This window comes from Streptomyces sp. GL_148, from assembly GCF_057834205.1.
In genome coordinates this window covers 6,756,705-6,814,375 of record NZ_CM174396.1, presented here as the reverse complement: position 1 = coordinate 6,814,375, position 57,671 = coordinate 6,756,705, and the positions used below count along the sequence as shown (strand labels likewise).

43 protein-coding genes and 1 pseudogene (2 of these 44 cut by a window edge) are annotated in these 57,671 nt (G+C 70.9%); 20 read left to right on the top strand and 24 right to left on the bottom strand.

Annotation, left to right across the window (positions count from 1 at the left end):
* The 4 genes from AC3IYI_RS30910 to AC3IYI_RS30895 form a co-directional block, all read left to right on the top strand.
* Positions 1–298, top strand: the 3' portion of a protein-coding gene (locus AC3IYI_RS30910) for an OsmC family protein (RefSeq protein WP_489406761.1). Its footprint begins 134 nt before the window's first position; 298 of the gene's 432 nt are visible here — the last part of the coding sequence; its start codon lies off the left edge, out of view; its stop codon occupies positions 296–298.
* 310 nt (positions 299–608) lie between these two features.
* A complete protein-coding gene (locus tag AC3IYI_RS30905; RefSeq protein WP_489406760.1) occupies positions 609–1,946 on the top strand; it encodes an alkaline phosphatase PhoX in 1,338 nt (445 codons plus the stop codon).
* 497 nt (positions 1,947–2,443) lie between these two features.
* The gene (locus AC3IYI_RS30900) at positions 2,444–3,367 is read left to right on the top strand and encodes a PPK2 family polyphosphate kinase (protein ID WP_489411740.1); all 924 of its coding nucleotides are present in this window, start codon (positions 2,444–2,446) and stop codon (positions 3,365–3,367) included.
* A 17-nt stretch (positions 3,368–3,384) separates the two neighbouring features.
* On the top strand, positions 3,385–4,323 hold the full coding sequence (locus tag AC3IYI_RS30895; protein WP_489406759.1) for a polysaccharide deacetylase family protein: 939 nt from the start codon (positions 3,385–3,387) through the stop codon (positions 4,321–4,323).
* A gap of 34 nt (positions 4,324–4,357) precedes the next feature.
* On the opposite strand, the gene AC3IYI_RS30890 is transcribed toward AC3IYI_RS30895, so the two are convergent.
* Both AC3IYI_RS30890 and AC3IYI_RS30885 read right to left on the bottom strand, forming a co-directional pair.
* Complete coding sequence (locus AC3IYI_RS30890; RefSeq protein WP_243331418.1) at positions 4,358–4,558, bottom strand: hypothetical protein; 201 nt, start codon at positions 4,556–4,558, stop codon at positions 4,358–4,360.
* A gap of 21 nt (positions 4,559–4,579) precedes the next feature.
* A complete protein-coding gene (locus tag AC3IYI_RS30885) occupies positions 4,580–5,254 on the bottom strand; it encodes an AIM24 family protein (protein WP_489406758.1) in 675 nt (224 codons plus the stop codon).
* Positions 5,255–5,325: 71 nt separating this feature from the next.
* On the opposite strand from AC3IYI_RS30885, the gene AC3IYI_RS30880 reads away from it, so the two are divergent.
* The 5 genes from AC3IYI_RS30880 (at position 5,326) to AC3IYI_RS30860 (ending at position 11,382) form a co-directional block, all read left to right on the top strand.
* Entirely contained in the window at positions 5,326–6,075 is a 750-nt protein-coding gene (locus tag AC3IYI_RS30880) for a peptidyl-tRNA hydrolase (RefSeq protein ID WP_489406757.1), read from the top strand.
* A 134-nt stretch (positions 6,076–6,209) separates the two neighbouring features.
* The gene (locus tag AC3IYI_RS30875; RefSeq protein ID WP_489406756.1) at positions 6,210–7,610 is read left to right on the top strand and encodes an MbnB/TglH/ChrH family RiPP precursor modification enzyme; all 1,401 of its coding nucleotides are present in this window, start codon (positions 6,210–6,212) and stop codon (positions 7,608–7,610) included.
* Positions 7,607–8,683 (top strand): TIGR04222 domain-containing membrane protein, encoded by a 1,077-nt coding sequence (locus AC3IYI_RS30870; RefSeq protein ID WP_489406755.1) that lies wholly within the window; start codon positions 7,607–7,609, stop codon positions 8,681–8,683. The genes AC3IYI_RS30875 and AC3IYI_RS30870 overlap by 4 nt, the downstream gene beginning before the upstream one ends.
* Positions 8,684–8,767: 84 nt before the next feature.
* Positions 8,768–9,553, top strand: a complete 786-nt coding sequence (locus tag AC3IYI_RS30865; RefSeq protein ID WP_489406754.1) for a TIGR04222 domain-containing membrane protein — start codon at positions 8,768–8,770, stop codon at positions 9,551–9,553.
* An 80-nt stretch (positions 9,554–9,633) separates the two neighbouring features.
* Positions 9,634–11,382, top strand: a complete 1,749-nt coding sequence (locus tag AC3IYI_RS30860; RefSeq protein ID WP_489406753.1) for an alpha/beta hydrolase — start codon at positions 9,634–9,636, stop codon at positions 11,380–11,382.
* Between the two features lie 104 nt (positions 11,383–11,486).
* Here the strand turns inward: AC3IYI_RS30860 and hemQ are convergent, their stop codons facing one another.
* On the bottom strand, positions 11,487–12,200 hold the full coding sequence (hemQ, locus tag AC3IYI_RS30855; RefSeq protein ID WP_489406752.1) for a hydrogen peroxide-dependent heme synthase: 714 nt from the start codon (positions 12,198–12,200) through the stop codon (positions 11,487–11,489).
* A gap of 4 nt (positions 12,201–12,204) precedes the next feature.
* Complete coding sequence (gene hemG, locus AC3IYI_RS30850; protein ID WP_489406751.1) at positions 12,205–13,698, bottom strand: protoporphyrinogen oxidase; 1,494 nt, start codon at positions 13,696–13,698, stop codon at positions 12,205–12,207.
* A gap of 175 nt (positions 13,699–13,873) precedes the next feature.
* On the opposite strand from hemG, the gene AC3IYI_RS30845 reads away from it, so the two are divergent.
* Both AC3IYI_RS30845 and AC3IYI_RS30840 read left to right on the top strand, forming a co-directional pair.
* Positions 13,874–14,917 carry a DUF4349 domain-containing protein gene (locus tag AC3IYI_RS30845; protein WP_489406750.1) on the top strand — a complete coding sequence of 348 codons (1,044 nt, stop codon included), beginning with the start codon at positions 13,874–13,876 and terminating at the stop codon, positions 14,915–14,917.
* A 64-nt stretch (positions 14,918–14,981) separates the two neighbouring features.
* A complete protein-coding gene (locus AC3IYI_RS30840) occupies positions 14,982–16,370 on the top strand; it encodes an FAD-dependent oxidoreductase (protein WP_489406749.1) in 1,389 nt (462 codons plus the stop codon).
* Here the strand turns inward: AC3IYI_RS30840 and AC3IYI_RS30835 are convergent.
* Both AC3IYI_RS30835 and hemE read right to left on the bottom strand, forming a co-directional pair.
* Positions 16,367–17,530, bottom strand: a complete 1,164-nt coding sequence (locus AC3IYI_RS30835; RefSeq protein ID WP_489406748.1) for an NADAR family protein — start codon at positions 17,528–17,530, stop codon at positions 16,367–16,369. The two genes, AC3IYI_RS30840 and AC3IYI_RS30835, sit on opposite strands and share 4 nt — an antisense overlap.
* Positions 17,531–17,570: 40 nt before the next feature.
* A complete protein-coding gene (hemE, locus tag AC3IYI_RS30830; protein ID WP_489406747.1) occupies positions 17,571–18,635 on the bottom strand; it encodes a uroporphyrinogen decarboxylase in 1,065 nt (354 codons plus the stop codon).
* Positions 18,636–18,726: 91 nt separating this feature from the next.
* Between hemE and AC3IYI_RS30825 the strand changes: the two genes are divergently transcribed.
* From AC3IYI_RS30825 to AC3IYI_RS30815, 3 genes are all read left to right on the top strand, one after another.
* Positions 18,727–19,389, top strand: coding sequence for a DUF3000 domain-containing protein (locus tag AC3IYI_RS30825; RefSeq protein WP_243331447.1), 663 nt, complete (start codon positions 18,727–18,729; stop codon positions 19,387–19,389).
* Between the two features lie 298 nt (positions 19,390–19,687).
* On the top strand, positions 19,688–20,350 hold the full coding sequence (locus AC3IYI_RS30820; protein ID WP_214956508.1) for a response regulator transcription factor: 663 nt from the start codon (positions 19,688–19,690) through the stop codon (positions 20,348–20,350).
* Between the two features lie 133 nt (positions 20,351–20,483).
* A complete protein-coding gene (locus AC3IYI_RS30815) occupies positions 20,484–21,797 on the top strand; it encodes an HRDC domain-containing protein (protein WP_489406746.1) in 1,314 nt (437 codons plus the stop codon).
* Between the two features lie 33 nt (positions 21,798–21,830).
* On the opposite strand, the gene AC3IYI_RS30810 is transcribed toward AC3IYI_RS30815, so the two are convergent.
* Entirely contained in the window at positions 21,831–23,006 is a 1,176-nt protein-coding gene (locus AC3IYI_RS30810) for an alpha/beta fold hydrolase (protein ID WP_489406745.1), read from the bottom strand.
* 335 nt (positions 23,007–23,341) lie between these two features.
* Here AC3IYI_RS30810 and AC3IYI_RS30805 point away from each other — a divergent pair, with 335 nt between their 5' ends.
* Together AC3IYI_RS30805 and AC3IYI_RS30800 are read left to right on the top strand one after the other, a co-directional pair.
* Positions 23,342–24,568: a thiolase family protein gene (locus AC3IYI_RS30805; RefSeq protein WP_489406744.1), complete on the top strand. Its 1,227-nt coding sequence runs from the start codon at positions 23,342–23,344 to the stop codon at positions 24,566–24,568.
* Positions 24,565–26,697 carry a 3-hydroxyacyl-CoA dehydrogenase NAD-binding domain-containing protein gene (locus AC3IYI_RS30800; RefSeq protein ID WP_489406743.1) on the top strand — a complete coding sequence of 711 codons (2,133 nt, stop codon included), beginning with the start codon at positions 24,565–24,567 and terminating at the stop codon, positions 26,695–26,697. Before AC3IYI_RS30805 ends, AC3IYI_RS30800 begins: the two co-directional genes overlap by 4 nt.
* Positions 26,698–26,794: 97 nt before the next feature.
* On the opposite strand, the gene AC3IYI_RS30795 is transcribed toward AC3IYI_RS30800, so the two are convergent.
* The 5 genes from AC3IYI_RS30795 to AC3IYI_RS30775 all read right to left on the bottom strand — a co-directional run bounded on the left by AC3IYI_RS30795 (position 26,795) and on the right by AC3IYI_RS30775 (position 35,257).
* Positions 26,795–28,192 carry a hypothetical protein gene (locus AC3IYI_RS30795; RefSeq protein WP_489406742.1) on the bottom strand — a complete coding sequence of 466 codons (1,398 nt, stop codon included), beginning with the start codon at positions 28,190–28,192 and terminating at the stop codon, positions 26,795–26,797.
* A 16-nt stretch (positions 28,193–28,208) separates the two neighbouring features.
* Complete coding sequence (locus AC3IYI_RS30790) at positions 28,209–31,085, bottom strand: stealth conserved region 3 domain-containing protein (protein WP_489406741.1); 2,877 nt, start codon at positions 31,083–31,085, stop codon at positions 28,209–28,211.
* 8 nt (positions 31,086–31,093) lie between these two features.
* Positions 31,094–32,038: a hypothetical protein gene (locus tag AC3IYI_RS30785; protein WP_489406740.1), complete on the bottom strand. Its 945-nt coding sequence runs from the start codon at positions 32,036–32,038 to the stop codon at positions 31,094–31,096.
* Entirely contained in the window at positions 32,035–33,717 is a 1,683-nt protein-coding gene (locus AC3IYI_RS30780) for a stealth family protein (protein ID WP_489411739.1), read from the bottom strand. Before AC3IYI_RS30780 ends, AC3IYI_RS30785 begins: the two co-directional genes overlap by 4 nt.
* A gap of 418 nt (positions 33,718–34,135) precedes the next feature.
* Positions 34,136–35,257 carry a PLL family lectin gene (locus AC3IYI_RS30775; RefSeq protein WP_489406739.1) on the bottom strand — a complete coding sequence of 374 codons (1,122 nt, stop codon included), beginning with the start codon at positions 35,255–35,257 and terminating at the stop codon, positions 34,136–34,138.
* A 247-nt stretch (positions 35,258–35,504) separates the two neighbouring features.
* Between AC3IYI_RS30775 and AC3IYI_RS30770 the strand changes: the two genes are divergently transcribed.
* Complete coding sequence (locus tag AC3IYI_RS30770; protein ID WP_489406738.1) at positions 35,505–36,593, top strand: LCP family protein; 1,089 nt, start codon at positions 35,505–35,507, stop codon at positions 36,591–36,593.
* A 64-nt stretch (positions 36,594–36,657) separates the two neighbouring features.
* Here AC3IYI_RS30770 and AC3IYI_RS30765 read toward each other — a convergent pair whose 3' ends face one another.
* The 7 genes from AC3IYI_RS30765 to AC3IYI_RS30735 all read right to left on the bottom strand — a co-directional run bounded on the left by AC3IYI_RS30765 (position 36,658) and on the right by AC3IYI_RS30735 (position 45,701).
* Positions 36,658–37,173: a GNAT family N-acetyltransferase gene (locus tag AC3IYI_RS30765; RefSeq protein WP_489406737.1), complete on the bottom strand. Its 516-nt coding sequence runs from the start codon at positions 37,171–37,173 to the stop codon at positions 36,658–36,660.
* Positions 37,174–37,193: 20 nt separating this feature from the next.
* The gene (locus AC3IYI_RS30760; protein ID WP_489406736.1) at positions 37,194–38,708 is read right to left on the bottom strand and encodes an amino acid permease; all 1,515 of its coding nucleotides are present in this window, start codon (positions 38,706–38,708) and stop codon (positions 37,194–37,196) included.
* A gap of 142 nt (positions 38,709–38,850) precedes the next feature.
* Positions 38,851–40,767: a 1-deoxy-D-xylulose-5-phosphate synthase gene (dxs, locus tag AC3IYI_RS30755; protein WP_489406735.1), complete on the bottom strand. Its 1,917-nt coding sequence runs from the start codon at positions 40,765–40,767 to the stop codon at positions 38,851–38,853.
* 252 nt (positions 40,768–41,019) lie between these two features.
* Entirely contained in the window at positions 41,020–42,291 is a 1,272-nt protein-coding gene (locus AC3IYI_RS30750) for a sugar ABC transporter permease (RefSeq protein ID WP_489406734.1), read from the bottom strand.
* A complete protein-coding gene (locus tag AC3IYI_RS30745; protein ID WP_112447331.1) occupies positions 42,288–43,076 on the bottom strand; it encodes an ATP-binding cassette domain-containing protein in 789 nt (262 codons plus the stop codon). The genes AC3IYI_RS30750 and AC3IYI_RS30745 overlap by 4 nt, the downstream gene beginning before the upstream one ends.
* Positions 43,077–43,252: 176 nt before the next feature.
* Entirely contained in the window at positions 43,253–44,368 is a 1,116-nt protein-coding gene (locus AC3IYI_RS30740; RefSeq protein ID WP_489406733.1) for a substrate-binding domain-containing protein, read from the bottom strand.
* 118 nt (positions 44,369–44,486) lie between these two features.
* The gene (locus AC3IYI_RS30735) at positions 44,487–45,701 is read right to left on the bottom strand and encodes an ROK family transcriptional regulator (RefSeq protein ID WP_489406732.1); all 1,215 of its coding nucleotides are present in this window, start codon (positions 45,699–45,701) and stop codon (positions 44,487–44,489) included.
* 580 nt (positions 45,702–46,281) lie between these two features.
* Here AC3IYI_RS30735 and AC3IYI_RS30730 point away from each other — a divergent pair.
* Positions 46,282–46,542: pseudogene (locus AC3IYI_RS30730) on the top strand (cation-transporting P-type ATPase); the annotation flags it as partial.
* A gap of 106 nt (positions 46,543–46,648) precedes the next feature.
* A complete protein-coding gene (gene mgtA, locus AC3IYI_RS30725) occupies positions 46,649–49,000 on the top strand; it encodes a magnesium-translocating P-type ATPase (protein ID WP_489406731.1) in 2,352 nt (783 codons plus the stop codon).
* A 726-nt stretch (positions 49,001–49,726) separates the two neighbouring features.
* On the opposite strand, the gene AC3IYI_RS30720 is transcribed toward mgtA, so the two are convergent.
* The 5 genes from AC3IYI_RS30720 to AC3IYI_RS30700 form a co-directional block, all read right to left on the bottom strand.
* Positions 49,727–50,653, bottom strand: coding sequence for a carbohydrate ABC transporter permease (locus AC3IYI_RS30720; RefSeq protein ID WP_489406730.1), 927 nt, complete (start codon positions 50,651–50,653; stop codon positions 49,727–49,729).
* A gap of 12 nt (positions 50,654–50,665) precedes the next feature.
* The gene (locus AC3IYI_RS30715) at positions 50,666–51,610 is read right to left on the bottom strand and encodes a carbohydrate ABC transporter permease (RefSeq protein ID WP_489406729.1); all 945 of its coding nucleotides are present in this window, start codon (positions 51,608–51,610) and stop codon (positions 50,666–50,668) included.
* Positions 51,611–51,653: 43 nt separating this feature from the next.
* The gene (gene ngcE / locus AC3IYI_RS30710; RefSeq protein WP_489406728.1) at positions 51,654–53,105 is read right to left on the bottom strand and encodes an N-acetylglucosamine/diacetylchitobiose ABC transporter substrate-binding protein; all 1,452 of its coding nucleotides are present in this window, start codon (positions 53,103–53,105) and stop codon (positions 51,654–51,656) included.
* A 305-nt stretch (positions 53,106–53,410) separates the two neighbouring features.
* Positions 53,411–56,140, bottom strand: coding sequence for an aconitate hydratase AcnA (acnA, locus tag AC3IYI_RS30705; RefSeq protein WP_489406727.1), 2,730 nt, complete (start codon positions 56,138–56,140; stop codon positions 53,411–53,413).
* A gap of 260 nt (positions 56,141–56,400) precedes the next feature.
* Positions 56,401–57,270: a haloalkane dehalogenase gene (locus tag AC3IYI_RS30700; RefSeq protein ID WP_489411738.1), complete on the bottom strand. Its 870-nt coding sequence runs from the start codon at positions 57,268–57,270 to the stop codon at positions 56,401–56,403.
* A gap of 119 nt (positions 57,271–57,389) precedes the next feature.
* Between AC3IYI_RS30700 and AC3IYI_RS30695 the strand changes: the two genes are divergently transcribed.
* Positions 57,390–57,671 carry the 5' portion of a MarR family winged helix-turn-helix transcriptional regulator gene (locus AC3IYI_RS30695; RefSeq protein ID WP_489406726.1) on the top strand. It continues 210 nt past the right edge of the window, so the window shows 282 of its 492 coding nt (coding positions 1–282); the start codon lies at positions 57,390–57,392; its stop codon lies beyond the right edge, outside the window.

Sequence of the window (57,671 nt, the reverse complement as noted above, 5' to 3'; positions counted from 1 at the left end):
GAACGGGCGGACCAGCCCGGAGGAGCTCATCGCCGCCGCGCACTCGAGCTGCTTCAACATGGCCTTCTCGAACGGTCTCGCGAAGGCGGGCAACCCGCCGGCCAAGCTGACCACTTCTGCCGCCGTCACCTTCGTGCCGGGCAAGGGCATCACCGGGATCCACCTCACCGTCGAGGGCGAGGTGCCGGGCCTGGACAACGACGCGTTCGTCGCCGCGGCCGAGGACGCGAAGAAGAACTGCCCGGTCAGCCAGGCCCTGACGGGCACGACCATCACCCTCAGCGCAAAGCTGGCCTAGCACCTGCGCTCCGCCCCAACCCAGCCCCGCAGGCGTTCGAGGCGCGGGTTCTGGGGCGGAGCCCCGGGGGGGTCCGGGCGGCCAAATCCAGCCCCGCCGGCGTTTGAGGCGCGGGGTCTGGGGCGGAGCCCCAGGGGGTCCGGGGCGCAGCCCCGGGGAACGGTGGAAGGGCGGGTAGGGGACTCCGCCGCGCAGCGGGCTGCCGTACCCCCGGCCGGGGGTGGGTCCGCGCGGCGCGGCGAGGACGGCGCGGCGGCGTGGTACCACGGGCGGGCCCGTCGAAGACCGCCCCCCGTACCCGGAGTTGCCGATGACCCTCAGCCGACGCAGTCTGATGGCGGCCGCCACCATCTCCTTCGGCGGAGCCCTCACCGCACTGTTCACCAGCGCCGCCCCCGCCGCCACCCGCGGCTACGGCCCGCTCGTGACCGACCCCGCCGGGCTGCTCGATCTGCCCGCCGGGTTCACGTACCGCGTCCTCTCGCGCGCCGGCGACCCGCTGCGTTCGGGCGAGGGCAGCATCCCGGGCAACTTCGACGGCATGGCCGCCTTCGACGCCGGGCGGGGCAGCGTCCGGCTGGTGCGCAACCACGAGAACCGGGCCACCGCCGCCCTGCGGGTCCCTCCCGTCGAGGGGCTCACCTACGACCCGTACGCCCTCGGCGGCTGCACCCTCCTCGGCCTGGACCCGGCCGGCCGGGTCACCACCGAGCGCGTCGCCCTCGCCGGCACCGCCGTCAACTGCGCGGGTGGCCGTACTCCCTGGAACACCTGGCTGTCCTGCGAGGAGACCGAGGACCGCGCGGGCACCGCCGGGTACACCCGCGACCACGGCTACGTCTTCGAGGTGGACCCCGCCGACCCCCACCGCTCCGGCGCCGTCCCGCTCACCGCGATGGGCCGCTTCGCGCACGAGGCCGTCGCCGTGGACCCGTACCTCGGTGTGGTCTACGAGACCGAGGACGCCTTCGTCGAACCCTTCGGGCTCTTCTACCGGTTCCTGCCCGCCCGCCCCCTCGGCGGCCTCGGCTCCCTGCGCGCGGGCGGCCGGCTGGAGGCACTGCGGGTCCCCGGACTGGCGAACCTGGCGGTGGTGGACGAGCCCGGGGCCCAGTTCCCGGTGGAGTGGGTCCCCGTCCCGGACCCCTCCGCGTCCGGGACCCCGATCCGGCTCCAGGACTTCGGCCCCGGCGGGATCACCCACGCCCAGAAGCTGGAGGGCTGCTACTGGGGCGACGGCGGCGTCCACTTCGTCTCCAGCTACTCCCGCACCCGCGAGGGCTCCCCCGCCGACCACCACGGCCAGGTGTGGTTCTACGACCCGCTGCGCGCGCGGCTCCGGCTGGACGTGGTCTTCGGCCCGGCCGCCGACGTCCAGCTGCCCGGCGACTCCCCGGACAACATCTGCCTGGCCCCCGACGGCGGCCTCATGGTGTGCGAGGACGGCGGCGGTGCGCAGTACGTCTTCGGCGTGACCCCCGGCGGCGAGGTCTACCCGGTGGCCCGCAACGCCGCCGACATCGGGAAACCGGGGGCGCCGGAGTGGGGCGAGTTCGCCGGGGTCACCTTCTCCCCGGACGCCCGGACGATGTGCGTGAACGCGTACACGCCCGGAACCACCTTCGCGGTGACGGGTCCATGGCGATGACCCGTACTGCCTTACGGCCCGCCCGTACTGCCTTACGGCCCGCCTGGCCTGGCCTTTCGTCACGTCGCGGTCCACTGCGTTGTGGTGGAGGATCGTATGGAGTCGACGGATCGAGGTAGGTAGCGGTGGCCAAGAAGGACAGCAAGAAGCCGACGGAGACGGCGAAGTCCGGGAAGGACACCAAGCCCACGGGGGCGGCGGCGGGGGCGGCCAAGGCCGCCGAGAACGCGGGGGCCTCGAAGTCCGCCAAGGCCGCCAAGGCGGGGACGGCCGGGAAGCCGCCGAAGTCGGCGAAGGCTCCCAAGGCCGGGAAGCCCGCCAAGGTGCCGAAGGCCCGCAAGGCCCCCAAGGGCGCCCTCGAGGAGCCCGCGGAGCCGGCCGCGCCCGCCAAGGGCGAGAAGAAGGCCGAGCCCGATGCCGGCAGCGCCACCGCCGCCACCGCCGCCACCGGCGGGAAGCCGAAGTCCAAGCCCCTCTCCCTCCGCGAGCTGCTCCGCATCTCCGCCGAGAACTCCAAGGGATCCAAGGGCGGCGGCGCACGCAGGGCCGGAGGCCACGGACACGGCTACGAGTACGGGTACGACACCCCCCTCAGCCCCCTGCTCCGCGTCCCCTCCGGCGAGCGCGTCGACCTCGAAGCCTTCCACCCGGGAGCGACCCCGGCCGGTCCCACCGACAAGGCGGCCGGCGTGGCGGCCACCGCCCGGATGGGTGAACGGCTCGGCTCCCTCCAGGAGCGGCTCTACGCCGCGAGCACCGCGGGCGACCGCCGCCGTGTCCTGCTCGTGCTCCAGGGCATGGACACCAGCGGCAAGGGCGGCACCGTCAAGCACGTGGTCGGCCTGTTCAACCCCTCCGGCTGCCGGATCAAGGCCTTCAAGGCGCCCACGTCCGAGGAGCAGAACCACCCCTTCCTCTGGCGCATCATGAAAGCGCTCCCCCAGCCCGGCGAGATCGGCATCTTCGACCGTTCGCACTACGAGGACGTCCTCATCGCCCGCGTCCGCGACCTGGTGCCGCGCAGTCAGCTGGGCCGCCGCTACGCGCAGATCAACCGGTTCGAGAAGTCCCTCGCCGACGACGGCGTCACCGTGGTGAAGGTCTTCCTCCACATCGGCTACGAGGAGCAGCGCAAGCGGCTCCTGGAGCGGCTCGACAACCCGGACAAGCACTGGAAGTTCAACGCGGGCGACATCGAGGAGCGCTCCATGTGGCCCGCGTACCAGCAGGCGTACGAGCTGGCGCTGGAGCGCTGCTCCACGGACGCCGCGCCCTGGTACGTCGTGCCCTCGGACCGCAAGTGGTACCGCAACTGGGCCATCAGCAAACTGCTGCTGGAGCATCTGGAGGGCATAGCGCCGCAGTACCCGAAGGGTGACTTCGACGTGGAGGAGTGCCGCACCCGCCTGCTTGCCACATAGTCGTATATTTTGCGCATGTGACCATCTCAGTGCGCAGGACGGCTGCCGTCGCGGCCGCAGCAGCTCTCAGTGCCGTCCTCGCCGCGTGCGGGGGCGGCACCGGTACGTCGGACGCCGGCGGCCAGGCCCGGATGGGAGCCTCCGCGGCCCCCTCCGCTCCGGCCTCCGCCTCCCCCTCCACCGCGGGGTCCGCCACCCCGCAGTCCGGCCCCCGGAGCAGTCCGCCGGTGGCCGCGCAGCCCGGCGCCCCCGGCAAGGCGCCGACCATGGCTCCCGGTCCGGGCGGTCTGACCCCCGTCTTCGACCGCGCGAAGCAGCACACCGACAAGACGGTGGCGCTGACCTTCGACGCCGACATGACCTCCGATCAGGGGCCGCGCGCGGCGGGCGGCGAGCGCTTCGACAACCCTCGGCTGATCTCCACGCTGCGCACCCTCAAGGTGCCCTCGACGGTGTTCATGACGGGCCGCTGGGCCGAGGAGTACCCGGACCAGGCGAAGGCCATCGGAACCGACCCGAACTTCGAGATCGCGAACCACTCGTACAGCCACCACGCCTTCAAGTCCCCCTGCTACGGACTCCCCACCCTCGACGAGGCCGCCGCCCGCGCCGATGTGGACCGGGCCTTCGAGGCCTTCCACAAGGCGGGCGCGGTCAACACGGTCCCGTACTTCCGCTTCCCCGGCGGCTGCTACGACGACCAGGCGCTGCGGGCCATCTCCACGGCCAAGGTCACGGCCGTCCAGTGGGACGTGGTCAGCGGGGACGCCTTCGCCAAGGATCCCGACCCGGTGGCCGAACAGGTCCTGGCCGGGGTGAAGCCCGGCTCGGTCGTGGTCATGCACTGCACGCGCAGCGCCGCCCCGGTCACCGAGGAGGCCGTCCGGAAGATCGTCCCGGAACTGCGCAAGCGCGGCTACCGCTTCGTCAAGGTCTCCGACCTCATCGGGAAGTAGCCCGCGGGCCACTGCTCCGGCCCCTGCTCCGGCCTCAGCCGGAGCAGGCCGTGCGCTGGGCGTCCTGCCACTCGCACACCGGGCACAGCACCACGCCCGGTGTCGCGACCCCGTACTCGGTCGGTTTCCCGCACTCCACGCAGTCGGCGTAGGGCGGCCCGGCCACCCGCCCGGCGGGGGCCGCGGGGGCGGGGCAGTACGAGGAGTCGGGCGCGTGCTGCTCCGTCTGGTCCATGCGTACGAGCGTACTGCGCGGTCAGTGGGCGGCGGCCGACTCGGTGGCCTCGCTCGGGCGGACGATGACGAAGCCCTCGCCGCTGAGCCTCAGCTGGACGGCCTCCCCGGAGCCGCCCCGGATCATCGAGCCGACGGACTGGGAGCGGTGCAGTGCCGTCTCCAGCCGGGCGCTCCAGCCGACCACCGCGTCGGTGTCCACGAAGACCGGGGCCTGCGGGGTGACCGGAATGATGATCGGGTTCCCGTCACAGACGACGGCGAGCTTTCCGGTGCCGGTGAAGAGGCTGTTGAAGAGGCCGCCTCCGGTCATGCCGGCGCCCTTGAGCATCTTGATCTCGTAGCCGAGGGTCGGGTCGAAGCACAGGACGTTGCGGCCGTTGACGGTCAGGGCGTCGCCGGGCTCGAACTCGATGATGAAGCAGTGGCCCGCCCGGTGCGCGAACCAGGCCTCGCCCTGGCCGCGTACGGACATCAGCGCGAGGCCCTCGCCCGTGACGGCGCGCTTGAGCATGCCGCCGATGCCCTGCCCCTTGCGCTCGAACTGCAGGTTCCCCCGGAAGGCGACCATCGAGCCCTGGCGGGCGAGCATCTCACCGTTGACGGCGTACTTCACTGATTTGGCGTTCTGCAGGGTCATCCCGGGTATGGCGGACGCCTCGACCAGGTTCCCGGACGCGAAAAGGTCACTCTTCATGCCCTCGATCCTCGCCCGTCCCGGACCCCTCGGGCATCAGCCTGGAGGTGGATGCTGGCATCCTTGGCCGGATGAGCACCGAGGACACGCGCCATGACACCCGGGTACCCGCAGTCGGGTCCGACAGCCCCTTCCGACAGGAGCGGATCGCCCGCGACGACGCACCGCAGTACGTCCTCCCGCTGGTGGTGCGGATCGAGAAGACGGAGCCGCCGGCCCGGACCGACGCCCTGGAGACGGCCGCCCGCGCGGTGCTCGTCCTGCTCACCGACGAGCGGTCGGCCGGCGAGGGCGAGTGGGCGGCGGCGGTCCGGGACTGGCAGGACGCGCGGATCCGCAAGGTGGTGCGCAGGGCGCGCGGGGCGGAGTGGCGCAAGGCCGGCACCCTGCCGGGCCTCACGGTGCACGGCGCGGACTCGGAGGTACGGGTCTTCCCGCCGGTCCCGCTCGACGGCTGGCCCAAGGAGCTGGCCAAGCTCCAGGTGTCGGGCACCGACCTGGACGACCCGGAGCCGATCGCACCGGCGGAGGACGGGATTCCGGTGCTCTGGCTCAACCCGGACCTGGACATGTCGGCCGGCAAGGCGATGGCCCAGGCCGGGCACGCGGCACAGCTGGCGTGGTGGGAGCTGACGAACGCGGAGCGGGGCCTGTGGCAGGCCTGTGGTTTCCGCCTGGCCGTACGGACGGCCGCGCGCGAGCGGTGGACGGAGCTGTCCGGGAGCGGGCTGCCGGTGGTGCGGGACGCGGGGTTCACCGAGATCGCGCCCGGCTCGTGCACGGTGGTCGCGGACCATCCGGCGCTGCGGGCGCGGCTCTAGGCCGTCCCGGCATCCGGAAGGCGGCCCGCGCCGGGAACCTCAAATGTTGCTCTGAACGTCCCCCTGGGCGGTTGGCCCGGCTCCGTCGGGGCCATGACATCGGCACACGGACCGATGAGAGGGGGCGAGGGGACATGAAGCCCATGGCACACCTGGGGGTGGGCATCGGCTGGCGGCCGGAGATCGCGGGGGCGGTGGAAAGCCTCCCGGGCTTGGACTGGGTCGAGGTCGTGGCGGAGAACATCTGCCCCGGCCACCTGCCCGAGTCCCTGGAGCGGCTGCTCGAACGCGGGGTCCGCGTGGTGCCGCACGGAGTCTCGCTGGGCATCGGCGGCGCCGACCGGCCCGACCCGGCGAAGCTGGCCGCGCTCGGGGAGCGGGCGGTGGCGCTGGGAGCTCCGCTGGTCACCGAGCACATCGCCTTCGTACGGACCTCCTCGGTGGCGCCGGGACCGGTGCTCGAAGCCGGGCACCTGCTGCCCGTGGCGCGGACCCGGGACGCGCTGGACGTGCTCTGCGAGAACGTGCGGATCGCGCAGGACGCGCTGCCGGTGCCGCTCGCGCTGGAGAACATCGCGGCGCTGGTGTCGTGGCCCGGTGAGGAGCTCACCGAGGGGCAGTTCCTGACGGAGCTCGTGGAGCGGACCGGGGTGCGGCTGCTGATCGACGTGGCCAACCTGCACACCAACCGGGTCAACCGGGGGGAGGATCCGGTCGCCGTACTGGACGGGATCCCGCTGGAGGCGCTGGCGTACGTGCACGTCGCCGGGGGCGTGGAGCGGGGTGGGGTGTGGCACGACACGCACGCGCATCCCGTGCCGCGGGTGGTGCTGGATGTTCTGGCGGAGCTCCGCTCCCGGGTGGACCCGCCGGGGGTGCTGCTGGAACGGGACGACGACTTTCCCGGCGGCGCCGAGCTGGCGGGTGAGCTCGCCGCGATCCGGGGCGTGCTGGGCGGCGGCCCTGCGGGGGCCGTCCCCTCCCCTCCCTTCCGCCATCCCCCAGACTCCGTCCGGGGGGACCCCCAGCCGGGCTCCGCCCGGACCCGCGCCTCACACGCCGGCGGGGCTGGATCGACAGCCGGGTTCGGGGCTGGATCGGGCAGCGCGAGCTCCGTCGGCCTGGAGCAGACGCGGACGCGGGTCGGGATCGGGCAGGCCGCCCTGTTGTCGGCGCTGGTTGCCGGGACGCCCCTGCCCGAGGGGTTCGACCGGCAGCGGATGCGCGTACAGGCGCGGGCGCTCGCGGCCAAGCGGGCCGGGGTCGTGGCGAAGCTGGCGCCCGAGCTGCCCGGGATCCTGGGCGGGGAGGACGCGTACCGGGAGGCCTTCCTCGGCTATGCCCGCCGCCGCCCCATGACCGCCGGATACCGGCGCGACGCGCTGGACTTCGCCGAGCACCTGCTGGTCCGGGACCTGCCCGCCGACCCCGCCGCCCGGCGCCGGCTCACGCTCTGGTGGCGGGACCGGGCCGGGGCCAGGCCACCGGGCCGGGCCGTGCGCTGGGCCCGCGCCCTGGTGGGGAGGGCGGCGTGAACTTCTTCGACTTCCTCGCGGTGGCCGTCTGGATCGGCGTCATCGCCTCCTGCGTCGTCCTCGTGCGCGGCCTGCGGCAGTCGCGGCCGCCCACCCTCGGCCCCGCCCCGCGCCTGCACGACCTGTCCGAGGCCGCCTTCATGGCCGGCGGTCCGGGCGCGGTGGTGGACGCCGCGCTCGTCTCGCTGCTCTGCGACGGCCGGATGCTGGTCGGCGGGCCCGGCATCGTCCAGGCAAGGCCCGGGGTGCGGGGCGGCGACCCCGCGCAGCGGGCCGTGCTCCAGGCCTGCCAGGGCGCCCCGTCCGGGTGGCTGTACCAGATCCGCTACGCCGCCATGCGGGATCCGGCCGTGCAGGAGACCGGCGACGCCCTGTCCGCCCGCGGGCTGATCGCCACGCCGGGCGGCCGGCACCGCTGGCTGCGCCACGGGGTGATCCAGGCCGTGGTGTGCGGGGTGGTGCTGCTCCTCTCGCTGCCGCTGTCCTTCGTCGCCTTCGTGTTCCAGGAGGGGGCCGGGTCCGTCCGCGTGCCGTTCATCGCCGAGGTGTTGCCCGTGCTGCTGGGCGGGATCGTCGTGGGCACCGTCGGCGCCTCCCGCGCCCGGCAGCGGATCACCCCGGCGGGGGCCGAGGCGCTGCGCGCCATCCGCGCCCACTACGGGGCCGACCCGAGCCCGTACGTCCAGACCTCGCTGTTCGGGCTGCGGGGACTGCGGGACCCGTACCTGCGCGAGCAGTTGGTGCCGGCGGCCCGCGGGACCCGGCTGGCGGCGGCCCAGTCCCGTACGCGTTCCGGCGGCTCGGGGTCCTCCTGGGGGTCCGGGGCCGAGCTGGTCCCGGTCGTCTGGTGCGCCGGTTCCGACGGCGGCGGGTCCGGCGGGTCGGGCGGTTCGGGCGGATCCGGCTGCGGGTCCTCGGGGTCGGTCTGCGGATCCTCCGGGAGCAGTTGCGCAGGCGGCGGCTCGGGCGGATCCAGCTGTTCGAGCGGCTCCAGCGGATCGAGTTGCTCCAGCAGTTCCAGCGGTTCGAGTTGTAGCAGTTCGTCCAGTTCCAGCTGCGGCAGCAGTTCCTGACCGCCCATCACGGACCCGTCACGAGCTGCTCACACCTCGGCAGAGCCCTGTACCGGCCGGTTCCACATCTTGTAGAACTCGGACATGTTCTGGGTCCTGTTCCTCCTCCTTGCCTGGGCAGGGCTGCTGATCGCGTGCACCCGCCTCCTGAAGGCCGCCTCCGAGCTGGAGGCGCCCCCGCCGGGCTCCGCCGTGCGCCCCCACCACGACGAGCTGAACCTGTACGAGGCCGCCTACCTCGCCGGCGGCCCGGAACGGGTGGCCGAGCTGACGCTGCTGTCGATGCAGCGTCAGCGGCGGCTGCTGCTCGCGTACACCGGGTGGGCGACGGTGGTCGACCCGGTGGGCCGCGATCCGCACGAGTGCTCGGTGCTCGGCGCGTTCGGGCCGGACGGACAGGAGCCGGTGACCTCCGTACGGGCGGTCGCGGCGCGGGATCCGGCCGTACGGGCCCTCGCGGACCGGCTCTCAGAAGCCGGGCTCGCGTCGCGCGACGGGGCCCAGCAGGAGGTGTACGCGGGGATCCGGGCGGTCCGGCAGGCCACCGCGCTGGTCCTCGGCATGCTGGCGGCCGCGCTGTGCGTACCCGATCCGGGGACCACGACCACGATGATCCTGTGCTGGTTCTCGCTGCCGCTGATCCTCGCGCTGGGCTGCCTGGCCATAGCCCGCGTCGAGGGGCACGCGCACTCCGGGTGGGCCTCCCCCGCCGGCCGGCGGCTCCTCGTGGAGCTGGGCCGGGAGCGGGGCGTGCGGGGCTCGCTCACCGCGGTGGCCCTGCGGGGGCTGCGCGCGGTCACCGAACCGGAGCTGCGGGCGGCACTCACGTACGGCAAGCGGGGGCGGATTCCGCGGCAACGGGGGCATTGAGCGCGACACCGGCCGCCGGTCCTGTACAGGGGGCCACCCGCCGGATCTCATCGGAAGGTCCGTTGAGATGAGAGGCCACCATGCGCATGCCCCGGGTACCCGCCACGGTCGCGCTGGCCGCCCTGGCGCTGGCCGCTTTGCTGCCGACGGCCTCCGGCGCCGAGGCCGCTCCCCCGGGACCGTCGCCGTCGGGCCCCACCGGCCTGGCCCACGCCCGGGCGGCCGCCGAGGCCGCCGGGGCCGCTCTCGTGGCCCGGCGGGCCGCTGCCGCCGCGGCGCGGGCGGGGCTCCCGGGCCCGGGAGGGGCTTCGCCGCCGGGCCGTCAGGGCGCCTTCGACGGCCTGGAGTTCGGGCCGTGTCCCGTCGCCGAGGGGCTCGGGCCGGACGTGCGGTGCGGCACGCTCCGCGTCCCGGTCGACTACGCCCGGCCCTTCGGGGCGCAGACCGGGATCCTCGTCAGCCGGGTCGCCGCCTCCGGCGCGGGCGGGGCCCGCCGGCAGGGGGCGCTCGTGTACAACCCCGGCGGACCGGGCGGGAACGGGCTGTTCTTCCCGCTCGTCGCCCCCCTGCCCGAGTGGCGCCGCGTCGGGGCCGCCTACGACCTCGTCGGCTACGCCCCGCGCGGGGTGGGCCGCTCGGGGCGCCCGCTGTCCTGCCAGGACCCGGCGCGGTACGCCCAGGCTCCGGCCGAGGCCGCCGGCGCGCGGCCCGACGCCGCCGCCAAGGAGGAACGGATCGCCGCCGCGCGGTCCTACGCCCGCGGCTGCGGCGAGCGGGCCGGGGCGGCCCTCGGCTCGTACACGACCCTGAACAACGTCCGCGACCTGCACGTGCTGCGCGCCGCGCTCGGCGAGAGCCGGCTGAGCTTCATGGGGGCCTCGTACGGCACGTACCTCGGTGCGGTCTACGCCACCCTCTACCCGGGCCATGTGCGCCGGATGGTCTTCGACTCTGCCGTCGACCCCGATCCGCGGAAGGTCTGGTACCGCAACAACCTCGCCCAGGCCCCCGGCTTCGAGCGCCGCTGGGCCGACTTCCGCGCCTGGGCGGCCCGCCACCACGCCGCGTACGGGCTCGGCTCCACCGCCGAAGCGGTGCAGGCGAGTTACGACCGGGTGCGGGCGGCGCTGGCCCGCGAACCGGCGGGCGGGGTGGTCGGCACCGGGCAGCTGCACTCCGCGTACTTGCGGGCCGCGTACTACGACGAGGTCTGGCCGAACCGCGCGGCGGCCCTGGCGGCGTTCCTGCGCGGAGATCCGCGCCCGCTCGTCGCGCTCGCCGCCCCGGACCCGGCGGCGGCCGTCGAGGGCGAGAACGCGACGGCCGTCTACACGGCGACCCTGTGCAACGACGCCCCGTGGCCCGCCGACTGGGAGACCTGGGACCGCGACAACACCGAACTGGCCCGCACGGCCCCCTTCGAGACCTGGACCAACGCCTTCCTGAACCTGCCCTGCGCCTTCTGGCCGGTGCGCGAGCGGCAGCGGCCGGTGGACGTCGGGGCGCGGCCGGACGCCCCGCTCCCCGGCACGCTGATCGTCGCGGCCGAGCGGGACGGCGCGACCCCCTACGGGGGCGCCCTGGAGCTCCAGCGGCGGCTCGGGCCGCGGGCCGGGCTGGTGACGGAGGAGGGGGCCGGTACCCACGGAGTGGTCGGCGGACGCAATGACTGCGTGGACGCTCACGTGGAGCGGTACTTGCTGACAGGTGACACCTCGGGGTGGCGTGTCACGTGTGCGCCGCATCCGGAGCCCGCACCGGTGTCGCTGGACGACCGGGCAGCGACCGCCCAGGGGCACCCCAGGGCACTGCTGCCGCCAGTCGTCTGAACTTCCGGGCGGGATCTCCGGCTGCGTCGATTCGGGGGCAGGGCCTCCCGATCCCCGGAGGACGCGGTCAGCGGTCCTCCGGTCCTTCCCCCCAGGGGAGGTCTCTAGGCGAGTCCGGCCACCAGATCGGCGACGGACTTGCGGCGCCCGGTGTAGAAGGGCACCTCTTCACGGACGTGCATGCGGGCCTCGGAGGCGCGCAGGTGACGCATGAGGTCGACGATGCGGTACAGCTCGTCGGCCTCGAAGGCCAGCAGCCACTCGTAGTCGCCGAGCGAGAAGGAGGCGACGGTGTTGGCGCGCACGTCGGGGTAGCCGCGGGCCATCATGCCGTGGTCCTTGAGCATGCGGCGGCGGTCCTCGTCGGGCAGCAGGTACCAGTCGTAACTGCGCACGAAGGGGTAGACGCTGACGTAGTCGCGCGGCGTCTCGTCGGCCAGGAAGGCCGGGATGTGGGACTTGTTGAACTCGGCCGGACGGTGCAGGGCCATGTTCGACCAGACCGGCTCCAGCGCGCGGCCCAGCTTGGTGCGGCGGAACAGGTTGTACGCGGTCTGCAGCTCGTCGGAGGTCTCCGCGTGCCACCAGATCATGACGTCCGCGTCGGCGCGCAGGCCGGAGACGTCATAGGTGCCGCGGACGGTGATGTCCTTGGCGGCCAGCTGGTCGAACAGCTCCTGGACCTCGTCGGCGAAGCCGGCGCGGTTCTCGGGGAGCACGTCCTTCAGCTTGAAGACGGACCACAGGGTGTAGCGGATGACCTCGTTGAGGTCCTTCGCCTTCTTCCCCGCGTTGGGAATCTTCTCTGGTGCAGTCATGTGTCTATTGTCCCGTGTGCTGATCAGTGGTCGGTGCCAGGGGTGCCCCAGCGGCGCCCAACGTGGCGATCACCACGTCGGCGGCCTTGCCCGCGCTCGCGATGCAGGCCGGGATGCCGACCCCGTCGTACACGGCACCGCACACCGCGAGGCCCGGCAGGGCCTCGACGGCGGAGCGGATCCGGGCCACCCGGCCGAGGTGGCCGACGGGGTACTGGGGCAGGCCGCCGTCCCAGCGGGTGACGGTGGAGGCCACGGGGCGGACGGTGGGCGCGAGGCCCACGGCCTGGCCGAGGTCGGTGAGGGAGACCTCGACCAGTTCCTCGTCGGAGCGCTTCAGGTCGCCCTCGTCGCCGTGGCGGCCGACGGAGGTCCGGAGCAGGAAGAGGTCGGGATCGGTCCCGGCCCAGGCCCACTTGTTGCTGGAGAAGGTCGAAGCCTTGATCGTCCGGCCGTCCACGGGCGGTACGAGGAACCCGCTCGCGCCGCCGGCGGCGACCTGGGCCGGCAGGTCGGACCGGCGCAGGGCCATCGTGACCAGGGCCATGGAGGCGTACTCGACGCCGCGCAGCTCGGTGGCGGCCGAGGGTGCGATCCGGTCGAGCAGCCGGGCGGCGGGTCCGGCCTGGACGGCCACGACCACTCCGTCGGCCTCGATGGCCTCGGCTCCGCCCGGGGCGTCGACGGCCACGCGCCAGCCGGTGGCGGTACGGGTCAGCTCGCGCGCGGGGCTGTCGAGGAGGATCCGGGCTCCGGCCGCACGGCAGGCCTCGGCGACGGCGAGCGGGAGCCGGCCGATGCCGCCTTCGATGCCGGAGAAGACGGGACCGGTCTGCCCCGCGCGGGCCGCCCGGGCCTGCAGTTCCCGTACGCCCTCGCCGAGGGAGGCGTGGCTGCGGGCTGCTTCGAAGAGCTGGGGGACGGCGGCGCGCATCGAGATGCGGTAGGCGTTGCCGGCGTAGACCCCGCCGAGGAGGGGTTCCACGAGCCGGTCGACGACCTCGTGGCCCAGGCGGGCGGCGACGTACTCGCCGAGGGCCACGTCCTCGCCGATCTCCTCGGGCGGGAGCGCGCCTTCGGCCGAAGCGCGGGCCAGGCCCTCGGCGGAGAGCACCCCGGAGGCGGCGAGCGGGCCCAGGTCACCGGGTACGCCCATGACGTGACCGCCCGGCAGGGGGCGCAGCACGCCGCGGGTCCAGAGGCGGGCGGTGGCGGTGGCGGGCGGCTGCAGGGCCTCGCCGAGGCCGACGGCGCGGGCCAGTTCGAGTGCTTCGGGGCGGCGGGCGAGTACGGATTCGGCGCCGAGGTCCACGCGCAGACCGGCCAGTTCGCCCGAGCGCAGCTTGCCGCCGAGGCGCGGGCCGGCTTCCAGGAGGGTGACGCGAAGGCCCTCGGCGAGCAGCCGGTGGGCCGCCGCGAGGCCCGCGATCCCGCCGCCGATGACGACGACGTGACCGGCGGGGGCCGGCCGGTCCGTACGCGTGTCCGCTTCGTGCATGGACACATCGTCTCAGACCGCTCATCGGGCGATCGCCGAGGCCTGACCGTGACCGGTTCGGGATCACCTCGGGACCGCGCGTGCGAAACCCGGGGCGGGACCCCGTACGTCAGAACGTCGAGGCACGGACAGATGCGCATCCGACGATTCGGACACTTACCGGGGGGACTCAACGATGCACACCCAGCACAGACGTTACGGGCGGTACGGACGGCGTTCGGCGACGGCTCTGGCGGCGCTGTCCCTGACCGGCGCGCTCGTGCTCACGGGCTGCTCCGCCGGTGACGACAAGGGGATGAGCGGGGCGGACGCCGCGGCTCCCGCGCAGCGGGAGGCCGTCGGGGAGGGTGGGGCCGACGCGGCCGCGGCGGGCGCTCCGGCCCCGGGCGCCGCCAAGAGCCAGGCGCAGGTCCCGGCCGTCCGCACGCAGATCATCCGCACGGCGACGCTCGGCGTGGAGACGGCCGACGTCCAGAAGGCGACGGCCGGTGCCCGGACGGCGGCGGAGAACGCAGGCGGGTACGTCGGCAACGAGGGCACTACGCGCGCGCCCGACGGGTCGATGACCTCGACGGTGACCCTGCGGGTGCCGGGCGAGCGCTTCGACGCGGTGCTGGCCGCGATGGAGGGCGCCGGGAAGCTGCTGGAGCGCAAGGTCGAGGCGCAGGACGTGACGCAGAAGGTCGCGGACGTCGACAGCCGGGTCAAGTCCCAGCAGGCGAGCGTGGTGCGGGTGCGCGAGATGATGGAGAAGGCCTCGGGGCTGAGCGAGGTGGTCACGCTGGAGGCCGAACTCAGCAAGCGCCAGGCCGATCTGGAGTCGCTGCTCGCGCAGCAGACGGCGCTGAAGGACCAGACCTCGCTCGGCACGATCACGCTGACGTTCTCGGAACCGGGGAAACTGCCCGTCAAGGAGAAGGAGAAGCCGGATCCGGGCTTCTCCGACGCCCTGATCGGCGGCTGGAAGGTCTTCGCCGCGGCGGTCCTGTACCTGCTGATGGCGCTCGCCGCGGCCTCGCCCTTCCTGCTCAGCGGCGCGTTCCTGCTGCTCGCCTTCCGGCAGTACCGCAAGTGGCGGCCCGCGAAGGAGAAGCCCGGCGCGGCGCGGCGCCTCCCCGCGCAGAGCGGGCCGGTGTGGCCGAGGCACACGGCCGCCGCTCCGGCGGATCCTGCGGATCCGGCGCATCCGGACGCGACGCCGCCGCAGGTCCAGGACTGACCACCCGTGCGCCCGTAGCGTGGGGCCCGCAGGCACAGGCGGCGGGGAAGGACGGTACGGGCACATGGGGAACGGCACGGAACGGCTGGTGGTGGTCGGCGGTGACGCGGCGGGGATGTCCGCCGCGTCACAGGCCCGGCGGCTCAAGGGACCGGCGGAGCTGGAGATCACCGCCTTCGAGCGCGGGCACTTCACCTCGTACTCCGCGTGCGGGATCCCGTACTGGATCGGCGGCCTGGTCGACGGCCCGGAGGAGTTGATCGCCCGGACGCCCGAGGAGCACCGCGCGCGGGACATCGACCTGCGGACGCGGACCGAGGTCGTGGAGCTGGACCTCGCGGGAGCGCGGGTGCGCGCCCGGGATCTGGAATCGGGCGCCGAGTACTGGACGGGGTACGACAAGCTCGTCCTCGCGACCGGTGCCCGGCCGGTCCGCCCCCGGCTGCCCGGCATCGGCGCGCACGGGGTGCACGGCGTACAGACGCTGGACGACGGGCAGCGGCTGATGGCGGATCTGGAACGGACGGCAGGGCGCCGGGCGGTGGTCGTGGGCGCCGGCTACATCGGCGTGGAGATGGCGGAAGCCCTGCTCGGGCGGGGCTTCGAGGTCACCGTGCTGCACCGGGGCGAGCAGCCGATGTCCACGCTGGACCCGGACATGGGCGGGCTGGTGCACAGCGCCATGAACAGCATGGGGATCCGTACGGTCGCCCGCGCGGAGGTGACGGAGATCCTCACCGACGAGGAGGGCCGGGCCCGCGCGGTGGTCACGGCGGCCGGGGACGAGTACCCGGCGGACGTGGTCGTCCTCGGCATCGGCGTCGAGCCGCGCACGGCCCTGGCCCGCGCGGCGGGCCTGCCGCTGGGCGAGTCGGGCGGCCTGCTGACCGACCTCTCCATGCGGGTCCGCGGCCACGAGAACATCTGGTCGGGCGGCGACTGCGTGGAGGTCCTGGACCTGGTGGCGGGCCGCATGCGGCACATCGCGCTGGGCACGCACGCGAACAAGCACGGCCAGGTCATCGGCTCGGGCGTGGGCGGTGGCTACGCGACCTTCCCGGGCGTGGTCGGCACGGCCGTGAGCAAGGTCTGCGACCTGGAGATCGCCCGTACGGGCCTGCGCGAGCGGGACGCCCTGTCCGTCGGGCTCCGCTTCGTCACGGCGACGATCAGCTCGACGAACACGGCGGGCTACTACCCGGAGGCGGCTCAGATGACGGTCAAGATGCTGGCGGAACGCCGCACGGGCCGGCTCCTGGGCTGCCAGATCGTCGGCGGCGCCGGCTCCGCGAAGCGGGTGGACATCGCCGCGGTCGCCCTGACGGCCGGCATGACGGTGGACCAGATCGTGTCCCTGGACCTGGGCTACGCCCCGCCGTTCTCGCCGGTCTGGGACCCGGTGCTGGTCGCCGCCCGCAAGGCGGTCACCGCGGTGCGGGCGGCGGGGGTCTAGTCGGTCCGGCCCGCGCCCGCGCCTGCGCCCGCGCCCGCGCCCGGGGCGAGGAGTTCGGAGCGGATCAGTTCCAGCAGGCGGCCGGTCCAGTTCCGGCCGCCGCGGGAGCCCCCGTCGCGCCAGAAGGGGGCGTCGGAGATGCCGGTGTAGAGGATCGCGCCCTCTCCGGTGGCGACCAGCAGTTCCGCGAGCCGCGGGTGCTGCCCGAACTTGGCCCGCATCAGCGCCGCCATGACGGCGACCCTCCGGGCGGCCCAGTCCGAGCGCCCCGCGGCCGCTCCGCCCAGCTCCCGCGCCTCGCGGGCGCTCGCGGCGGCGCGGATCCGGTCGTGGTCGGCCCGGTCGGCGGCGAAGAGGGCCCAGTAGCCGTGCACCACGGTGGGGTAGGTCTCCCCCTCGTAGGTGAAGGGGGAGTCGTAGTCGTTGCGCAGCGCGAAGTCTCCGAGCTCGGCCGGCCATCCCCGGGGATGCACGGATTCGAGGAGGACGACCGGGGGCTGCGGGTCACCGGCCGGCGCATCCGCGTAACGCACAGCCCGCTCCCGCTCGGCCCGCTCGACGCGCTCGTCCCAGGCGGCGAAGTAGTCCAGGGATTCTTGGTGCATCTCCGGCGTGGCCGCCGGCCCGTCCCCGTCCACGGGCTCGCCGAGATCGGTCACCAGGATCCGCAGCGGCCGGTCCTGCCGCTCCATGTCCCCCAGGACGTAGACCCGCAGGTGGGCCGGGACGGCCAGGTACGCGTCCCGGAGCAGGGACCGGTTGGCCTCCGTCGTCTCGCGGCGGTAGGCCCGGACGGCCTCCATGAGCAGGTCGACGGTCGTGGGCCGGCCCGCCAGCCGGGAGATCTCGTCGGCCACTTCCACGAGGAAGCTCTCGTCCGTCAGCGGCTCGGGGTAGCGGGCGAGCCACTTCGAAGGCTCCGGGGTCCGCTCCCGGCCGTCCGGCCGGGAGAGCTCCACCTTCCCCGAAGCCAGCAGTCCCGCGAGCCCGGCGAGATCGGTCGCGTCGTAGCGGCCGCGGGTGATCCTGCCGTCCGCGTAGACGAACAGGTCCTCGGGGTAATGGTCGTCCTGGAAGTCGTACTTGATCCAGACGAGGCGCCAGGCCCCGTCGATGGTTTCTCCGTCGGATATGCGAAACGTCGGCCCATGCCATGTCATGCACGGCACGGTACCGACGTCGGCGCAGTGTCGGGTCGGTCTAGACCGCCGTCTGCGTGTGGACGTACTCCACCAGGCGGGTCAGGGCGTCCGGGTTCGTCGTCGGGAGGACGCCGTGGCCCAGGTTGAAGATGTGGCCCTCCAGGCCCGCCGCGGCGTCCAGGACCTCGCGGGTCTTGGTCTCCACCGCCTCGGGGGTGGAGAAGAGGACCGCCGGGTCCAGGTTGCCCTGGAGCGCCTTGCCGGGGCCGACCCGCTTGACGGCCTCGTCCAGGGAGACCCGGTAGTCGACGCCCATGACGTCCGCGCCGGCCTCGCCCATGAGGCCGAGCAGCTCGCCCGTGCCCACGCCGAAGTGGATGCGCGGGACCCCGTACGAGGCGACGGACTCCAGGACCTTCGCGGAGGCGGGCATCACCGAGCGGCGGTAGTCCGCCGGGGCGAGCGCGCCGACCCAGGAGTCGAAGAGCTGGACCGCGGAGGCGCCGGCCTCGATCTGGACCTTCAGGAAGGAGGAGGTGATCTCGGCGAGGCGGTCCAGCAGGTCCGCCCAGAGCTCCGGGTCCCCGTACATGAGGGCCTTGGTGTGCTCGTGGTTCTTGGAGGGGCCGCCCTCGACCAGGTAGCTCGCGAGGGTGAAAGGCGCACCGGCGAAGCCGATCAACGGCGTGGAGCCCAGTTCACCCGTGAGCATGCCGATCGCCTCGGTGACGTACGAGACGTCCTCCGGGGTGAGGTCGCGCAGCTGTGCGAGGTCCTCGCGGCGGCGGATCGGCTGGGCGACGACCGGGCCGATGCCCGGCTTGATGTCCAGGTCGATGCCGATGGCCTTCAGCGGGACCACGATGTCGGAGAAGAAGATGGCCGCGTCCACGTTGTGGCGCCGGACCGGCTGCAGGGTGATCTCGGTGACCAGGTCGGGCCGCATGCAGGATTCCAGCATCTGCGTGCCCTCGCGCACCTTGCGGTACTCCGGGAGCGAGCGCCCCGCCTGTCGCATGAACCACACGGGGGTATGCGGCACCGGCTCGCGCCGGCACGCCTTCAGGAAGGCGGAATCGTACGTCTGGCTCGGCGTGCCCGTGGGGCGGGTGTTGGCGCTCACGACTCAAATCTTCGCACGTATGAAGAAGTGCCCGGCCCGGCGCGGGTGTGGCTGCGCCGTACGGGCGCTCGTTCCGCCTAGTCTTCCCCGCATGGCTGCGGCTCAGGGACGATTTTCAGATGGCGCTGACGGTACGGACAGCGCGAAGGACAGCTCCGTCCCACTCCCGTTCCGGCGGGCGGTCGACGGCTTGAAGAAGGCGAGGCTGCGGCAGGGGATCGAGATCGATCCCACCAAACCGCCACAGAGGCTGGCACCCCACGCGTACGCGCTGGAAGCGGCGGTCGTGGACGGTGACGAGGACCTGGCCGACGGCCGGCTCATCCTCCTGCACGACCCGGCAGGGCACGACGCCTGGCAGGGCACCTTCCGGCTGGTGACGCTCGTACGGGCGGAACTGGAGCCGGAGATGGCCGTGGACCCGCTCCTCCCGGAGGTGTGCTGGTCCTGGCTGACGGGGGCGCTGGACGCGCGCGGGCTGACGTACGGGGAGGCGAGCGGGACCGTGACCATGGCCGCCTCGCACTACTTCGGCGGGCTCGGAGAGCGGCGGCCGGCGACACAGATCGAGATCAGGGCCTCGTGGACGCCGCGCGAGGGGGTGGGCGGGGTGCCGGACACCGCCGCACACCTGTCGGCCTGGTGCGAACTGCTGTGTCAGATCGCGGGGCTGCCGCCGGTCGGACCGACCGAGACGGTGACCGGTGTGGTCTCGCTGCCCCAGCGGCGCGGTCCGCATCACCCTCAGGGGTAGTTCCGCAAGCCCGGGGGCGGCGCCGACCCGTGTCGACCCGCACCCACCTGCACCGATCCGTGCCGGCCCGGGCCCCGATGTCGGGGCCGGATGTCGTTACAGGGCGCCGCTTGCGGGCTTCTGATCACCCTATGATCGATCGTGCGTCCGAATTGCCCGAATTGTTACTCACCAAATCGTGATCATTCCCTAAAGCCGGGCGGGTGACGTGCCGAAGGAGTCATAGACCATCCGCACGGTTCGCACCGGCTTCCTTCCCCGAGCCGGCCGTCCCGCCACTCCCCCCCAGGAGGCCTAGGTGTCCGTTCTTCTCGAGCAGCCCGCAAGCCTGGTCGCCTACCGCCCGAACAAGCCGACGGCCATGGTCGTCGTGGCCGACCCGCGCGTGCGTTCCACCGTGACCCGCCATTTGTGGGCCCTCGGAGTTCGCGACGTGATCGAGGCGTCGTCCATCGCGGAGGCCCGTCCACGCATCGGCAGCCCGCGCGACATCTGCGTGGCCGACGTACACCTGCCCGACGGTTCCGGTCTCACCCTGCTCTCCGAGACCCGCGCCGCCGGTTGGCCGAACGGCCTGGCCCTGTCCGCCGCCGACGACATCGGCGCCGTACGCAACGCCCTCGCGGGCGGAGTGAAGGGCTACGTCGTCACCGGCACCCGGACCAACATCGGGCTCCCGTCCCGGCCCGGCGCCGCCCCCATCGGCGCTGCCGCGGCCCGTATGCACCGCCGCCCCCCGGGTGCCCCGAGCCACCCGGGCGGCTACCGAGAGCTCTCCGGCCGCGAGGTCGAGGTCCTGCGCCTCGTCGCGGAGGGCCAGTCCAACAAGGCCATCGGCGTTTCGATGGGCTTGTCCGCCCTGACCGTCAAGTCCCACCTCGCACGGATCGCCCGCAAGCTGGGCACCGGCGACCGGGCCGGGATGGTCGCCGTCGCCCTGCGGACCGGGATCATCCACTGACCCGGCCGATATCCCCCGAAGGCCCCCGGGAAAACTCCCGGAGAACCCGGGGAAACGTCCGTCCTCCCCCCTCGCGCCCGTCGCCGGAACGTTCCGGCGACGGGCGCGTCGCATCCACGGATACCCTTGACCGGTGACCGACGCCCAAGAAACCGCAGCAGGCCTGCGCACCACCACCGGGGGCGGCCCCCCGGACGACGAGGTTTCGTCCGACGGGCTGCCGATTCCCTTGCTAGAACCCCGTGAGGGCATCCCCCCGGTGGTCGCCGACGCGGCCGCACTCGCCGAGGTGGTCGCGGCCTTCGCCGCGGGCACCGGACCCGTCGCCGTGGACGCCGAGCGCGCCTCCGGCTACCGCTACGGCCAGCGCGCCTACCTCGTCCAGCTGCGCCGCGAAGGTGCGGGCTCCGCACTGATCGACCCGGTGGGCTGCCCCGACCTCTCCTCCCTCGGCGAGGCCCTGTCCGGCACCGAGTGGATCCTGCACGCCGCCACCCAGGACCTCCCGTGCCTGCGCGAAATAGGCATGGCACCCACCTCCCTCTTCGACACCGAGCTGGCCGGCCGCCTGGCCGGCTTCCCGCGGGTCGGACTCGGCGCGATGGTCGAGGGGGTCCTCGGCTACGTGCTGGAGAAGGGCCACTCCGCCGTCGACTGGTCGACCCGTCCGCTCCCCGAGCCGTGGCTGCGCTACGCCGCGCTCGACGTGGAGCTGCTCGTGGACCTGAGGGACGCGCTGGAGAAGGAGCTGGACCGCCAGGGCAAGCTGGAATGGGCCCACCAGGAGTTCGACGCCATCGCCGCCGCCCCGCCCGCGCCGCCCCGCAAGGACCCGTGGCGCCGCACCTCCGGCATGCACAAGGTGCGCCGGCGCCGTCAGATGGCCGTCGTCCGGGAGCTGTGGGAGGCCCGGGACCGGATCGCGCAGCGACGTGACGTGTCACCGGGCAAGGTGCTGGGTGACGGCGCGATCGTCGAGGCGGCGCTCGCCATGCCGCTGAACGTGCAGGCGCTCTCCGCCCTGCCCGGCTACGGGCAGCGCATGGGCCGGCGCCAGCTGGACCAGTGGATGGCCGCCGTGGACCGGGCGAAGGCCCTGTCCGAGGCCGAACTGCCGCAGCCGGGGGCGACCCCGGCCGGTCCGCCCCCGCCGCGTTCCTGGGTGGACAAGGACCCGGCGGCCGCGGCGCGGCTGGCCGCGGCCCGGACGGCCGTGTCGGCGCTGGCGGAGGGGCTGAACCTGCCGCAGGAGAACCTGATCACCCCCGACACGGTCCGCCGGCTGTGCTGGGAGCCGCCCGAGCGCCTGGAGGCCGACGCGGTGGCCGAGGCCCTGGCGGGCTACGGAGCCCGCCCGTGGCAGATCGAACAGGTGACGGACGCCCTGGTCACGGCCCTGGCCACGACCCCGCCCGTGGTCGCGCCCGCACCCGAGACCGAGGACTGACCGGCACGCCGGACCCCGAGGACGGGGTCCTCACTACAAAGGAGTGAGGACCCCGTCCTCGTCCCGGTCGAAGGCGCCGGAGGTCGCACCCTCGACCTTGCCCTGCTTGAGCCAGTGCTCGGACATGGTGTGCACCAGCTTCGACTGGCGCTCCCAGGGCACCTGGTGACTCGTGCAGGCGATCCGGAACATCAGCTTGTCCGACCCGGGCATGGCCTTATAGAGCTCGGGCACCGAGAAGTACAGCAGGCCCAGGTCCGGCGAGGTGTTCACAATGGTGTCGTACGCCCCGTACACGAGGCACACGGGTACCGTGCCGCCGAGCGTCCCGTTCAGCGGGACCGTGGTGGAGTTCCAGCCCCACCAGTACGAGTTCCGGACGCGGTTCAGCCCTTCCGGCGCTCCGGCCACCGGGCCGCCCCAGGTGCGGCCGATCGGGTCGGTGTCCATGACCGCCTTCCAGACCCTGTCGACCATGGCGTCGTCCTCGCGCTGTTCCGGACAGTGCAGGTCCCTGTCCCACACGGTCTTGAAGCCGCCTTTCGTGGCGCCGGTCATCGGATAGCCGAAGGCGGCCGCCGGAGCGGACACCGGCAGCGGCACCGGTGCGTCGAAATCGGTCCCGGGCGCGCTCGGCCTGCCCTTCGGCGGAAAGATCGGTGCCAGCAGGAACAGGCTGCGCACCTTGCCGGGGTGCTGGATGGCGTACGGCCCGAGCTGCTGGGCGGCCGCGGAATAGCCGATGAGGTCGACCTCCGAGGCGCCGGTGATCCCGAGGATGAACTCGACGACCGTGTCGACCTCGTCCCAGTCGCTCTGCGAGTTGTTCAGCTGCGCCGCGTAGTTCGGCCCGCCGGTATAGAGCGTCGGATTCGGATTGGGGACGAGGAGGCCCTGCTGCGCCGGGCTGACGTTGCGCGGGTCGTCCATCTTCGGGCGGGTGGACAGGCCGGATCCCTGGAGTTCCATCACGAAGACGTCGAAGTCCTTATTCGCCAGTTCGTCGGCCCAGCTGTACTTCTTGTACGCGAGGTCGAAGACCGCCAGGCCCGGGACGCTCCGGCCGTGCAGCATGAGGACGGGCCGGCGCGGGCCGCCGGTCGGCGTGCCGTTGCGCTCGCGGACGAAGAGTTGCACGTCCTCGCCCTTGTTCGCGGGGATGGTCGAGACGTGGGGCACGTGGTGGTCGGTGACGACGGGTGCGGGCATCGCGGCACTCCTTTTCGGTCGGCGGGCCCGGGGCGTGTACCGGGCCGAGCCCAGCGTCGGACCGGGGTGCGTCCGATGCCACGGACGTGGCCGTGCCGGCCGCGCGCGCTACCCGATCGGGTAGCGCGGGCGCGCCGATCGGCCGGGCGTGCGGCCGGGGCGCACGGCCGGGGCGCACGGCCGGGCGGCGCGGGCCGGAGTGTGACCTTCGCCGCTCCTCCCGTGGGGGCTGTGCATGCCGGTTACCGGCAAGTAGCATGGAGAGGTGAGCGGGCGCTCAGTAATGGGCACGCCCCCGCGCAGCAGTGCACACCCGCACCTGGAGGAGAGCCAACGTGCCTCGTACCGTCAGGGACGTCGTCTTCGTCGACGGCGTCCGCACCCCGTTCGGCAAGGCGGGCCCGAAGGGCATCTACAACGAGACCCGCGCCGACGATCTCGTCGTCAAGGCGATCCGGGAGCTGCTGCGCCGCAACCCGGACCTGGACCCCGCGAAGATCGACGAGGTCGCCATCGCCGCGACCACGCAGATCGGCGACCAGGGCCTGACGCTGGGCCGTACGGCCGGCATTCTCGCGGGCCTCCCGCAGTCCGTCCCGGGCTACTCGATCGACCGCATGTGCGCCGGCGCGCTCACCGCCGTGACCGCCGTCGCGGGCGGCGTGGCCTTCGGTGCGTACGACGTCGCCCTCGCCGGCGGTGTCGAGCACATGGGCCGCCACCCCATGGGCGAGGGCGTGGACCCGAACCCGCGCTTCGTCTCCGAGAAGCTGGTCGACGAGTCCGCCCTGTTCATGGGCATGACCGCCGAGAACCTGCACGACCGGTACCCGACGATCACCAAGCTCCGCGCCGACGAGTACGCCGTGCGCTCGCAGGAGAAGGCCGCCAAGGCGTACGCCGACGGCAAGATCCAGCTGGACCTGGTGCCGATCTCGGTGCGCAACAACAACGAGGCGGCCGGTGAGACGGGCTGGGGCCTGGTCACCGCCGACGAGCCGATGCGTCCGGGGACCACCCTGGAGAACCTGGCGGGCCTCAAGACCCCGTTCCGGGTCCACGGCAACGTCACCGCGGGCAACGCCGCCGGTCTCAACGACGGTGCCACGGCCGCGATCATCGCGTCCGAGGACTTCGCCCGCGCGAACAACCTCCCGGTCAAGATGCGCCTGGTCTCGTACTCCTTCGCGGGTGTCGAGCCGGAGGTCATGGGCTACGGCCCGATCCCGGCCACCGAGAAGGCGCTCGCCCAGGCCGGTCTGACGATCGACGACATCGGCCTCTTCGAGGTCAACGAGGCCTTCGCGGTCCAGGTCCTCGCGTTCCTGGAGCACTACGGCATCGCCGACGACGACGCCCGCGTCAACCAGTACGGCGGGGCCATCGCCTTCGGTCACCCGCTCGCCTCCTCCGGCGTCCGTCTGATGACCCAGCTGGCCCGCCAGTTCGAGGAGCAGCCGCACGTCCGCTACGGCCTGACCACCATGTGCGTCGGCTTCGGCATGGGCGCCACGGTCGTCTGGGAGAACCCGAACTTCACCGCCGAGGGAGACAGCAAGTGAGCACCACCACCACTGAGCTCCTGAAGGGCGCGGCCGAGCTGTTCCCGGACGAGGTCGTCACGCGCGCGCTCGTACGCCACCTGGACCTGCCCTTCGGTGCCGGGCGCTTCGCGCTCATCACGCTGGACAACGGCCTGGACCACACCAAGCCGACCACCTTCGGCCCGCAGTCCCTCGCCAACCTGAACGCGGCGATCGACCAGGTCGAGCAGGAGGCCCTCGCGGGCTCCATCGTCGGTGCGGGCCTGACCGGCAAGCCGTTCATCTTCGCGGTCGGCGCCGACCTCAAGGGCGTCGAGCTGCTGAAGAAGCACGACGAGGCGCTCGCCATCGGCAAGGGCGGCCACGACGTCTTCAAGCGCCTCGCGGCGCTGGCCGTCCCCACCTTCGCGTACTACAACGGCGCGGCGATGGGCGGCGGTGTCGAGGTCGGTCTGCACTGCACCTACCGCACCGTCTCCAAGGCCATCCCGGCCTTCTCGCTGCCCGAGGTCTTCCTCGGCCTGGTTCCCGGCTGGGGCGGCTGCGCCCTGCTGCCGAACCTGATCGGCGCGGACCGCGCGGTCTCGGTGATCATCGAGAACTCGCTGAACCAGAACCGCCAGCTCAAGGGCAAGCAGGTCTTCGAGCTCGGCATTGCTGACGCCCTGTTCGAGGGTGCGGACTTCCTGGAGCAGTCGCTCCTGTGGACCGCCCGCGTGCTGAACGGCACCACCGAGGTCGTCCGCGACGAGATCGACCGCGGCGAGGCCTGGGACGCGGCGGTCGCCCGCGGCCGCTTCATCGCCGACTCCAAGGTGCACGGCGCGGCCCCGGCCGCCTACCGCGCGCTGGAGATCATCGAGGCTGCCAAGGACGGCGACCTGCAGAAGGGCTTCGACGCCGAGGACGCGGCCCTGGCCGACCTCATCATGGGCGGCGAACTGCGCTCCGGCATCTACGCCTTCAACCTGGTCCAGAAGCGCGCCAAGCGCCCGGCCGGCGCCCCGGACAAGAACCTGGCCCGCCAGGTCACCAAGGTCGGCGTCGTCGGCGCGGGCCTGATGGCCTCGCAGCTGGCGCTGCTGTTCCTGCGCCGCCTGGAGGTGCCGGTGGTCCTCACCGACATCGACCAGGAGCGCGTGGACAAGGGTGTGGGCTACGTCCACGCCGAGATCCAGAAGCTGCTGGGCAAGGGCCGCATCAACCAGGACAAGGCCAACCGCCTGACCGCCCTGGTGACGGGTGTCCTGGACAAGGCCGAGGGCTTCGCGGACGCGGACTTCATCATCGAGGCCGTGTTCGAGGAGATGTCCGTCAAGCAGAAGGTGTTCGCGGAGGTCGAGGCGGTCGCCCCGGCGCACGCGATCCTCGCCACCAACACCTCCTCGCTGTCGGTCTCGGAGATGGCCTCCAAGCTCCAGCACCCGGAGCGCGTGGTCGGCTTCCACTTCTTCAACCCGGTCGCGATCCTCCCGCTGCTGGAGATCGTCCGCGGTGAGCAGACCGACGACGCCTCGCTGGCCACGGCCTTCGGTGTCGCGCGGAAGCTGAAGAAGACCGCGGTCCTCACCAAGGACGCCCCGGCGTTCGTCGTGAACCGCATCCTGACCCGCTTCATGGGCGAGATCCAGAACGTCATCGACGAGGGCACCCCGGTGGTCACCGCCGAGAAGGCCATCGAGCCGCTCGGCCTGCCGATGTCCCCGCTGGTGCTGCTGGAGCTCGTGGGCCCGGCGATCGGTCTGCACGTGTCCGAGACCCTGAACCGCGCCTTCCCGGAGCGCTTCACCGTCTCGCCGAACCTGGCGGCCGTGGTCAAGGCCGGCAAGCGCGGCTTCTACGTCTACGATTCCGGCAAGCCGGAGCTGGACCCCGAGGTCGCCGCCCTCCTCGTGCAGGGCGATGTCGTCCTGACCGAGGAGCAGGTCCGCGACCGCGTCCTGGACGCGGTGGCGCAGGAGATCGGCCTGATGCTGGAGGAGGGTGTCGTGGCCGAGGCCCAGGACATCGACCTCTGCCTCATCACGGGCGCGGGCTGGCCCTTCCACCTGGGCGGCGTCACGCCGTACCTGGACCGTGAGGGCGTCTCCGAGCGGGTGAACGGCAAGAAGTTCCTGGCCCCGGGCCTGGCGAGCATTCCGGTCTGACGCACGGCCGGCACCGACACGGCGAAGGCCCCGCACACCGAGAGGTGTGCGGGGCCTTCGCCGTGCGGGCCTTCGCCGTGTTCCGTACGGCCCGGGGTCAGCGCCCGCCGCCGAACGGGTAGTGCTCGCACGGGTCGTCGGAGCAGGGCAGGCGCGCGGCCTGCGCGGACTGCCTGATCCAGTTGCCCTCCGGGACCCCGTGGACCCTGAAGGTGACGCGGGTGGAGACGGAGTGGATGGCGCTGAAGACCGAGACGAAGTCCAGCGTGTAGGTGCCGGGCTTCCAGGTGTGCGCGTGGCTCACCTTCCACGCGCCGTCCTCGCCCACCACCGCGACGGCGATCAGCCGCTCGTTCTCCAGCACGGAGACCTTGCCGACGCCGGGCTCGGCGGTGCCGGAGAAGCGGGGCCTGGCCGTGGTGTACGCCCCCTCCTTCGGGGAGGTGACGGTCGGCGGGGCGACCCAGGTCTTGACGGTGAACGAAAACAGGGCGACCGGGGTCGGGCCCTGCTCCGTGAGGCCGACGGCTTGCAGGAGGTGCTCGCCGGCGGCCCAGTTGACCACCCTGCGCCACTGCCACTTGCCCTCTGGGTTGACGCGCGTTCCGCCGACGTAGGTCCCGTTGTCGAAGAACAGCAGGTAGCTCGTGCCCGGGTCCGCGGTGCCGGAGAACTTGCCCATGGCGCTGACGAGCTTGCCCGGCGCCGGCGACAGGAAGACCGGCGCGTCGCCGAACCGCATGTCGGCGTAGAGGGCGAACTCGGGCTTCTCCACGGTGAACTCGGCGGCCGGCGGCGGGAAGTCCGGGGCCACCGCGCAGGCCTCGGGGTTGATGAAGCCTCGCGGCACGCCCGGGGAGTTGTGCAGGGCGATCGCCGTCATGCGGGCCATCTCGCGGGCGCCGACCTGGTTGAAGTGCGTCGAGTCGATCATGCCGCCGGGGTGGTTGGGGTGCTCCCCCGCATCCATCCAGCGGAAGTACTGGCGGGCCCGGTGCGGCCCGAGTTCGCGGAGCATCTGCGCGCTGAAGGCGTGCATGTCCACCAGTGCCGCGCCGGCCTCGGCCGCGGCCTCGCGCACCAGCTGCGGGTACTCCTCGCGGGTGTTCGCGACGCTGCCGTCGGCCTCGAAGGCACACCGGTCGGGCGGGGTGACCAGGACCGGAATCGCGCCCTCGCCGCGGATCCCCTCCACGTAGAGGTGGAGGAACTCCTTGAACTCGCGGTGGCCGTGGTAGCGCAGCGGATGGTCGATGCGCTGCTCGACCCCGCCGAAGGCGACGAGGACGACGTCGCCGGGCTCCAGGAGGTTCAGGAGCGTGGGCAGCCGGTCCTCGAAGTAGTTCCGGGCGGTCATGGCGTCGCGGGCGTAGTTGCGCACTTCGTGGTACGGCGCCACGAACTCGCGTACGTACTGTCCCCAGCCCGCCATCGGCGCTTCGTCGGGCTTCCGGGACTTCGCGACGGAGTTCCCGAGTATGCAGATCTTGCTCATCGTCTGATCCTGATTCCTACAGCGGATACCCGGGAAGCCGGCCGGCGTGGTAACGCTGGTTCCTCGGCGATCCGAATTCGAATTGGCTTGCGATCGGGAAGTAGCTCGGCAGGAATCCGGCCAGGATCGCGTCCTGCTCGTCCTCCGAGACGTCACCGTCATGGAAGTCGTTCAGGCAGAAGGTGTCGTTCGATCTCGCGGTGAGCATCGTGTTCAGCTTCGGGAGCTGTTCGCTGAGGCCCACGTTCACGAATCCGGCGCTCAGTCCGCCGGGCACGCTGCGCTCGGTGTAGTACCCGAAGTAGTGGTGCAGCGAGGAGGCGGTCGACACGTCCGTGGGGCTGCGCAACTGGGCGTGCGCGGTGCGCTGCATCGCCTCCGGGAAGTGCGACTCCAGGTCGAACATGATGCTGCGCCGCAGCGGGTGCGGAGCGTGGACGAAGGAGTTCACCAGGGTCCGGCCGAACGTCTGGCGGATGAGCTCGCGGTTGTTCTTCGCCGCCATCCGGCTGAACTCGTCGCCCTCGGTGATGGCGCTCATGGGAATGGCGTTCGACGACGTGAAGTGCTTCGCCTGCCCGTTGCTCAGGTAGAACAGGCTGGGCTGGACGGGGCGGCCCAGGAAGATGTCGTCGTTGAAGTAGAGGAAGTGCTCGGCGAGCCCCTCGATGTGGTGCATGCGGCTTTCGATGGCGTGCGAGTTGTAGGTCGGGAGGCTGCCCGACATGCCGAAGATCTCGCTGTGGTCCACGACGCGCACCCGGGGGTGGCTGGTGTCGAGCCAGGCCGGCACCTGCTGGTCGGTGATCAGGTAGATGTTGCGGATCCACGGTCCGTACATGTCGATCGAGCGCAGGGAGTAGCGCAGTTCGTCACGGTTGCGGAAGCGTGCGGCGCTGGTGGCGGCGTCCTCGGTGACGATGCCCATCGCGCCCAGTGCGGCGTTCTTCCGCTCCAGCCACGCCATGTCGGCGCCGTCGACCCAGGTGTAGACGGCGTCGACGGGGAAGGTGAAGTCGTGGTGGAGCGTCTGGGCGTACGGCTCGATGGAGGGGTAGGTCCGGCCGCCGAGGAGCAGCGAGGCCTGGCGCAGCGCGGGCCGGGGCACGCGCGCGCCGATGAGCGTACGGGTCGGGGAGACGAAGAACTCCGGGTCCTCCGCGTCCTCCTCCCAGAAGGAGACGGTGCAGCCGTACGCGGCGCTCAGGCGCAGGGTCCGGGAGGCGGCGACGGCGCTCTGGTAGACCCGCACTCCGGCGAACACCGATCCGATGTGGTCGGCGGCCAGTTCGGCGAGGGTGGTGAGGGTCGGCGAGTCGGAGTCGTTGAGCAGCGCTATGTAGACGGGCGCGCCGGGGTAGGTCTCCGCGAGCACCTTGAGGACCTGGTCGCGGTACTCGGCGTGGACGGCGACCGAGTGGCGCACCTTGGTGTCGCGCACCACGAAGTACGGTATGCGGGCCCGTTCCAGCGCGTCCGCCGTCAGCGAGAGGTTGGCGGCGGAGATCTCGAAGGGCGACTCGGAGTCGATGATCCGGCAGATCTGGCCGCCGTCGCGCACCAGGGAGCGGTCGTGCTTGAGGATGCGTTCCTCGGTGGCGCGCAGCCGCTTGGTGCGGGAGGTGCTGGCCGGTGCGGCGGCGGCGGCCCGGGCGGCCCCGTCGTTGCCGGCGTGGAGTGCGTGGGCGGCGAGCCGGGCGGCCTTGGCCTGCGAACGGGATCCGGAGGCGCGGCCATCGGCGAGCAGCCGGAAGAGGCCGTCCCAGCGGGCGGTGACGGCGGCGGCGTCGAACCGTGCGGCGGCCTCGAAGGCGGCGCTGCCCAGGGCGTGGCGCAGCTGGTCGTCCTCGATGAGCCGCGTGAGGACGCCGACGAGCGCGTCGGTGTCGCCGGGGGTGACCAGGATGCCCGTGCGGCCGTCCTGGACGATGTCGCGGGGAGCGTTGGGGCAGTCGTAGGCGACGACGGGGACGCCGGCCACCTGTGCCTCCATCAGGGACAGGCCGCCCGCCTCGGACTCGGAGGTGCACAGGGCGATGCTCGCCTTGGCCCACTCCTCGGCGAGGAACGGGGCTTCGCTGATGAAGTGCACGCTGCCCTGCAGGCCGAGCTGGTCGCGGCGCCGGCGCAGGAGGCCGATCTGCGGGCCTTCGCCGATGACGCGCAGGGACCAGGTGGGGTGGTTCGGGGCGATGGCCGCCCAGGCCTTGAGGGCGTCGGTGACCCCGGCCCGCTCCACCAGGGAGGCGCTGAGCACGACGATGCGGGTCTGGAGCGTGGAGCGGGGGCGGAAGCCCGCGAGCGGGGCGGGCGGGATCACGTCGAGCTGGGGGTTGCCGGCGCCGAAGGTCTCCATGAACCATTCGTAGGAGCGCGGGCTCGGGAAGGTGACGGCGTCGAACCGCGGGGTGTGCCTGAGCATCGGCTCACCCTCGGGGCCTCCGAGCTCGGAGGCCCGTTGCTCGTGGTGGACGGTGAGCACCTCGCTGGGCGCGAACGTCGCGGCGTACGCCATGAGCCCCGGCGAGGTGGTGACGAGCACGTCGGTGTCGATGTTCTGGAGCGCGTACTCGAGCTCGACGTCCGCGAGCCGGTTGAACCGGTTGTCGCAGCGGCGCTCGACGATCGCGCTGGGTACGGAGGCGAGCGCGGCGGACCGCGCCTCGTCCAGCCCCGCGTCACGGACGGGCCGGTGGGTCGCGCCCCCGGCCTCGATGAGGAATCCGGTGGCGACCCTGTCGTCGGGCACCACGAAGCGGCGGCGGCGGACCTTGAAGACGCTGAGGACGGATACCTCGTACCCGAGGGCGGCCAGTTCCCCCGCCTGGTTGAACACGGCGCGTTCGGCGTCGCTCATCGCATCTGCCGCGGTCAGCAGGAACGTGACCTTCATACTCTTCCTCACCCGGCCGCGGTACTGCACGTGAACCGGAGGTTCCCGGCTGCCGTGTAGCGCGATTCGACCATGATCAAATCCTCTGGACCGGGCGCCACCACGATCTTGCGCGCCGCGAACACCTGCTGCGGGTCGCGCACGTCGTGCAACTTGCGGGCCACGCGCACGGAGCGCCGGCCCCCGGAGCAGAGGAGGACGTCCCAGTGCTCGCTGCGGTCCCCTCCCGGAGTCATCTCCGAAAGCGGCACCGCGACGCGCCACACACCGGGCTCCACCTCGGCGGGCCAGGCGGTGATCCGGCGGCCCGACGCGGCGAACTCGCACCACGCGCCCCCGGCCTGCATTCCGAGGACGCGGAAGTCCACCTGGATACCGGAATGTCCGATATGCAGCTGGATGACCTCCACCCCCGCTTTGGGGGCACTGCAGATGATACGTGCCTCGCCGGTGGCGCTGCGGACGATGCGGTGGCGGCTGCCGGTGACGGGTGAGAAGGCCATCGGCCCGGTCGCCCCGCCCTCGTACGCCGGGGGCACGTCGGCCAGCATCAGCGGCAGGCTGCGGGAGGAACGGCCTGCGCTCGTGCGCAGCCGGAGCTTCCAGCGCCCCGGGGTGACCGGGACCCCGCCCACCTCGGAGCCGAGCAGCACGGCGGCGTCCACCAGCACGCGGCCGTCGCGGTCGGTGTGGATGCGGGCGGGGACGGCGTAGCTGCCGCGGCCGCTCCCGACGACGATCTCGGCGCTCCGCGGGGTGCCGGCCGACGCCGGAAGCTCGGCGTGCAGGTTCACGGTCTGCCCGTCGAGCACGGCGGCGTACAGCAGGTGCGCGGAGCGCTTCGCCTTCATCGGCACGAGGACGGGCACCATGATCCGCATGGCGCGGCGGGCGGCATCGAGCTTGAGGAGCCTCCTGCGCACGGCGCCGAGGCGGGCTCGCAGGGCGCTCATGCCTGTACACGTCCCAACTCGTTGACGCGGCGTACCGGAAGGCCGACCGCGCCCGGGATCTCGTAGGGACTGGGGACGGGGAAGTACGCCTCCAGGAAGGTGGTGACCATGCGCTCCTGGGCGTCCGGGTCCGCGGGTACCACCGTGTCGTTGATGCAGAAGGTGTCGAAGTCCCGGCGCGCGACGAGGCGGTCGAGGCGCTGCTTGGCCTTCTCGTCGCCGATGTCGATGTACGTGTACCGCAGGTCCGCCACCGTCGCCCGGGCCGAGTGGTAGGCGTGGTAGTGGTGCAGCGAGGAGGCGATGGGAACGTCGTGCGGTGAGCGGAAGGTCGCGTGCTGCGTGGTCCAGTGGGCCCGCTCGTAGACCTGCTCGATCTCGGAGAGCACGCTGCGCCGCAGCGCGTGCGGCGTGTGCTTCATCTTCTGGGAGATGAAGGTGCCGAACTGCTGGGAGATCAGGCTGCGGCTGTTGCGGCCCGCCGCGTTGACGGGAAGATCCGCGTCACCGGTGCGGCTGGAGGGGATGAGGGCCTTGGACATGAAGAACTTGGTCAGGCCGTTGGGGTGGAAGAAGTGCCCGGGGTCCACCGGTCTGCCGAAGAACACGTCGTCGTTGAGGTAGAGGAAGTGCTCCGAGAGGCCCTCGATGTGGTGCAGCTGGCTCTCGATGGCGTGCGAGTTGAAGGTGGGGAGCGCGGCCGGGTCGGAGAAGATCTCGCGGTGGTCGACCACGCGCAGGCCGGGGTACTCCGTGTTGAGCCAGCCCGGGGCCTGGCCGGCGGTGACCAGGTAGATGTTGCGCACCCACGGGGCGTACTGGTGGATCGAGCGCAGCGAGTAGCGCAGCTCGTCGCGGCTCTTGAAGCGGGAGTCGTTGGCGGCCTGTTCGTGCAGGGGCGCTCCGGCGCTCGCGCGCGCGCCGCCGCGGGCCGCTTCCTTGCCGGCCCGCCAGACCGGGTCGGAGTCGTCGACCCAGGTGTAGACGACGTCGACGGGGTAGAGGTGGTCGCCCGGGAGCGGCGCGGTGAACTCGGTCAGCGTGCGCGTCAGGCCCGTGGCGTAGAGCTGGGGGACGGGACTGAAGAGCTTCTGCTCCGCCAGCCGGCGTTCTTCGCTGACGCCGGCGGCGGTCACGACGCTGTTGGGGCGCGGAGCCACGTACTCCCCGCCGTCCTGGTCCCAGAATTCGAGTTCGACGCCGGACTCGGGGCCGAAGACGAGGTGTCCGGAGGGGTCGCAGACGTTCCAGGCCAGCCGGAGCACCTTGGCGTGGCGCAGCCTGCGCCAGGTGGGGGCGGCGGCCCCGGAGCGCATGGTGGCGCCCGAACCCTCGCCCACGTAGCCGGGGTTGTGTCCGAAGCCGATCTGGAGGACCTCCTCCAGGTCCTCGCGATAGACGGAGGGGACGGCCACGCAGGGCAGACGGTTCGCGGTGCCGCGTACGCAGAAGAAGTCGATGTCCGCTTCTTCGAGCATGCTGACCAGGAGGTGCAGGTTGCGGGCGCGTGCGGCCCATTCGGTGGCGCCCGGCACGACGACGGCCCTGACGTGCTTGCCGCCGAGGCGCACGACGCGGATCGCGCCCCGCGCGCTGTGCCGGGCGCCCCGGCTCCTGCCGCCGAGGGCGCGGACCGCCAGGGCGGTGCGCAGCGAGTCGAAGGAGGCCATGGACCCCATGACCGCCTGGCGCAGGGGGCGCGGCACCTTGCGAACGATCTTGCGGCGGGCTCGTACGGGCAGCAGCGAACGGTAGGAGGCGACCAGAGCACTCGCCTCAGGGTTCTTGAGGCTCACAGACTTCCGCACCTTCCATCACGAGCCACCGCCCATGTCCCCGACGCCTCGGCGTCCCAGACATCCCCGTCAGAACAATGACTGGAAGGTGTACTACGGGTGTCCGTCCCGTGGCGACTGATCCAGCATTACTCAACCTTTACATGGCTGATTACGAGGCGTCCATCAATGGCCAGTGATTCCGGGGTCCCGTTACCCACCTGAAATGAAGTTGCGGCGTATCAGGGGTTTCGGTGTGGAGGTCATCACAGTAAAGTCCGCCCGCACTCAGGAGAACAAGGGGCGAAGAGGAAGAACAGGGTCAGATCTGGGCGGAAGGGTTCATTACGAAACCGCCCTCGACCCCTTGCCGGGCCACGCGGAGCCGGCCGTCGGCGTCGAGGAACGCGGCCACGACCCGGCCCGCGTGATCGAGCGCGAGGGCGGGGGCGGCGGCGCACCATTCACCGGTCGGCGCCCACCACACCCCCGCGCCCTCGTTCCCGGTGCCGAACGCGCCGAGGACCACCTGGCCGTCGAGGCCGCGGTAGGCCAGCACCGTGCAGTCGTAGCCGTCGATCATCGTCCGCACGGCCGCGAGGCGGCCCTCGGCCGCGCTCCCGCCGAGCGGGATCACCCACCCGCCGTCCCGGTACGCCTGGAGCCCCGTGGTCGCCTGATCGGTCCAGTAGTAGGTGACCCGGCCCGGGGCCGTCTCGATCCCCACCGCACTCTGCTCGGCCGGCGCGAACGGCAGGTCCGGGGTGCGCACCAGCGGGACGCCCGCCTCCGGCTGGTAGCAGCGCATCGTCCCGGTATTGATCGACACCAGGGCCTCCATCAGACCCGACGCGTGCGGCACCGGCGCCATGTCGGAGCGCGTGCCCAGACACTTGATGCCCTGCCAGGGAAGCCATTTGCCGGTCTCCGACTCGCGGCGCACCGCGAGGGCGCCGGAGGCGTTGGCGAGGAAGACGTACGTCGACCCGTTCGCGGCGACCGAGACGACCGGGTTGCCGATGTACGGGGCCCGGGCCGGATCGCGGTGCGGGTTGCCCAGGGAGTTCCACTCACCGAGGGGCCGGCCGCTCTGGTACTGGATCGCGTGCGCCAGCTCGACGCTCTCGGCGCCCTTGCCGCGCACGGTGCGGCGGCCCACGAAGTGGACGAAGCCGTTGGGCCCCTGGGCCACCGACAGCGCGGCCATGCCGGGGGCTGCGAAGTAGTCCGGCCCCCGCCAGCGCGGCCCGCCGGGTTCGGTCTCGGTCCAGCGCAGCAGCCCGTCCGGGGTGCGCGCGTACGCCGACAGCAGGCCCTCGGGGCCCCGCACCAGCCAGCGGCCGTCGAGCACGGAGCGGGGGCCGTCGGGTCCGGTTCCCGTGCCCCGTCGGGCAGTTGCCCCCGCGCCGTCCCGCTGCACGCCGGCTCCCGATCTCGACCGCATGACGTTGCCCTCCAGCGTTTCTCGCGGCCCGGCAGCGGCCACATCGTGCGGATTCTAGTTCGAGAGACGGATCCGACGGTCCCGGACCCGGGACGCACGCCAGTCGCAATATCTGTCTATAGTGCACGGTCAGCGTGGCATAAGCGGGCGTCGGCCGAGGCGCCCCGGATCCCGCCGCTCCGGCGCCCCGCCTCCAGCGCCCCGCTCCACCGCCCACGCCGGCCCGACGATTGAGGACTGAAGCAGGATGAGCCAGGACGTCCAGACACCGGACCGTCGCCCAGCCCCCGGCGCGTCGACGGGAAGAGGACGCAAGCGCGTCCGCACCCGCGGACAGCGCATCAGACGGGGCGTCCTGCTGACGTTCCTGGTCCTGATCCTCGCCGCGGGCGGCACGGGCTGGTGGGCGTACAGCCACCTGAACGACAACATCGACAGCGTCGACCTCGACCAGGCGATCGGTGTCGACAACCGGCCGGCGAAGGTCCCGGACAGCGGGCAGAACATCCTGGTGCTCGGCTCGGACTCGCGCGCCGGTGCCAACGGTGAACTCGATCACGGCGATGTCAGCGGTTCCCGCTCGGACACCAACATGCTGGTGCACATACCCGAGGGCCGTAAGAAGGCCACCGCGATCAGCATCCCCCGCGACACCCTCGTGACCCGGCCCGACTGCAAGGACGCGAAGGGCAAGACCGTCGCCGGCGCAAAGCGCGTCATGATCAACAGCGTCATCGGGACGGGCGGCCCGGCCTGTGTCGTCAAGACCGTCGAGCACATGTCCGGCATCCGTGTCGACCACCTCGTCAAGGTGGAGTTCGCCGGCTTCAAGGAGCTGGTGGACGCGCTCGGCGGCGTGAACGTCACCCTCGACAAGCCGATCAAGGGTGGCCTGAACCTCGACGCGGGCACGCACCGCCTCAACGGCACCGACTCCCTCAAGTTCGTTCGCACGCGCCACGGTTACGGCGACGGCAGCGACCTCGGACGCATAGACCTGCAGCAGAAGTTCATGATCGCGATGCTGTCCGAGATCAAGAAGCAGGACGTCCTCAGCAGCCCGGCCCGCCTCTACAAGCTCGCCGACGCCGGCACCAAGGCGCTGACCACCGACGCCGAACTCGACTCCCTCAAGGGCCTGTCGGACTTCGCCCAGAGCATGAAGGGCGTGGATCCGGAGACCATGGAGACGATCATGCTGCCGGTCGCCTACGACAAGATCGACAAGAACCGCGTCGTCGCCGTGGAGCCGCAGGCCGGCCAGCTGTGGGAGGCCCTGCGCAACGACCGGACGATCCCGGCCGCGGCCAAGAAGTCCCCCGCCACCGGCGGCTGACCTACACCGGCGGCTGACCGACACCGCCTCCGACGCGTGACCCCGGCCCCGATGGGGGCCGGGGCTACGCGTCGTCCCCGCCCAGTACCACGCGCCAGTCGCCGCTCGCGTGCCACTGCCCCGGCGGGTACTCGAACTGCACCTCCCCGAGGAGTACGAACCCCGCCGCGCGGCACACCGCGTTGGAGGCCGGGTGGTCGACGGACGGGAAGGCGTGCAGGTACCGGCGGGTGCCGTGGACGCCCACATGGGCCACGAGCGCCCGGGCCGCGCGGGCCGCGAGCCCCCGGCCCTGGAACTCGGGGAGGATGCCCCAGCCGGTTTCGTAGACCTCCTCCCCCTGCCAGAGGCGCTCCCAGAAGCCGATGGTGCCCACGCTCTCGCCGTCGGCGACGACCCGGAACATCCGCCCGGCCCCCGGCTCCCCGGCGCTCATCGCCAGGTAGCGCCGGTGCCGGTCCCCGAGCTTCACCTCGGTCTCCGGGCCGCCCAAGTGCTCCGTCATGGCCGGCTCGTTCTTGCGCAGCAGGAGCCAGAAGTCGTCTTCCGCCCAGGGGTGCAGTCCTACGGTGATCTCCATGGCCTCACCGTAGGACGCGCTCAGCGGCCTTCGCGCGCCGGGTTCGGGGTCATCCCCTCGCCGCGGCCCAGCCGGCTGTGCTTCTTGCCGTAGAGGTAGTAGACGGCGATGCCGATCACCATCCAGATCACGAAGCGCAGCCAGGTCTCGGCCGGCAGGTTCAGCATCAGCCAGACCGACGCGGCGATCGACAGGACCGGCACGAGCGGCACCCACGGGGTCCGGAAGGACCGGTGCAGGTCGGGCCGGGTGCGGCGCAGGACCATCACGCCGAGCGCGACGACGACGAAGGCGAAGAGGGTGCCGATGTTCACCAGGGTCGCCAGCTCGTTGATGCTGGTGAATCCGGCGACGATCGAGATGATCACGCCGAGCAGGATGGTCGGCCGGTAGGGCGTACGGAACTTCGGGTGGGTCCGCGAGAAGAAGCGCGGCAGCAGTCCGTCGCGGCTCATCGCGAAGAACACCCGGGTCTGGCCGAGCAGCAGGATCATGCAGACCGTGGTCAGGCCCACCGCCGCGCCGAAGCTGATGATGCCTCCGTAGACCGGATGGCCGGCGGACTTGAAGGCGTCGGCCAGCGGGGCGCTCACCGACAGCTCGGTGTAGTGCTGCATGCCGGTGACCACGAGCGAGACGGCCACGTACAGCACCGTGCAGATCAGCAGCGAGCCGAGGATGCCGCGCGGCATGTCCCTCTGGGGCAGCTTGGTCTCCTCGGCGGCGGTGGCGACGACGTCGAAGCCGATGAAGGCGAAGAAGACGACGGAGGCCGCGGTGAAGATGCCCATGATGCCGAAGTTGGTCGGCTCGTAGCCGAAGATCAGCTGGACCAGGGGGGCGTCCAGGCCCGCGCCGCCCTCCTGCTTCACCGCCTTCGGAATGAAGGGCTCGTAGTTGCTGCCCTTGATGAAGAAGAGGCCGGCGAAGATCACGATGAGCACTACCGTGACCTTGATCGCGACCACGATCGCGGTGATCCGCGCGGACAGCTTCACGCCGACGACGAGGATCGCGGTCAGCACCAGGACGAGCACGAAGGCCAGCAGGTCGAAGCTGCCGCCCGGCACGTCGGGCCCCTGGAGCGAGACCGGCAGATGGAGCCCGGCGTTGTCCATGAGCGAGCGGACGTACCCGGACCAGCCGACCGCCACGACGGCCGTGCCGAGGGCGAATTCCAGCACCAGGTCCCAGCCGATGATCCAGGCCGGCAGCTCGCCGATCGAGGCGTAGGAGAAGGTGTACGCGGAACCGGCGACCGGCACCGTCGAGGCGAACTCGGCGTAGCAGAGCGCGGCGAGCGCGCACACGACGCCGGCCGCGACGAACGCGAGCGCCGTGGCCGGGCCCGCGGTCTCCTTGGCGACCTTGCCGGTCAGGACGAAGATGCCGGTACCGATGATGACGCCGACGCCGAAGACCATCAGGTCCCAGGCGGAGAGCGACTTCTTGAGCTGGTGTTCCGGCTCCTGCGTGTCGAGGATGGACTGCTCCACCGACTTCGTGCGGAAGGGGCTGTTCAGATCCGAACTCACCGACGCACCTCCGAACGGGGCGTACCCACGCGAGCGGGCCGGGAGGCCCACCCCTTCAAGGGTGATCTCCCGGCCCGTGGCGTGCAACCGCGCGGCGATCTACGTCGGCGTCGTACGGACCCGTACGACGCCGCCTCGTCGACTAGTCGACGGTGGCGGCCGGCTCGCTGTCGTAGCGCCCGTCCAGCTTGGCCACCAGGCCGGTGACCTGCCGCGCGATGTCCGGGGCGGTCAGGCCGATCTCGGCCATGACCTCCTTGCGCGTGGCGTGGTCGAGGAACCGCTGCGGAATGCCGAAGTCACGCAGCGGTACGTCGACCCCCGCGTCCCGCAGGGCCTGCGCGACGGCGGAGCCCACGCCGCCGGCGCGGCTGTTGTCCTCCACGGTGACGACCACGCGGTGGCCATCGGCGAGGGGGGCCAGGGCCTCGTCCACCGGCTTGACCCAGCGGGGGTCGACCACGGTCGTGGAGATCCCCTGCTTGTCGAGGAGATCGGCGATCTCCAGGCACATCGGGGCGAGCGCTCCGACCGAGACGAGCAGTACGTCCGGACGGGTGACCTCGGCGGCCGGACGGCGCAGCACGTCCATGCCGCCGATCCTGCCGACGGCCGGGACGGCCGGGCCGACGACGCCCTTGGAGAAGCGCACGACGGTCGGCGCGTCCTTCACCAGGACGGCCTCGTTGAGCTGCGCGCGCAGCTGCTCGGCGTCGCGCGGGGCCGCGAGGCGCAGGCCGGGGACCACCTGGAGGATGGACATGTCCCACATGCCGTTGTGGGAGGCGCCGTCGGTGCCGGTGACCCCGGCGCGGTCCAGGACGAAGGTGACCCCGCACTTGTGCAGGGCCACGTCCATCAGGACCTGGTCGAAGGCGCGGTTGAGGAAGGTCGCGTACACCGCGAAGACCGGGTGGGCGCCGCCGGAGGCCAGGCCCGCCGCCGAGGTGGCGCCGTGCTGCTCGGCGATGCCGACGTCGAAGATGCGGTCCGGGTAGGCGTCGGCGAACTTCTTCAGGCCGACGGGCTGGAGCATGGCCGCGGTGATCGCGACGATGTCCTTGCGCTCCCTGCCCAGCTTGACCATCTCGTCGGCGAAGACGGAGGTCCAGCTGGCGGCGTCGGTGGAGACCGGCAGGCCGGTGTCCGGGTGGATGACGCCGACCGCGTGGAAACGGTCCGCCTCGTCCTGGACGGCCGGCTCGTAGCCCCGGCCCTTCTGGGTGAGGCAGTGCACGATGACCGGTCCGCTGAAGCGCTTGGCGCGCTGCAGGGCCGATTCCAGGGCCTCGATGTCGTGGCCGTCGATGGGCCCGATGTACTTCAGGCCCAGGTCCTCGAACATGCCCTGCGGGGCGATGAAGTCCTTGAGACCCTTCTTGGCGCCGTGCAGGGTCTCGTAGAGGGGCTTCCCGACGACCGGGGTGCGCTCCAGGAGGTCCTTGCCGCGGGCCAGGAAGCGCTCGTAGCCGTCCGTGGTGCGCAGGGTGGCCAGGTGGTTCGCGAGGCCGCCGATGGTGGGGCCGTAGGAGCGCTCGTTGTCGTTGACGACGATCACCAGGGGGCGGTCCTTGGCGGCGGCGATGTTGTTCAGCGCCTCCCAGGCCATGCCGCCGGTGAGGGCTCCGTCGCCGATGACCGCCGCGACGTGGTGGTCTTCCCTGCCGAGCACCTCATTGGCCTTGGCGAAGCCGTCGGCCCAGCCCAGCACGGTGGACGCGTGCGAGTTCTCGATCACGTCGTGCTCGGACTCGGCGCGCGAGGGGTAGCCCGACAGGCCGCCCTTCGTGCGCAGGCCGCCGAAGTCCTGGCGGCCGGTGAGCAGCTTGTGCACGTAGGCCTGGTGGCCGGTGTCGAAGAGGACCTTGTCCTTGGGTGAGTCGAAGACCCTGTGCAGAGCGATCGTCAACTCGACGACACCGAGGTTGGGGCCGAGGTGCCCGCCGGTCTTGGAGACGGCGTCGACGAGGAAGGTCCTGATCTCTGCGGCGAGCCGGTCGAGCTCCTCCTGGCTGAGCCGGTCCAGATCGCGCGGTCCCTTGATGCGGGTCAGCAGCACCCGTGCCTCCTTGCAGTCGCTTGCTGGTCTGCCGAGTCTAATCTTCGCCAGTTGGGCGTAAGTGAAGCGCGGTCCCGGTCAGGTCACACCTTTGTCATACCTGTACACATCAGTACGGAGTCACACCCCCCAAAAGGGGGTATTCCCGCACATCCGTACGTACAGGCATACGCACAGGTGCCCGGTGCCACACCAAGTGGCACCGGGCACTGTGACGGTTCTTACCGCCGTATCACGCTCCGCGCACGCCGGTCAGGCGCGCCCGGCCGTCTTCTGCGTCTTGCGGGTGATCGAGTCGATCACCACGGTGGCGAGGAGGACCGCGCCGGTGATCATGTACTGGATCGGCGTCGCGATTCCCTCCAGGGCCAGACCGTACTGGATGGAGGTGATGACCATGACGCCGAGGAGGGCGTTCCAGGTCCGGCCGCGGCCGCCGAAGAGGCTGGTGCCGCCGATGACGGCCGCCGCGATCACGTTCATCAGCAGGTCGCCGGCGCCGGCGCTCTGGTTCGCCGCCGCGATCTTGGAGGCCCAGAAGAGCCCGCCGATGGCCGCGAAGGTGCCGGCGATCGCGAAGACCGTGATCCGGACCCGGTTGACGTTGATGCCGGCGCGCCGGGAGGCCTCGACGCTGCCGCCGAGGGCGAAGACCTGGCGGCCGAAGGTGGTCCGCCGCAGGAGGAAGTCCGTGGCGACCAGGGCGAACAGGAAGAGCACGATCGCCAGCGGCAGGCCCTTGTACTGGTTGAACACCATGGCCGGACCGAAGGTGAACACCGCGAGGAGCCCGGTGCGCAGCAGGATGTCGCCGAGCGGGCGGGAGGGGACCCCTGCGGCCGCGCGGCGCCGGTTGTCGGAGAACGTGGCGAGGAAGTACGCCACCACGGCGAGGGCGGCGAGCCCGTAGCCGACGGCCACGTCCGAGAAGAAGTACGTGGTCAGCTGCCCGACCACGCCCTCGGAGTCGAGGTTGATCGTGCCGTTGCTGCCGAGGATCTGCAGCATGGCGCCGGACCAGAAGAGCAGGCCCGAAAGGGTGACGGCGAAGGCCGGCGCGCCGATCTTGGCGAAGAAGAAGCCGTGGAGGGAGCCGATCAGGGCGCCTCCGGCGATCGCCGCGAGGATGGCCAGCCATTCGTTGACGCCGTTGGTGACCGACAGGACGGCCACGATCGCGCCCGAGACGCCGCTGACCGAGCCGACCGAGAGGTCGATCTCGCCGAGCAGCAGGACGAAGATGATGCCGACCGCCATCATGCCGGTGGCCGTCATCGTGATCGCGATGTTGGTGAGGTTCTCGGCGCCCAGGAAGTTCGAGTTCAGCCCCTGGAAGATGCTCCAGATGATGATCAGGCCGAGGACGACGGGCACGGAGCCCAGGTCGCCGGCCTTGAGCTTGCGGCCGAACTCGTTCACGTACCCGGCGAGGCCCTGCTCGCGGACGAGCAGGCGGGGGTCCACGGCCGGGATGGCGTCGTGCGCGGCGGCCGGGTTGACGGGGTCTATGTGCTGGGTGCTCACTTGCGGGCCTCCCCTGTGCGGGCCGCCCGGCGGGTCACGGCGTTGTCCGTGGCCCCGGTGATGGCGGAGATGATCTCTTCCTGCGACGTGTCCTTCACGGAGAAGACGCCGTTGTTGCGCCCCAGCCGCAGGACGGCCACCTTGTCGGCCACGGCCTTCACATCGGCCATGTTGTGGCTGATGAGGATGACGGCGTGACCGCGCTCGCGCAGCCGCTCGACCAGGTCGAGCACCTGTGCGGTCTGCTCGACGCCGAGGGCGGCGGTGGGCTCGTCGAGGATCACGAGCTGGGGCTCGCCCAGCATGGAGCGGGCGATCGCCACGGTCTGGCGCTGACCGCCGGAGAGCGAGGCGATGGGGATGCGGACACTGGGGATCCGGATGGACAGGGTGGTCAGGAGCTCGCGTGCGCGCCGCTCCATCTCCACCTCGTCGAGGATGCCGCGCCGCTTGAGCTCGCGCCCCAGGAAGAGGTTGCCGACGACGTCGATGTTGTCGCACAGCGCGAGGTCCTGGTAGACCGTCGCGATGCCCAGGTTCTGGGCGTCGTGGGGCTTGGTGATCGAGACCGGGCGGCCCTCCCACTCGATGACTCCGTCATCGATGGGGTGCACGCCGGCGATCGTCTTGACCAGCGTGGACTTACCGGCGCCGTTGTCGCCGACGAGGGCGACCACCTCGCCGGAGTGGATCTCGAGTTCTACGTCGGTGAGGGCCTGAACGGCGCCGAACCGCTTCGAGACCCCTCGCAACGCCAGTACGGGCGCAGCGGACACATGAACCATCTCCTTGCCGCCTGACCGGCGGGGATGTCGTGCAAAAGAGCAGGACCACGGGGGATTTGAGTGAAACGAAGGTGCTTGAGAGAAACGATTCTGTCCGGCGCCCCGCCAGTGGCGGGATGGAGGCGGGAGCGCCGGACAGGCATGGGGGCCGCTCGGCGGACCGAGCGGCGGGGGCCTTACTTCAGGCCGATGGCGGCACAGGCGGCCGCGTACTTGTCGGTGCAGATCTCGTCGACCGTGTACACGTTGTCGCGGACGACCGTGTCCTTGACGTTCGCCTTGGTCAGCGAGACGACCGGGATCAGCAGGGCCGGGACGCCCTTGGCGGTGGGGCTGTCGACCTTGGCGGTGGCGGTGGTCGCGATCGACTCGCCCTTGGCGAGGGCCACGGCCATCTTCGCGGCGGCCTCGGCCTCGGGGGCGTACGGCTTGTAGACGCTCATGAACTGCTCGCCCGCCACGATCCGCTGCACACCGGCGAGTTCGGCGTCCTGGCCCGTGACCGGGGGCAGGGGGGACACGCCGGCGGCCTTGAGGGCGGTGATGATGCCGCCGGCCATGCCGTCATTGGCGGAGTAGACGCCGATGACCTTGTCCTTGCCGAGCGCCGAGAGCGCGGCCGCCATGTTGGTGTTGGCGTTCTCCGGCTTCCACTCGACGGTGTCGTACTCCTTGCCGACGTTCACGTTGCCGTCGAGGACGGAGTGCGCGCCCTTCTTGAACAGCGCGGCGTTCGGGTCGGTGACGGAGCCGTTCATCATGACGATCTGGCCGTCCTTGGCCTTGGCGCCCAGGGCCTCCAGGAGCGCCTTGCCCTGAACCTTGCCGACCTCTTCGTTGTCGAAGGAGGTGTAGGCGTCGATCGGGCCCTCGGCCAGGCGGTCGTAGGCCACGACCGGGATGCCGGCCTCCTTGGCCTTCTTGACCGAGCCGGCGATGGCCTTGGAGTCCACCGCGTCGATGATCAGGACGTTCACCTTGTTGGTGATCATCGTGTCGACCTGGGAGTTCTGCGTGGTCGCGTCCTGCTTGGCGTTGGCGTAGACGACCTCGCCCTTGCCCGCGGTCAGGTCCTTGACCGCCTTCTCGATGAGCGGCTTGTCGAACTTCTCGTAACGCGCGGTCTGGTTCTCCGGCAGGAGCAGCCCGACCTTGATCGCGCCGCCCTTGACGGCTCCGGTGGCGGTGTCCTTCTTGTCCCCGGACTCCTTCGCGCTGCCACAAGCGGCGAGCGAGACGGCCATGGTGCCGGCAGCAACGGCGACGGCGACTCTGCGCATACGCGTGTTCATTACTTGAACCTCCCTGACGAGGCCGCAGCACTGCGGCCGAGGTGGATGTGAGTCAACCCCGGCCGCGAGTTTGTCGTCAAGGAGTGAATGCTTAACGAGATGACAACGACGCCATTCGTTATCTAACTGAAGACAAGACGGCTGGTGCTCGCACTCCACTGCCATTTTCCGCCAAAAGCGTCGAATCGCCCATCTCACTCAGTACGAGGGCCAGCGCGCCCAGTACCTCGGCCCGCCCGCCCAGGGATCCCGTGAGCACCGACAATTGCCGGGCGGCACTGGGAATCGCGTACCTCCCCACGGATTCACGGATGGGGGTCAGCACCAGTTCACCGGCGTCCGCGAGAGAGCCGCCGAGGACCACCCGGCTCGGGTTCAGGAGATTGCACAGACTGGCCACGCCGCTGCCGATGTGGCGGCCCACGTCCGTGATGACCCGACGGCAGCCGGGGTCCCCGTCGCGGGCCAGCTCCACTACCCGCTCCATCGTCAACTCCGGCCCGTGGCTGCTCTGCAGGAGCGGCAGCACGTACCGGGCGGCGGCGAAGGTCTCCAGGCAGCCGCGGTTGCCGCAGCGGCAGACCGGACCCGATTCGTCGAGCGTGATGTGCCCGATCTCGCCGGCCGTGCCGCCGGGCCCCCGGTAGATCTGCCCGTTGATCACGAGCCCGGCGCCGACACCGCTGGCCACCTTGATGTAGGCCAGGTCTTTTACTCCCCGGCCGCTCCCCCAAACGAGTTCACCCAGCGCCCCGAGGTTCGCGTCGTTGTCCACGTACACCGGTACGCCCAGGCGCTGCGAGAGCTCGCGCCGCGGGTTGATCCCGGCCCAGCCCGGCAGGATCGCGGTGGACCCGAGGGTGCCGGACTCCAGGTCGATGGGGCCCGGTACGCCCAGCCCGACGCCGATGACCTTGTCGCGGCCGATCCCGATGCCCTCGACGAGCCGTCCCACCAGGGCTTCCGCCCGGTCGAAGCCGTCGACCCAGGAGGCGTCCACGTCCAGCGGCTCGGACTCCTCGGCCAGCACCTGGTGGGCCAGGTTCCCCACGGCCACCCGCAGGTGGGTGTGGCCGAAGTCGACGCCGATCACGATGCCGGCGTCACCGCTGAGCGAGACGCTGCGCGCCCGCCTGCCCCCGGCGGAGGTGTCCGTGACCTCGACTGTCCCGGCCTCCTTGAGCTCCCGGACGATATTGGAGACCGTGGCCGCCGACAGTCCGGTGCTCCGGGCGATCTCCGCCTGGGTCAGCGAACCGGCGAGCCGTACCGCCCGTACGACGCGCTCCAGATTGGCGCGATGCAGTGAAGACTGCGATCCGGGAGTCTGCACGACTCATCCACTCCTGCCCATAAGCAACGGCAAGCCGTCGCCCCCCGGCCGGGGCCGTCAGCGGCTGCGTGCTCCGAGACCCCGGCGTCTCTCCAACTTGTGAACCTTAAGTCGAGCCTTTGCGCCTCGCGACGTCAAGAGGCCGCCACAGTACGAATCGGCCACTACCGGTCATAAGTATGAGAGAAACCTCCATCCTGATCGTGCTACGGTCGCCGTGGCGCTGGTCATCACGGTCTTCACGGCCGGATCGGGCGCCCTCTGTCATGCAAGCGCTACGCAAGGAGGTGTTCGGGATGAGTCCCGATCGAAGTCCTTGCAGCGCTCTCCTCGGCTGAGCTCCCTGAGCGGCCGGTCTCTCTTCGAGTGTGCACGCCCGCGGCCCCGCGCCGCTTCGCTGCGTTTCTGCATTCATCTTCGTAACCCCTTCCGCACGCCCTGACGCTTCCGTCGGGCGCGCGTCATCCATGCCCATCGGCGTGCCCCGTGGCCGTACGTGCCACCGTGCGCCGACCCATGATCACTCCACGTGACCGCGCGGCTTCGCGCTGCCCGGACGCCGTGGAGGGAGGTTTTTGCCATGACCATGCTCACCCCCCGTACCCCCACGAAGCTCGCACCCCCGGGCCGGGCCCGCCGCGAACGCAAGACCGCCGAGCTGGAGGCCCGTACCCGGGTCGTCGGCGAGCGGCTCGCCGAGGCCAGCGCCCGCCCGGGCGTCCAGGTCCTGCAAGAGGTGGACGCTTCCCGCAATGGCCTCACCCACGCCGAGGCCGCCCTGCGCCTCGAGCGCCACGGCTCCAACGTCATCGCCCAGGAGCGCACGCCCCTGTGGTTCGTCCAGCTGGCGAAGGCGTACTGGAACCCCTTCATCGGGGTCCTGATCTTCCTCGCCGCCATCATGTACACAGGACCCGGCGGACGAGGGCGTCATCATCCTCTCCATCATGGTCGGGGTCAGCGGCCTGCTCCGCTTCTGGCAGGAGTACCGCTCGGGCCGCGCGGCCGACGCGCTGAAGCAGCTCGTCACCACCACCTGCGCGGTGCAGCGCCGGGCCGGCAGCGGCGCGGCCCCCACCACCTTCGAGGTCCCGATGGCCCAGGTGGTCCCCGGTGACGTGGTCAAGCTGGCCGCCGGCGACCTGATCCCGGCCGACCTGCGGCTGATCACCTCCAAGGACCTGATGGTCAGCCAGGCCGCGCTGTCCGGCGAGTCCCTGCCGGTGGCCAAGGCCGACACCCGCGCGGAGGACCTCGGCCAGCACGAGACCACCGACCCCGTCGAGGCCGACAACCTCTGCCTGATGGGCACCTCGGTGACCTCCGGCACCGCCACCGGACTCGTCGTCGCCACGGGCTCCGACACCTACTTCGGCTCGATGGCCGGCTCCCTGGTCGGCGAGCGCCCGGAGACCAACTTCGACACCGGTGTGCGCAAGGTCAGCTTCCTGCTGATCCGCTTCATGCTGGTGATGGTCCCGATCGTCTTCATGATCAACGGCTTCACCAAGGGCGACTGGGAGGCCGCCTTCCTCCTCGGCATCGCCGTGGCGGTCGGCCTGACCCCCGAGATGCTGCCGATGGTCGTCTCCGCCAACCTGGCGCGCGGCGCGGTCGCCATGTCCAAGCGCAAGGTGGTCGTCAAGCGGCTCAACGCGATCCAGAACCTGGGCGCGATGGACGTGCTCTGCACGGACAAGACCGGCACCCTCACCGAGGACCGGATCGTCCTGGACCGCTACCTGGACGTGCACGGCGACGACGACAACGAGGTCCTGGAGTACGGCTACCTCAACTCGCACTTCCAGACCGGCCTGAAGAACCTGATGGACCAGGCGGTCATCGACCGCGTGGGCGAGGCCGAGGAGGTTGTCGTCGATGCCCGTTTCTCGATGGTCGACGAGATCCCCTTCGACTTCGCCCGACGCCGGATGTCCGTGGTCCTGAACCGCAACAGCATCGTGGGCGACCTCGGCCGCTCCGAGCACGTCATGATCACCAAGGGCGCCGTCGAGGAAGTCCTCGCCCTGTGCACCCACATGACGGACCGTGGGCAGAAGGTCGAGCTGACCGAGCAGCTGCGGTGGCACGTCTCGCGCATCGCCGAGGACAACAACCGCAAGGGCCTGCGCGTCCTGGCCGTCGCCACCCGCACGATGAGCACCCCCCGCGACACCTACACGGTCGCCGACGAGGACCAGCTGACCCTGGTCGGCTTCCTCGCCTTCCTCGACCCGCCGAAGGCAGACGCCGCGCAGGCCCTCCAGGGCCTCGCCGACAAGGGCATCGCGGTCAAGGTGGTGACCGGCGACAACGAGCTCGTCGCCGCCCGGGTCTGCGCCGATGTCGGCCTCACCGTCGGCCACGTGGTCGGCGGCACCGAGATCGACGCCCTCGACGACGCCGGACTGCGCGCGCTGGCCGCCCGTACGACGGTCTTCGCCAAGGTCAACCCGGTCCAGAAGGCCCGGATCGTACGGGCCCTGCAGGCCGACGGCCACACGGTCGGCTTCCTCGGTGACGGCATCAACGACGCGGCCGCGCTGCGCGACGCGGACGTCGGCATCTCGGTGGACACCGCCGTGGACATCGCCAAGGAGTCCGCCGACATCATCCTGCTGGAGAAGGACCTGACCGTCCTGGAGCAGGGCGTGATCCAGGGCCGGACCACCTTCGGCAACACGATCAAGTACATCAAGATGACGGCCAGTTCGAACTTCGGCAATGTCTTCTCGGTACTGGTGGCGAGCGCCTTCATCCCCTTCCAGCCGATGCTGGCGATCATGCTGCTGATGCAGAACCTGGTCTACGACATCGCCCAGCTGGCCACCCCCTGGGACCGGATGGACGAGGAGTACCTCCGCAAGCCCCGCAACTGGGACGCCAAGGGCATCGGCCGGTTCATGGTCTGCATCGGCCCCATCAGCTCGATCTTCGACATCGCAATGTTCGTGATCATGTGGAACGTGTTCGCCGCCAACAGCGAGGCGAGCCAGGCGCTCTTCCAGTCCGGCTGGTTCATCGAGGGACTGCTCTCGCAGACCCTGATCGTCCACATGATCCGCACCCGCAAGATCCCCTTCATCCAGTCGCGGGCATCCTGGCCGGTCATGGTGATGACCGTCCTCGCGGTGCTGACCGGGCTCTACCTGCCCTTCTCGCCGCTGGCCGAGTCGCTTGGCTTCGTGGCCCTGCCGGCGAGCTACTTCCCGTGGCTGATCGGCGTGCTGCTCGCGTACTGCACGCTCACGCAGCTCCTGAAGACCGTGTACATCCGCAAGTTCGGCACCTGGCTCTGAGGAGCCGTGGGTGAGTGGGGGCGGACCTCCTGCCGTGCCCACTGGGGCGGCACATGGTCCGCGAACCGAGCGGCGGGGCCGAGGTGGCCGCCCCTTCGGGGCCGTGTGCCTGGACGTGGAGGAGGCCCACATCCGCCACCGGCTGGTCGACACGCTCGGCCAGCCTGGCTGCCGACTGGGCTCGAACCGCAGCCAGGCCGACCCGAAGGCCGGCCTGGCTGTGGTGCCCGTACTGCTGCCCCCAAGGGCGGGGGCGAATGCGCGAGGAAGCTGTCAGCAACCTCTCTCTCGACCGTTCCTGTTCACCGTGCAGGAATGAGCCCGGCGCAGTGGCACGCCCCGAACGGTCTTGGGCGCACTGGGTTCCGGCTTTCGCGGCCCGGTCGGCGACACGCATCATGTGCGTGGTCCGTTCCGGGAGGTCCGGTTCCCTGACGACCTGGCCATGTGGGTACGGCCAAAGGCGACGGGGAGGCCCTGAACCATCACTCCGGTGGAGCAGGGGCCCCGCACGCTGGCACCGCACCCGGCGTCCCAGATCGCACCAGCGACGCTACCCGACCGAGTGCCACCCCTCGCAAGCCGCCAATCCGACAACCACCCAATCGAGCTAACGGCCGGGGTAAGCTGGTCGGTCGGGCCCAACCCCTCCGTCTCGGCGGTCAGCTGGTCGGTCGTGCCCGACCCGTCCGCTGCGTGAGCGGCCGTACTGATTGAGCGGCCGCGCTACTTGAGCGTGGCGGAGGTCAGGCCCGCCTGGATCTGCCGCTGGAAGGACAGGTAGACCACCAGCATCGGGATCATCGCGATGGTCACACCGGCGAACAGCACCGGCAGGTCCGTCTCGTAGCCCATCTGGTACTGCAGCTGGATCAGGCCCTGGGTGAGCATGTAGCGCTCGGGGTCCGATCCGGTCTGCGGCTGCATCAGCACGGACGGCAGGATGTACTGGTTCCACTGCCCCAGGATGTTGAATATCCCGACGCTGATCAGGCCGGGCTTGGCCATCGGCAGCATCACCTGGAAGAAGATCCGGGTGTGCGAGGCCCCGTCGATCACCGCCGCCTCGTGCACGGCCGTCGGCAGCGTCCGGAAGAACGAGTGCATGAAGAAGACGGTGAACGGCATCGAGTACGCCACGTACACCAGGATCAGGCCCTGGTAGGAGTTGAGCATGTCCAGCCGCTTCACCATGAAGAACAGCGGGACGAGCGCCAGGAAGACCGGGAACATGGCCCCGCTGACGAAGAAGTAGTAGATCGGCCGGTTGCCCGCGAAGGGATAGCGGGCCAGGACGTACGCGGCCATCGAGCCGAGCAGCATCGTCAGCGGGACCGAGAACACCATCACGATCAGCGTGTTGGCGAAGTAGTCCCCGATGCCCTTGCTCCAGGCGCGCCCGAAGGCGTCGAACTCCCAGTGGGCCGGCCAGCTCAGGGCCGAACTGCCGATCTGCACGTCGGTCTTGAAGGAGCCGAGCACGAGCCAGATCAGCGGCAGGACGATCAGTATCCCCCACACGGCGAGGAAGCCGTGCGAGAAGACGTTGAGCACCATGCCGTCGGAACCGTTCTTGCTCCCGCGGGGCTGCCCGGTGGCGGCGGAGCGCTTCTCGGCCGCCGCCTCGCCCGGTGCTTTGATCACAGTGGTCATCGTGGTCTCCCGCTAGAACTCGACGTGCTCGCGGCGAGTGGCCCGCAGCGTGATGGCGGAGAGGATCAGGGTGAGGACGAGCATCACGACCCCCATGGCGCAGGCGTAGCCCGCATTGCCGAAGTAGAGGAAGTTACGCATCAGCACCGTCGCCATGACCTCGCTGTGGTGGTCCGGTCCGCCGCCGAACTGGCCCGAGGTCATGGTCGACACGAGGACGAACATGTCCATCGCGGCGATGCCCAGATAGACCGCGGAGGTCTGCACAGAATCCCACAGCAGGGGCAGCGTGACCTTGAAGAAGGTCTGGGCGCGCCCCGCGCCGTCGAGCAGTGCGGCTTCGTAGATGTCCTTGGGCACCGACTGCATGGCCGCCGAGAACAGGACGAGGTAGAAACCGACCCCGTGCCAGACGACGACGAGCAGCAGGCACCACATGACGAAGTTGGGCTCGTTGAGCCATTCGATGGGGTGGGCCGGGTCGACCAGGCCCAGCTTGGTGAGGAAACCGTTCAGCAGGCCCCCCTCGTCACTGCGGTACACGGCTCCGAAGAGCACCGCGAGGATGGCGAGGGAGAGCACCTGCGGGAAGAAGTAGATCACCTTGTAGAGGGCGGAGCCCGCCACTCCCTGGACTCCGCCGGCTCCGCTGCGCCCGCCGGCGTTCAGCATGAAGGCGAAGAACAGGGCGATGAGGATGGTGATCGTCGGGACGAACACCAGGAGCAGCAGGTTGTTCAGCAGCGCGCCGCCGAAGACCTCGTCCTTCAGCAAGGCCGAGTAGTTGTCCAGCCCGACGAAGTCGAAAGTCGGTGACTGACCCGTCCAGTTGGTGAAGGAATAGCCGAACGTCTGAATGTACGGCCAGATGACAAAGGTCAGGTACAGCGCAAGGGGCAGGATGAGGAACCCGGCGATGAAGCCGCCCCGCCCCTTGCTGTTCGCTACGTGGCTCATGGTGTCCGTCCCTGGTGTTTCCGGGTGCCCGGTGGACGCGGTGTCAGCTGCGCTTGTTGTTCTTGGCGTTCGGGTCCTTGGTCGCCTTGTCTACCGCAGCCTGGGCCCGCTTGATCCATTCCTTGGGCTGGATGCGCTTGGCCATCAGCTCATTGGACGCGTTCTGGATCTCGGTGTCCATCTCGCTGTACCAGTCGGGGTAGCGGTAGTTGAAGGTGTTGTCCCCGGCCGTCTTGAGCGCCGCCACGGCCGACTGCGTACCCGGGCGGAGCTTGACCCCCGCGTCCACGCCGTCCTTGAGGACGGTGAGGGAGTTGGCCTGCTGGGCGAAGAGGGTCGACCACTCGCGCGACAGCATCGAGCGGAGGAACTCCAGGCCGCCGGCCTTGTTGGCGGCCTTCTCCGGGACGATGAAGGGCTCGCCGGCGCCGGCGCGGATGGCCTCGAAGGGCAGCTTGGAGCCGGCCAGCAGCGGCATCGGCAGGAACTGCATGTCGAAGTCGTCCGGGGTCTGCTTGAGCTGCTCGTTCTCCAGCCAGGAGCCGGAGGTGATGAAGGCGGCCTTGTACTGGTTCCACTGGGTCTGGGACTCGGTGTGGGTCAGGCCGTTGGTGCCCGGCATCAGCAGGTCCTTCTCGACCAGCTCGTAGACCGCCTCGACGGCCTCCAGCGCGACCGGGTTGTCCGCGAAGGCGTTCGGCTCCAGGTTGTCGATCGCCTTCATGGCATCCAGGCCGCCCTTCTTGGCGATCAGGTCCATGATGGCGACGTTGATGTAGTACGGGTGCTTGCCCTGGTGGGCCAGGCCGCCGATGCCGGCCGCCTTCGCCTTCTGACAGACGTCCATGAACTCGGGCCAGGTCTTCGGAGCGGTCCAGCCCTTCTCCTTGAAGAGCTTGCCCGAGTACCACAGGCCCCAGACGGTGTAGACGTACTGCAGCGCGACGAACTTTCCGCCGACCATGCCGGCTTCGATGGCCGCGGGGATCAGGGTGTCCCGGACCTTCTTGGTCGGGTCGTCGAGCGACGGGGCGTCGAGCACCACGGTGAGGTCGGCGAGCTGGTTGCCCTTGACGAGCACGTCCAGCTTGATCTGCTGGGCGCCGGAGTCGTCGATGACGTCCGGCGGGTTGCCGCCGTTGAAGCGGGGCTGCAGCTTGGAGGTGATCTCCTGGGTGGCGAGGTGCGAGGAAGTGGTGCCCCACTTCTTGTCGAACGCCGCTTCCCAGGCCTTGGCGTAGTCGTCGCCGTAGCCGCCCTTGAAGACGACCACGTCGAGCTTGCCGCCCTTGGCGACGCCGAACGGGTTCTCCTTGGTGACGGCCACCTTGGACTCGTTGCCCTTGGTCGTCTCGTCGGAGCCGGAGGCGCACGCGGACAGGAAGCTCATCGTCGGTACGGCGATCAGTCCGAGTGCCGCGGAGCGCTTGATCAGGTCCCGGCGGCCGAAGCCCTCACCGTTGCTGTTCTCGCCGTGGGCGGAGGTGGATCCCATGCTCAAGTCCTCGCCTTCGTCAGGAGTGTGAAGGAGGAAGGAAAGTGCGACTGCTGCCGCCCAGCGGACATCACCGCAGGTCCCCGCCATCCCCCCGTCCGAGGCCGCTCGTTTCGCGGTGACCCGGACGGGCACAGGTATAGTCCACTTCCGCTCCTGTGAGCAAGATCATGTACCGGTATGGGCCCCTACTTTTCCGAGTTGAGACCTCACCGTCACCTGAGCCGGACCGTCGGAGCCGCCCGCAGAAACGGAAGGGCCGTACCCCCTTAACGGAGGTACGGCCCTTTGGTGCCGGTATGCGCTTAGCCGCGGATGAGGTTGCGGAGCACGTACTGCATGATGCCGCCGTTGCGGTAGTAGTCGGCCTCACCCGGGGTGTCGATGCGGACGACCGCGTCGAACTCCACGCCCGTGTCGGTGGCGACCTTGACCGTGCGCGGGGTGGTGCCGTTGTTCAGCTCCTCCACACCGGTGAAGGAGAAGGTCTCCTCGCCGGTGAGGCCCAGGGCGGCCGCCGTGGCGCCCTCGGGGAACTGCAGGGGCAGGACGCCCATGCCGATCAGGTTGGAGCGGTGGATGCGCTCGTAGGACTCCGCGATGACGGCCTTGACGCCGAGCAGGGCGGTGCCCTTGGCGGCCCAGTCGCGCGACGAGCCCGAGCCGTACTCCTTGCCCGCCAGGATGACCAGCGGGATGCCGGCGGCCTGGTAGTTCTGCGAGGCGTCGTAGATGAAGGAGACCGGAGCGCCCTCGACGGTGAAGTCGCGCGTGAAGCCGCCCTCGGTGCCGGCCGCGATCTGGTTGCGGAGGCGAATGTTGGCGAACGTACCGCGGATCATGACCTCGTGGTTGCCGCGGCGGGAACCGTACGAGTTGAAGTCGCGGCGGTCGACGCCGTGCTCGGTGAGGTACTTGCCGGCCGGGGTGTCGGCCTTGATGGCGCCGGCCGGGGAGATGTGGTCGGTGGTGACCGAGTCGCCCAGCTTCGCCAGTACACGGGCGCCGGCGATGTCGGAGACCGGGGTGGTCTCCATCGTCATGCCCTCGAAGTAAGGGGGCTTGCGCACGTAGGTGGACTGCGGGTCCCACTCGAAGGTGTTGCCGGTCGGGATGGACAGCGCCTGCCACTGGGCGTCGCCCGCGAAGACGTCCTGGTAGGACTTGCTGAACATGTCTTCGCCGATCGCGTTCGCGACGACGTCGTTGACCTCGGCCTCGGAGGGCCAGAGGTCCTTCAGGAAGACCGGGTTGCCCTCGGTGTCGACGCCGAGGGCGTCCTTGGTGATGTCCACCTTCATGGAGCCCGCGATGGCGTACGCGACGACCAGCGGCGGGGAGGCCAGGTAGTTCATCTTGACGTCGGGGTTGATGCGGCCCTCGAAGTTGCGGTTGCCCGAGAGGACCGAGGTGACCGCGAGGTCGGCGTCGTTGATCGCCTTGGAGATCTCCTCCTCCAGCGGACCCGAGTTGCCGATGCAGGTGGTGCAGCCGTACCCGACGAGGTTGAAGCCCATCTTGTCGAGGTACGGGGTCAGGCCGGCCTTGTCGAAGTAGTCGGTGACGACCTTCGAGCCCGGGGCCAGGGTGGTCTTGACCCACGGCTTGCGGGCGAGGCCCTTCTCGACGGCCTTCTTCGCCACGAGCGCCGCGGCGACCATGACGTAGGGGTTCGAGGTGTTGGTGCACGAGGTGATCGCGGCGACCGTGACGGCGCCGTGGTCGATCTCGAAGGAGGTGCCGTCGGCCAGCGTGACCAGGGTGGGCTTGGTCGGAATGCCGTTGTGCTCGGCCGGGGAGTCGGACGCCGGGAAGGACTCCTTGCCGGCCTCCTCGTCGTCGGAGACGTAGTTGCGCACGTCCAGCGCGAACTGCTGCGAGGCGTTCGCGAGGACGATGCGGTCCTGCGGGCGCTTCGGGCCGGCGATGGAGGGGACGACCGTGGAGAGGTCGAGCTCCAGCTTCTCGGAGAAGTCCGGCTCGGCGGCCGGGTCCAGCCACAGGCCCTGCTCCTTGGCGTACGCCTCGACGAGCGCGACCTGCTGGGCGTCGCGGCCGGTCAGACGCAGGTACTTCAGCGTCTCCTCGTCGATCGGGAAGATCGCGGCCGTGGAGCCGAACTCCGGCGACATGTTGCCGATGGTGGCGCGGTTCGCGAGGGAGGTGGCGGCTACGCCCTCACCGTAGAACTCGACGAACTTGCCGACGACGCCGTGCTTGCGGAGCATCTCGGTGATGGTCAGCACGAGGTCGGTGGCGGTGGTGCCGGTCGGCAGCTCGCCGGTCAGCTTGAAGCCCACGACGCGCGGGATCAGCATGGAGACCGGCTGGCCGAGCATCGCGGCCTCGGCCTCGATGCCGCCGACGCCCCAGCCCAGTACGCCCAGGCCGTTGACCATCGTGGTGTGCGAGTCGGTGCCGACGAGGGTGTCGGGGTACGCCTGGCCGTTACGGACCATGACCGTGCGGGCCAGGTGCTCGATGTTGACCTGGTGGACGATGCCGGTGCCCGGCGGGACGACCTTGAAGTCGTCGAAGGCGGTCTGGCCCCAGCGCAGGAACTGGTAGCGCTCCTTGTTGCGGCCGTACTCCAGCTCGACGTTCTGCGCGAAGGCGTCCTTCGTGCCGAACTTGTCGGCGATGACCGAGTGGTCGATGACCATCTCGGCGGGCGAGAGCGGGTTGATCTTCGCCGGGTCGCCGCCGAGGGCCTTCACGGCCTCGCGCATGGTGGCGAGGTCCACGACGCAGGGGACGCCGGTGAAGTCCTGCATGATCACGCGGGCCGGCGTGAACTGGATCTCCTCGCTGGGCTGGGCCTGCGAGTCCCAGTTTCCGAGCGACCGGATGTGGTCGGCGGTGATGTTCGCGCCGTCCTCGGTACGGAGCAGGTTCTCCAGCAGGACCTTCAGGCTGTAGGGAAGGCGGGCGGAGCCCTCGACCTTGTCCAGCTTGAAGATCTCGTACGACTCGTCGCCCACCTGCAGCGTGCTGCGGGCGTCGAAGCTGTTCGCCGACACGACAGTCTCCTTCATGCATGAATTCGCGCGTATTGCCGCAATCCTGCCGCGAGGCACTCTGGCCTTTCCGCTAAGGTGAGGCTAAGTTAGGTAACCCTTACCAGCGGGGCGGCTGCGGCACGTCCGGGGCAGATATCTCGATGTCGAGATAACTCTAGTACATGCCAGGGGGCGGGACGAGGCACGCACCCTCAGCCCCGCCGGTACGGTCAGCCGCCCAGGCGATTTCGCATGTCCGGATTCGGCCCGGGCAGCGCGGCCACGGCTGCGGCGGCTCAGCCCGCAAGGCCGTGGCGCGCGGCCCAGGCCGTGACGGCGGCGGCGATCTCCTCGGGCCGGTCCTCCGGGCAGAGGTGGGCGGCGGCGCCGCAGTACCCGCTCTCCAGCGCGGAGATGTTCGCCTCGCTCCAGGCGACCAGCTCGGGGCCGACCATCAGGGCGGGCGAGCCGTCGAAGTGGAGCAGGAGCTTGGGCACCTGCGGGCTGGCGGCCAGCCAGGCGTCGTACTCCTCGACGCGGGCGACCACGTCCGCCGGTTCGCCGCCGATCGGCAGGGAGCGGGCCCACCGGAGCAGGGGGAGCCGGCTCTCGGGGGTCGGGTAGGGGGCGGCGTAGACGGCGTGGTCGGCCTCGCTCATCGGGTTCAGCACCGTCTTGCCGATGCTGTCCTCGATGAAGAGGTTCCGCTCCAGGATCATCTCCTCCCCCACCTCCGGGGTACGGATCGCCTCGAACCGGGCGCGGGCGGCGGGCGGGTACTCCTCCCAGGTCATCGGCCGCAGGATCGTCTCCATGAAGGCGAGGCCGCGGACCCGCTCCGGGTGGCGGGCGGCCCGGTCGAAGGCGAGCGCGCCGCCCCAGTCCTGGCCCACGAGGACGGCCTCCTCGATCCCCAGGGCGTCGAACCAGGCGTCGAGGTAGCGGGCGTGGTCGGCGAAGCGGTACTCGCCGCCGGGCTTTCCGGAGCGGCCCATCCCGATGAGGTCGGGGGCGAGGATCCGGACCCGGCCCCCGATCCGGGGCAGTACGCCCCGCCACAGGTGGGAGGAGGTCGGGTTGCCGTGCAGGAAGACGAAGGGGACGCCGTCGGGGGAGCCGAGCTCCTCGTAGTACATGGCCGAGTCGAGTACGTCGATGACGGGCACGGGGAACCATCCATTTCGTTTCATGTTCGTTTCATGGCATTTCGTTGGTGCCACTAATGTTCGTGACACCAACGAACTTAAATCGTTAGTGCCCCGAACGCAAGGGGTACGATCCCGGCATGACCACGGAAGAGGACCGGGGCGCCTCCGCCCTCCCGGCGCGACTGCGCGAACTGCCCAGCCGCCTGCTCTCACAGGCCTCGGCCCACGCCACACGGCTCGTCACCGAGGGACTGAGCGGGGCAGATGCCCGTAAATGGCATTACGCGACCCTGGTCGCCCTGGACGAGTTCGGACCCGCGAGCCAGGCGGCCCTGAGCGGCCGCACCGACATCCACCGCAGCGACCTGGTCGCCGTCATCAACGAACTCGCCGCACGCGAGCTCGTCGAGCGGGCCCCC

Excerpts from the sequence above, each read along its gene's own strand:
- AC3IYI_RS30905 (WP_489406760.1), top strand. The coding sequence starts at position 609 with ATGACCCTCAGCCGACGCAGTCTGATGGCGGCCGCCACCATCTCCTTC.
- AC3IYI_RS30890 (WP_243331418.1), bottom strand. The coding sequence starts at position 4,558 with ATGGACCAGACGGAGCAGCACGCGCCCGACTCCTCGTACTGCCCCGCC.
- AC3IYI_RS30885 (WP_489406758.1), bottom strand. The coding sequence starts at position 5,254 with ATGAAGAGTGACCTTTTCGCGTCCGGGAACCTGGTCGAGGCGTCCGCC.
- AC3IYI_RS30880 (WP_489406757.1), top strand. The coding sequence starts at position 5,326 with ATGAGCACCGAGGACACGCGCCATGACACCCGGGTACCCGCAGTCGGG.
- AC3IYI_RS30875 (WP_489406756.1), top strand. The coding sequence starts at position 6,210 with ATGAAGCCCATGGCACACCTGGGGGTGGGCATCGGCTGGCGGCCGGAG.
- AC3IYI_RS30865 (WP_489406754.1), top strand. The coding sequence starts at position 8,768 with ATGTTCTGGGTCCTGTTCCTCCTCCTTGCCTGGGCAGGGCTGCTGATC.
- AC3IYI_RS30860 (WP_489406753.1), top strand. The coding sequence starts at position 9,634 with ATGCGCATGCCCCGGGTACCCGCCACGGTCGCGCTGGCCGCCCTGGCG.
- hemQ (WP_489406752.1), bottom strand. The coding sequence starts at position 12,200 with ATGACTGCACCAGAGAAGATTCCCAACGCGGGGAAGAAGGCGAAGGAC.
- hemG (WP_489406751.1), bottom strand. The coding sequence starts at position 13,698 with ATGCACGAAGCGGACACGCGTACGGACCGGCCGGCCCCCGCCGGTCAC.
- AC3IYI_RS30845 (WP_489406750.1), top strand. The coding sequence starts at position 13,874 with ATGCACACCCAGCACAGACGTTACGGGCGGTACGGACGGCGTTCGGCG.
- AC3IYI_RS30840 (WP_489406749.1), top strand. The coding sequence starts at position 14,982 with ATGGGGAACGGCACGGAACGGCTGGTGGTGGTCGGCGGTGACGCGGCG.
- AC3IYI_RS30835 (WP_489406748.1), bottom strand. The coding sequence starts at position 17,530 with ATGACATGGCATGGGCCGACGTTTCGCATATCCGACGGAGAAACCATC.
- AC3IYI_RS30825 (WP_243331447.1), top strand. The coding sequence starts at position 18,727 with ATGGCTGCGGCTCAGGGACGATTTTCAGATGGCGCTGACGGTACGGAC.
- AC3IYI_RS30810 (WP_489406745.1), bottom strand. The coding sequence starts at position 23,006 with ATGCCCGCACCCGTCGTCACCGACCACCACGTGCCCCACGTCTCGACC.
- AC3IYI_RS30795 (WP_489406742.1), bottom strand. The coding sequence starts at position 28,192 with ATGAGCAAGATCTGCATACTCGGGAACTCCGTCGCGAAGTCCCGGAAG.
- AC3IYI_RS30790 (WP_489406741.1), bottom strand. The coding sequence starts at position 31,085 with ATGAAGGTCACGTTCCTGCTGACCGCGGCAGATGCGATGAGCGACGCC.
- AC3IYI_RS30785 (WP_489406740.1), bottom strand. The coding sequence starts at position 32,038 with ATGAGCGCCCTGCGAGCCCGCCTCGGCGCCGTGCGCAGGAGGCTCCTC.
- AC3IYI_RS30780 (WP_489411739.1), bottom strand. The coding sequence starts at position 33,717 with ATGGGGTCCATGGCCTCCTTCGACTCGCTGCGCACCGCCCTGGCGGTC.
- AC3IYI_RS30775 (WP_489406739.1), bottom strand. The coding sequence starts at position 35,257 with ATGCGGTCGAGATCGGGAGCCGGCGTGCAGCGGGACGGCGCGGGGGCA.
- AC3IYI_RS30770 (WP_489406738.1), top strand. The coding sequence starts at position 35,505 with ATGAGCCAGGACGTCCAGACACCGGACCGTCGCCCAGCCCCCGGCGCG.
- AC3IYI_RS30765 (WP_489406737.1), bottom strand. The coding sequence starts at position 37,173 with ATGGAGATCACCGTAGGACTGCACCCCTGGGCGGAAGACGACTTCTGG.
- AC3IYI_RS30745 (WP_112447331.1), bottom strand. The coding sequence starts at position 43,076 with ATGGTTCATGTGTCCGCTGCGCCCGTACTGGCGTTGCGAGGGGTCTCG.
- AC3IYI_RS30740 (WP_489406733.1), bottom strand. The coding sequence starts at position 44,368 with ATGAACACGCGTATGCGCAGAGTCGCCGTCGCCGTTGCTGCCGGCACC.
- mgtA (WP_489406731.1), top strand. The coding sequence starts at position 46,649 with ATGGTCGGGGTCAGCGGCCTGCTCCGCTTCTGGCAGGAGTACCGCTCG.
- AC3IYI_RS30720 (WP_489406730.1), bottom strand. The coding sequence starts at position 50,653 with ATGACCACTGTGATCAAAGCACCGGGCGAGGCGGCGGCCGAGAAGCGC.
- AC3IYI_RS30715 (WP_489406729.1), bottom strand. The coding sequence starts at position 51,610 with ATGAGCCACGTAGCGAACAGCAAGGGGCGGGGCGGCTTCATCGCCGGG.
- ngcE (WP_489406728.1), bottom strand. The coding sequence starts at position 53,105 with ATGGGATCCACCTCCGCCCACGGCGAGAACAGCAACGGTGAGGGCTTC.
- acnA (WP_489406727.1), bottom strand. The coding sequence starts at position 56,140 with ATGAAGGAGACTGTCGTGTCGGCGAACAGCTTCGACGCCCGCAGCACG.